Source organism: Glycomyces sp. NPDC047010 (genome assembly GCF_040644205.1).
Classification (GTDB): Bacteria; Actinomycetota; Actinomycetes; order Mycobacteriales; family Micromonosporaceae; genus Glycomyces.
This window is the reverse complement of sequence record NZ_JBEYVY010000002.1, coordinates 335,685-391,879: the sequence shown is the minus strand read 5'-3', so window position 1 is coordinate 391,879 and position 56,195 is coordinate 335,685. Positions and strand designations below refer to the sequence as shown.

Annotated in this window: 51 protein-coding genes and 1 tRNA gene (2 of these 52 cut by a window edge); 27 read left to right on the top strand and 25 right to left on the bottom strand. The window is 71.8% G+C overall.

Going from position 1 to position 56,195, the window contains the following annotated elements; genetic code table 11:
- Positions 1-1,119, top strand: the 3' portion of a protein-coding gene (locus AB0A65_RS05340) for a CCA tRNA nucleotidyltransferase (protein ID WP_359946602.1). Its footprint begins 315 nt before the window's first position; only the last 1,119 of its 1,434 coding nucleotides appear in the window; the start codon falls outside the window, past its left edge; the stop codon is at positions 1,117-1,119.
- Here AB0A65_RS05340 and AB0A65_RS05335 read toward each other — a convergent pair.
- Positions 1,010-2,593 (bottom strand): glycosyltransferase 87 family protein, encoded by a 1,584-nt coding sequence (locus AB0A65_RS05335; RefSeq protein WP_359946599.1) that lies wholly within the window; start codon positions 2,591-2,593, stop codon positions 1,010-1,012. The genes AB0A65_RS05340 and AB0A65_RS05335 overlap by 110 nt on opposite strands.
- A gap of 66 nt (positions 2,594-2,659) precedes the next feature.
- The gene (locus tag AB0A65_RS05330) at positions 2,660-5,944 is read right to left on the bottom strand and encodes a transglycosylase domain-containing protein (protein ID WP_359946596.1); all 3,285 of its coding nucleotides are present in this window, start codon (positions 5,942-5,944) and stop codon (positions 2,660-2,662) included.
- A gap of 340 nt (positions 5,945-6,284) precedes the next feature.
- On the opposite strand from AB0A65_RS05330, the gene AB0A65_RS05325 reads away from it, so the two are divergent.
- The 4 genes from AB0A65_RS05325 (at position 6,285) to AB0A65_RS05310 (ending at position 10,381) form a co-directional block, all read left to right on the top strand.
- Positions 6,285-6,998 (top strand): PadR family transcriptional regulator, encoded by a 714-nt coding sequence (locus AB0A65_RS05325; protein ID WP_359946593.1) that lies wholly within the window; start codon positions 6,285-6,287, stop codon positions 6,996-6,998.
- Positions 6,991-8,061, top strand: a complete 1,071-nt coding sequence (locus AB0A65_RS05320; RefSeq protein ID WP_359946590.1) for an inositol-3-phosphate synthase — start codon at positions 6,991-6,993, stop codon at positions 8,059-8,061. The genes AB0A65_RS05325 and AB0A65_RS05320 overlap by 8 nt, the downstream gene beginning before the upstream one ends.
- Positions 8,062-8,165: 104 nt before the next feature.
- Entirely contained in the window at positions 8,166-9,527 is a 1,362-nt protein-coding gene (locus AB0A65_RS05315; RefSeq protein WP_359946587.1) for an MFS transporter, read from the top strand.
- The gene (locus AB0A65_RS05310; RefSeq protein WP_359946584.1) at positions 9,470-10,381 is read left to right on the top strand and encodes a peptidylprolyl isomerase; all 912 of its coding nucleotides are present in this window, start codon (positions 9,470-9,472) and stop codon (positions 10,379-10,381) included. The genes AB0A65_RS05315 and AB0A65_RS05310 overlap by 58 nt, the downstream gene beginning before the upstream one ends.
- Positions 10,382-10,387: 6 nt before the next feature.
- On the opposite strand, the gene AB0A65_RS05305 is transcribed toward AB0A65_RS05310, so the two are convergent.
- From AB0A65_RS05305 to AB0A65_RS05280, 6 genes are all read right to left on the bottom strand, one after another.
- On the bottom strand, positions 10,388-11,071 hold the full coding sequence (locus tag AB0A65_RS05305) for a lysophospholipid acyltransferase family protein (RefSeq protein ID WP_359946581.1): 684 nt from the start codon (positions 11,069-11,071) through the stop codon (positions 10,388-10,390).
- Positions 11,072-11,238: 167 nt separating this feature from the next.
- Entirely contained in the window at positions 11,239-11,859 is a 621-nt protein-coding gene (locus AB0A65_RS05300) for a bacterial proteasome activator family protein (protein WP_359946578.1), read from the bottom strand.
- A gap of 147 nt (positions 11,860-12,006) precedes the next feature.
- Positions 12,007-12,089: transfer RNA gene (locus tag AB0A65_RS05295), tRNA-Leu, on the bottom strand.
- An 84-nt stretch (positions 12,090-12,173) separates the two neighbouring features.
- Positions 12,174-13,154, bottom strand: coding sequence for an asparaginase (locus AB0A65_RS05290; RefSeq protein WP_359946575.1), 981 nt, complete (start codon positions 13,152-13,154; stop codon positions 12,174-12,176).
- A gap of 21 nt (positions 13,155-13,175) precedes the next feature.
- A complete protein-coding gene (locus AB0A65_RS05285) occupies positions 13,176-14,231 on the bottom strand; it encodes a folate-binding protein (RefSeq protein ID WP_359946572.1) in 1,056 nt (351 codons plus the stop codon).
- Positions 14,228-14,668: a Fur family transcriptional regulator gene (locus AB0A65_RS05280; protein ID WP_359946569.1), complete on the bottom strand. Its 441-nt coding sequence runs from the start codon at positions 14,666-14,668 to the stop codon at positions 14,228-14,230. The genes AB0A65_RS05285 and AB0A65_RS05280 overlap by 4 nt, the downstream gene beginning before the upstream one ends.
- A gap of 219 nt (positions 14,669-14,887) precedes the next feature.
- Between AB0A65_RS05280 and AB0A65_RS05275 the strand changes: the two genes are divergently transcribed.
- Positions 14,888-15,742: an aminotransferase class IV gene (locus AB0A65_RS05275; RefSeq protein ID WP_359946566.1), complete on the top strand. Its 855-nt coding sequence runs from the start codon at positions 14,888-14,890 to the stop codon at positions 15,740-15,742.
- 359 nt (positions 15,743-16,101) lie between these two features.
- Here the strand turns inward: AB0A65_RS05275 and AB0A65_RS05270 are convergent, their stop codons facing one another.
- From AB0A65_RS05270 to AB0A65_RS05260, 3 genes are all read right to left on the bottom strand, one after another.
- Positions 16,102-17,460, bottom strand: a complete 1,359-nt coding sequence (locus tag AB0A65_RS05270) for an FAD-linked oxidase C-terminal domain-containing protein (protein WP_359946563.1) — start codon at positions 17,458-17,460, stop codon at positions 16,102-16,104.
- Between the two features lie 30 nt (positions 17,461-17,490).
- Positions 17,491-18,462, bottom strand: coding sequence for a hypothetical protein (locus tag AB0A65_RS05265; protein WP_359946560.1), 972 nt, complete (start codon positions 18,460-18,462; stop codon positions 17,491-17,493).
- 610 nt (positions 18,463-19,072) lie between these two features.
- Entirely contained in the window at positions 19,073-19,981 is a 909-nt protein-coding gene (locus AB0A65_RS05260; protein ID WP_359946557.1) for a hypothetical protein, read from the bottom strand.
- Between the two features lie 213 nt (positions 19,982-20,194).
- Between AB0A65_RS05260 and AB0A65_RS05255 the strand changes: the two genes are divergently transcribed.
- Positions 20,195-22,093, top strand: coding sequence for a hypothetical protein (locus AB0A65_RS05255; protein ID WP_359946554.1), 1,899 nt, complete (start codon positions 20,195-20,197; stop codon positions 22,091-22,093).
- A gap of 15 nt (positions 22,094-22,108) precedes the next feature.
- Here the strand turns inward: AB0A65_RS05255 and AB0A65_RS05250 are convergent, their stop codons facing one another.
- Positions 22,109-22,570: a hypothetical protein gene (locus AB0A65_RS05250; protein WP_359946551.1), complete on the bottom strand. Its 462-nt coding sequence runs from the start codon at positions 22,568-22,570 to the stop codon at positions 22,109-22,111.
- A gap of 91 nt (positions 22,571-22,661) precedes the next feature.
- On the opposite strand from AB0A65_RS05250, the gene AB0A65_RS05245 reads away from it, so the two are divergent.
- Both AB0A65_RS05245 and AB0A65_RS05240 read left to right on the top strand, forming a co-directional pair.
- A complete protein-coding gene (locus tag AB0A65_RS05245) occupies positions 22,662-23,876 on the top strand; it encodes an arginine deiminase (RefSeq protein WP_359946549.1) in 1,215 nt (404 codons plus the stop codon).
- Positions 23,876-24,415 carry a hypothetical protein gene (locus AB0A65_RS05240; RefSeq protein ID WP_359946546.1) on the top strand — a complete coding sequence of 180 codons (540 nt, stop codon included), beginning with the start codon at positions 23,876-23,878 and terminating at the stop codon, positions 24,413-24,415. The genes AB0A65_RS05245 and AB0A65_RS05240 overlap by 1 nt, the downstream gene beginning before the upstream one ends.
- 49 nt (positions 24,416-24,464) lie before the next feature.
- On the opposite strand, the gene purD is transcribed toward AB0A65_RS05240, so the two are convergent.
- Complete coding sequence (purD, locus tag AB0A65_RS05235; protein ID WP_359946543.1) at positions 24,465-25,685, bottom strand: phosphoribosylamine--glycine ligase; 1,221 nt, start codon at positions 25,683-25,685, stop codon at positions 24,465-24,467.
- A 122-nt stretch (positions 25,686-25,807) separates the two neighbouring features.
- On the opposite strand from purD, the gene purB reads away from it, so the two are divergent.
- The 4 genes from purB to purL all read left to right on the top strand — a co-directional run bounded on the left by purB (position 25,808) and on the right by purL (position 30,526).
- A complete protein-coding gene (gene purB, locus AB0A65_RS05230) occupies positions 25,808-27,226 on the top strand; it encodes an adenylosuccinate lyase (protein ID WP_359946540.1) in 1,419 nt (472 codons plus the stop codon).
- A gap of 104 nt (positions 27,227-27,330) precedes the next feature.
- A complete protein-coding gene (gene purS / locus AB0A65_RS05225) occupies positions 27,331-27,576 on the top strand; it encodes a phosphoribosylformylglycinamidine synthase subunit PurS (protein ID WP_359946537.1) in 246 nt (81 codons plus the stop codon).
- Positions 27,573-28,256, top strand: a complete 684-nt coding sequence (gene purQ, locus AB0A65_RS05220; protein WP_359946534.1) for a phosphoribosylformylglycinamidine synthase subunit PurQ — start codon at positions 27,573-27,575, stop codon at positions 28,254-28,256. Before purS ends, purQ begins: the two co-directional genes overlap by 4 nt.
- On the top strand, positions 28,253-30,526 hold the full coding sequence (gene purL, locus AB0A65_RS05215; RefSeq protein WP_359946531.1) for a phosphoribosylformylglycinamidine synthase subunit PurL: 2,274 nt from the start codon (positions 28,253-28,255) through the stop codon (positions 30,524-30,526). The genes purQ and purL overlap by 4 nt, the downstream gene beginning before the upstream one ends.
- Positions 30,527-30,573: 47 nt before the next feature.
- Here purL and AB0A65_RS05210 read toward each other — a convergent pair whose 3' ends face one another.
- A complete protein-coding gene (locus tag AB0A65_RS05210) occupies positions 30,574-30,942 on the bottom strand; it encodes a sterol carrier family protein (RefSeq protein WP_359946528.1) in 369 nt (122 codons plus the stop codon).
- A 224-nt stretch (positions 30,943-31,166) separates the two neighbouring features.
- On the opposite strand from AB0A65_RS05210, the gene AB0A65_RS05205 reads away from it, so the two are divergent.
- From AB0A65_RS05205 to purM, 3 genes are all read left to right on the top strand, one after another.
- Complete coding sequence (locus AB0A65_RS05205; RefSeq protein WP_359946526.1) at positions 31,167-33,323, top strand: carboxypeptidase regulatory-like domain-containing protein; 2,157 nt, start codon at positions 31,167-31,169, stop codon at positions 33,321-33,323.
- Between the two features lie 205 nt (positions 33,324-33,528).
- Entirely contained in the window at positions 33,529-35,064 is a 1,536-nt protein-coding gene (gene purF, locus AB0A65_RS05200; protein ID WP_359946523.1) for an amidophosphoribosyltransferase, read from the top strand.
- Positions 35,061-36,152 carry a phosphoribosylformylglycinamidine cyclo-ligase gene (gene purM, locus AB0A65_RS05195; RefSeq protein ID WP_359946520.1) on the top strand — a complete coding sequence of 364 codons (1,092 nt, stop codon included), beginning with the start codon at positions 35,061-35,063 and terminating at the stop codon, positions 36,150-36,152. Before purF ends, purM begins: the two co-directional genes overlap by 4 nt.
- Here purM and AB0A65_RS05190 read toward each other — a convergent pair.
- Both AB0A65_RS05190 and AB0A65_RS05185 read right to left on the bottom strand, forming a co-directional pair.
- Positions 36,118-37,218, bottom strand: a complete 1,101-nt coding sequence (locus AB0A65_RS05190) for a phosphatase PAP2 family protein (protein WP_359946518.1) — start codon at positions 37,216-37,218, stop codon at positions 36,118-36,120. The two genes, purM and AB0A65_RS05190, sit on opposite strands and share 35 nt — an antisense overlap.
- 165 nt (positions 37,219-37,383) lie before the next feature.
- On the bottom strand, positions 37,384-38,298 hold the full coding sequence (locus AB0A65_RS05185) for an oxidoreductase (protein WP_359946515.1): 915 nt from the start codon (positions 38,296-38,298) through the stop codon (positions 37,384-37,386).
- A gap of 115 nt (positions 38,299-38,413) precedes the next feature.
- Here AB0A65_RS05185 and AB0A65_RS05180 point away from each other — a divergent pair, with 115 nt between their 5' ends.
- On the top strand, positions 38,414-38,995 hold the full coding sequence (locus AB0A65_RS05180) for a helix-turn-helix domain-containing protein (RefSeq protein WP_359946512.1): 582 nt from the start codon (positions 38,414-38,416) through the stop codon (positions 38,993-38,995).
- Here AB0A65_RS05180 and AB0A65_RS05175 read toward each other — a convergent pair.
- From AB0A65_RS05175 to AB0A65_RS05145, 7 genes are all read right to left on the bottom strand, one after another.
- Positions 38,973-39,695, bottom strand: coding sequence for a maleylpyruvate isomerase family mycothiol-dependent enzyme (locus AB0A65_RS05175; RefSeq protein WP_359946509.1), 723 nt, complete (start codon positions 39,693-39,695; stop codon positions 38,973-38,975). The genes AB0A65_RS05180 and AB0A65_RS05175 overlap by 23 nt on opposite strands.
- A gap of 50 nt (positions 39,696-39,745) precedes the next feature.
- Positions 39,746-40,309 carry an EF-hand domain-containing protein gene (locus AB0A65_RS05170; protein WP_359946506.1) on the bottom strand — a complete coding sequence of 188 codons (564 nt, stop codon included), beginning with the start codon at positions 40,307-40,309 and terminating at the stop codon, positions 39,746-39,748.
- A gap of 119 nt (positions 40,310-40,428) precedes the next feature.
- The gene (locus tag AB0A65_RS05165) at positions 40,429-41,169 is read right to left on the bottom strand and encodes an SDR family oxidoreductase (RefSeq protein WP_359946503.1); all 741 of its coding nucleotides are present in this window, start codon (positions 41,167-41,169) and stop codon (positions 40,429-40,431) included.
- Positions 41,166-42,386, bottom strand: coding sequence for an enolase C-terminal domain-like protein (locus tag AB0A65_RS05160; protein ID WP_359947192.1), 1,221 nt, complete (start codon positions 42,384-42,386; stop codon positions 41,166-41,168). Before AB0A65_RS05160 ends, AB0A65_RS05165 begins: the two co-directional genes overlap by 4 nt.
- 136 nt (positions 42,387-42,522) lie before the next feature.
- Positions 42,523-43,353: a fumarylacetoacetate hydrolase family protein gene (locus tag AB0A65_RS05155; RefSeq protein WP_359946500.1), complete on the bottom strand. Its 831-nt coding sequence runs from the start codon at positions 43,351-43,353 to the stop codon at positions 42,523-42,525.
- Entirely contained in the window at positions 43,350-44,201 is an 852-nt protein-coding gene (locus AB0A65_RS05150; protein WP_359946497.1) for an amidohydrolase family protein, read from the bottom strand. Before AB0A65_RS05150 ends, AB0A65_RS05155 begins: the two co-directional genes overlap by 4 nt.
- Positions 44,198-45,184, bottom strand: coding sequence for an aldo/keto reductase (locus tag AB0A65_RS05145; RefSeq protein ID WP_359946494.1), 987 nt, complete (start codon positions 45,182-45,184; stop codon positions 44,198-44,200). The genes AB0A65_RS05150 and AB0A65_RS05145 overlap by 4 nt, the downstream gene beginning before the upstream one ends.
- A gap of 115 nt (positions 45,185-45,299) precedes the next feature.
- On the opposite strand from AB0A65_RS05145, the gene AB0A65_RS05140 reads away from it, so the two are divergent.
- The 4 genes from AB0A65_RS05140 to AB0A65_RS05125 all read left to right on the top strand — a co-directional run bounded on the left by AB0A65_RS05140 (position 45,300) and on the right by AB0A65_RS05125 (position 48,798).
- The gene (locus AB0A65_RS05140) at positions 45,300-46,022 is read left to right on the top strand and encodes a GntR family transcriptional regulator (RefSeq protein WP_359946491.1); all 723 of its coding nucleotides are present in this window, start codon (positions 45,300-45,302) and stop codon (positions 46,020-46,022) included.
- Between the two features lie 66 nt (positions 46,023-46,088).
- A complete protein-coding gene (locus AB0A65_RS05135; protein ID WP_359946488.1) occupies positions 46,089-46,784 on the top strand; it encodes a (Fe-S)-binding protein in 696 nt (231 codons plus the stop codon).
- The gene (locus AB0A65_RS05130) at positions 46,781-48,199 is read left to right on the top strand and encodes a LutB/LldF family L-lactate oxidation iron-sulfur protein (protein WP_359946485.1); all 1,419 of its coding nucleotides are present in this window, start codon (positions 46,781-46,783) and stop codon (positions 48,197-48,199) included. Before AB0A65_RS05135 ends, AB0A65_RS05130 begins: the two co-directional genes overlap by 4 nt.
- Entirely contained in the window at positions 48,196-48,798 is a 603-nt protein-coding gene (locus tag AB0A65_RS05125; protein ID WP_359946482.1) for an LUD domain-containing protein, read from the top strand. Before AB0A65_RS05130 ends, AB0A65_RS05125 begins: the two co-directional genes overlap by 4 nt.
- Here AB0A65_RS05125 and AB0A65_RS05120 read toward each other — a convergent pair.
- Complete coding sequence (locus AB0A65_RS05120) at positions 48,795-49,505, bottom strand: glycosyltransferase family 2 protein (RefSeq protein WP_359946479.1); 711 nt, start codon at positions 49,503-49,505, stop codon at positions 48,795-48,797. The two genes, AB0A65_RS05125 and AB0A65_RS05120, sit on opposite strands and share 4 nt — an antisense overlap.
- 98 nt (positions 49,506-49,603) lie before the next feature.
- Here AB0A65_RS05120 and AB0A65_RS05115 point away from each other — a divergent pair, with 98 nt between their 5' ends.
- The 6 genes from AB0A65_RS05115 to AB0A65_RS05090 all read left to right on the top strand — a co-directional run bounded on the left by AB0A65_RS05115 (position 49,604) and on the right by AB0A65_RS05090 (position 55,548).
- A complete protein-coding gene (locus AB0A65_RS05115) occupies positions 49,604-51,721 on the top strand; it encodes a hypothetical protein (RefSeq protein WP_359946476.1) in 2,118 nt (705 codons plus the stop codon).
- A 32-nt stretch (positions 51,722-51,753) separates the two neighbouring features.
- Positions 51,754-52,329 (top strand): dCTP deaminase, encoded by a 576-nt coding sequence (gene dcd / locus AB0A65_RS05110; RefSeq protein ID WP_359946473.1) that lies wholly within the window; start codon positions 51,754-51,756, stop codon positions 52,327-52,329.
- Positions 52,330-52,404: 75 nt separating this feature from the next.
- Positions 52,405-53,241, top strand: a complete 837-nt coding sequence (locus AB0A65_RS05105; protein WP_359946470.1) for a hypothetical protein — start codon at positions 52,405-52,407, stop codon at positions 53,239-53,241.
- A 205-nt stretch (positions 53,242-53,446) separates the two neighbouring features.
- The gene (locus AB0A65_RS05100; RefSeq protein ID WP_359947189.1) at positions 53,447-54,049 is read left to right on the top strand and encodes a TetR/AcrR family transcriptional regulator; all 603 of its coding nucleotides are present in this window, start codon (positions 53,447-53,449) and stop codon (positions 54,047-54,049) included.
- Positions 54,050-54,110: 61 nt separating this feature from the next.
- The gene (locus AB0A65_RS05095; RefSeq protein ID WP_359946467.1) at positions 54,111-55,016 is read left to right on the top strand and encodes a hydroxymethylglutaryl-CoA lyase; all 906 of its coding nucleotides are present in this window, start codon (positions 54,111-54,113) and stop codon (positions 55,014-55,016) included.
- Positions 55,017-55,116: 100 nt separating this feature from the next.
- The gene (locus AB0A65_RS05090; protein WP_359946464.1) at positions 55,117-55,548 is read left to right on the top strand and encodes a hypothetical protein; all 432 of its coding nucleotides are present in this window, start codon (positions 55,117-55,119) and stop codon (positions 55,546-55,548) included.
- 214 nt (positions 55,549-55,762) lie between these two features.
- Here the strand turns inward: AB0A65_RS05090 and AB0A65_RS05085 are convergent, their stop codons facing one another.
- Positions 55,763-56,195, bottom strand: the 3' portion of a protein-coding gene (locus AB0A65_RS05085; protein ID WP_359946461.1) for a hypothetical protein. 164 nt of this gene lie beyond the right edge of the window; the window shows 433 of its 597 coding nt (coding positions 165-597); its start codon lies off the right edge, out of view; its stop codon occupies positions 55,763-55,765.

The following is a 56,195-nucleotide window of genomic DNA, read 5'->3' as shown; positions in this document are numbered from 1 at the left end:
AACCCGGTCGTCCGCTACGGCGACCGCCTCGAAGACGACCTGGAGCGCCGCGACTTCACCGTCAACGCCATGGCCGTGTCCGTCCCCGGGCACGTCTTCGCCGACCCGTTCGGCGGCATCGGCGACATCGCGCGCCGCACGATCCGCACGCCCGCGTCCCCCGAGTCGTCGTTCGCCGACGACCCGCTGCGGATGCTCCGCGCCGCCCGCTTCGCCGCGCAGCTCGGCTTCGACATCGAACCGGACACGCTCGACGCGATGCGCCGCATGGCGGGGGAGCTGTCGCGCATCACCGCCGAGCGCATCCGCGACGAGCTCGTCAAGCTCATGCTCGCACCCGACCCCGTGGTGGGCCTGCGCATCCTCGTCGACACCGGCCTCGCGGAGCAGTTCCTGCCGGAGCTGCCCGCGCTGCGCATGGAGATCGACGAGCACGCCCAGCACAAGGACGTCTACGAGCACTCGCTCCAGGTGCTGCGCAACGCCATCGCGCAGGAGACCGACGGCCCCGACCTGCTCATGCGGCTCGCGGCCCTGCTCCACGACATCGGCAAGCCCGAGACCAAGGACGTCCCCCCCGGCGGCGGCGTCACCTTCCACCACCACGACGTCGCCGGGGCCCGCCTGGCGCGCAGGCGGATGCGCGAGCTGAAGTTCCCCAAGGCCGACGTCCAGGCCGTGTCGCTGCTCATCTCGCTGCACCTGCGCTTCTACGGGTACGCGGACGACGAGGCGGGAGGCTGGACCGACTCGGCGGTGCGCCGGTACGTCACCGACGCGGGCGACCAGCTCGACCGGCTCCACGTGCTCGTGCGCTCCGACTGCACGACCCGCAACCGCCGCAAGGCGGAGCGGCTGCGCCGCGACTACGACGCGTTCGAGGAGCGCATCGCCCGCATCCGGGCCGAGGAGGACCTGCGCGCGGTCCGCCCCGACCTCGACGGGAACGCGATCATGGAGCTGCTGGCCCTGAAGCCCGGCCCCGAGGTGGGCCGGGCCTGGGCGTTCCTCAAGGAGCTGCGGCTGGAGCGGGGGCCGCTTCCTCGCGAGGACGCCGAAGCGGCGCTCCTCGACTGGGCCGCTTCGGAAGGGATCGCACCGCGTCCAGACGCGGGATGAGGACCTCCTGCACCACCAGGGCGCACATGATCGCCACGGTGAGCCACCGCGAGGCCGCGGCGGCGAGGAACAGGCCCTCGGGGATGCCCCGGCCGTCCTCGGCCGACACCTGGAGCATCTTGCCGTAGAACGCGAAGAAGTAGAACAGCTCCGCGGCCTGCCACACCAGGAAGAAGCCCCACTTGGGGCGGGCGAGCACGACCAGGGGCAGCAGCCACAGCACGTACTGCTGCGACCAGACCTTCCCGAACAGCAGGAACGTCGCGACCACGAGGAAGCACAGCTGCGCCAGGCGCGGCACCACGTCCGCGGTGGACGGCGTCTTGAGCCCGAAGTCCCCGCCCGCGGTCCTGCGCTGCGCGAAGTACCCGAGCGCGGCGATCCCCAGGCATGACGCGGCGAACAGGCCCAGGTACATGTCGTTCACGAACTCGGAGTCCCACAGCGCCTCCCACCCGGTGAGCCCGCGGAGTACGTACCAGCCGGTGCCCCAGTCGACGGGCCGCTCGGAGTTCAGCTCGAAGAACCGCATCCACGAGTCGGGCCACAGGTACGCGACCGGCCCGTTGATCACGGCCCACACGACCGCGGCGGTCGCCGAGGTCTGGAGCGCGGGCAGGAGCTTCTTCTGCCTGAGCGCCAGGATGAGCAGCGGGCCGATGAACAGGAGCGCGTAGAACTTCGCGGCCACCGCGAGGCCGAGGAACAGCCCGGCCATGACGGGTCTGCCGCGCTGCCAGTACAGGAAGAACGGCATCGAGAGGGCGACGGCGAACAGGTCCCAGTTGACCGTCGCGGTCACCAGGATCACCGGCGCGGCCGCGAGCAGCATCGCGTCCCACGGCCGCGAGGGCCGGGAGTGGACGAGCGCCGGATCGGGGTTCGGGCCGGGGATGTCGGTGCGGCGGTTGTCGCGGCGGATGCGGTGCAGGACCGCGATGGCGGCGGCGCCGCAGATGAACAGCACGACCGCGTTCAGGTGCCAGAAGATCGGGCCGCCGTCGGTGTTGGCGACGGAGCCGATCCGGAAGGCGATCTGCCCGAGCACGCCCATGAACCATCCGGTCAGTACCGGGTATTCGACCGGGTGGTCACGGTAGGGGACGGCGCCCTCGTTGAGCTTCTCCGCGCCCCACAGCGCGCGGATGTCGGTGTAGCAGGCGCCGGTGTACTGCTGCCAGTCCACCCAGCCGCCCGCGGAGCACGGGTACTTCTGGAGCCAGTTGACCGCGAACGCGATCAGGCCGGTGAGGAGGATGACCCGGATCGGGATCCAGAACCTCCGGCGGGGCGGGTCGGCGGCGTGGTCGCCGAACGGGCCTCCGATGAGGCCCGAGGCGAACCGGGCGACCCGGTCGGTGAGGGTGGGTGCGGCCGGGGGGTCCCCGGCGGGGCGCTCGATCCCGGAGGGGGGCGGCGCATCGCCCGGCGCGGAGTCCGGCGCGGCGTTCGGTGCGGATGCAGACGGCGGCATGGGCCTTATTGTGGCCCATGCCGCCGTCGCTCCGATACTGGCCGAGGGTCGACCCCCGGCGGTAACTCAGCCGCCGCGGCCGTCGTCGGGCTCACTGCTCGAACCCTCCTCGGTCGGCGTGCTCGGTTCCTCTTCGGGACAGGTCGGCTGGAGCCAGCCGCCGCACTCCTCGCCCGTGGACTCCTCGCCGGTCGGCTCGTCCGTCGGATCGTCCGTCCCCGGATCGCCCTCTTCCTCGCCGGGCTGGCACGCCTCGCCGTCCCAGGTGCCGCCGTCCGCTTCGCACTCCTCCTGCGCCTGCTCGCCGGCCTGCCCGGCGCAGAGTTCGTCGTCCGGCTCGGCCGCGCAGAACGCGCCGCCGTCGATCGGGCCTCCGGCGTCGGATATGTCCCAAGTGCTCATACTGCCGTAATTGGCCTTGCCGCCCCACTCGATCTTCTCGTCCCAGTGCTCGTCGCCCTCCTTGCTGGCGAGGGCACTCGTCATCGCCTGGAACCACACCGGGTAGGCGGTGTTGGAGCCGGACACGTTGCTCTTGTTGTTGTCCGGGTCGGCGATCGGATCGGACTCGGAGGTGGCGTTGCCGACCCAGGCCGCGATGGACATCTGCGGGATCGCGCCGACGTACCAGGCGTGGGCGTTCCAGCTGGTCTCGCAGTCGTCGCAGGTCGCCTGCCAGGTCCCGGTCTTGCCGAAGTAGTCGCGGTCGAGCTGGTCGACCTCGGATGAGCCGCCGATCTCGGAGCCGACCCACTGGAGGTCGCGGGCGACCTCGACCTCGATGGCCTGCGTGGGCTCCAGCTTCGCGGAGTCGGGCTCGACCGGGTTGCCGGAGCTGTCGGTGACCGACTCGATGAAGTGGGTCGGCCAGTGCTCGCCGTCGTTGGCGATGGTGGCGTACATCGCGGCCATGTCCGCGACGCTCGTCGGGTACTGGCCGAAGGCGAGGTGGTGGTAGAACGGGTCGGTGTCGCCGCGGCCGCCGATGTCGCACGCGTCGGCCTCACCGTCGGTGTCGGCGAGGAAGACGCCCTCGGTGTTGACGACCGGGTTGCAGTTGTCGAGCTGGAGCGGCGTGTCGAGCGCGATGTTGCCGAAATCGTCGAGGACCCAGTTGCCGGTCTCGTCCTTCGCCTGGCCGTACTGCGTGTAGGTGTTGTTCTCCGCGTCGAACTCGTAGCCGACGTTGACGTCCCAGACCTGGTCGTTGTCGTCGTACGCCTGCCGGGTCTGGGTCATCATGTCCAGGCCCATGTCCGTGGCGTATTCGAGGATCGCGTTGGAGCCGTACTTCTGCGAGATCGCGTACATCGGGGTGTTCTTCGAGTCGCGGATCGCGTCGGTCAGCGTCAGCTCGATCTTCGAGTTCTGCGAGCCGTTGCGGAGCGTGCAGTCGGGGTACTCGCCACCGCCGATGCAGGTCTCGGTCTCCTCGTTCTTGAGGGAGTCGAACTCGCGCGGCGAGCTCGCGTTGAACCACGACTCGATGGAGTCGCCGTTCTCGATGGCGGTCGCGGCGGTGACCATCTTGAACGTCGAGGACGGCGGGTGCGGGGACTCCTCGCCGGCCTTGTCGACGCCGAAGCCGTTGTCGCCCCCGTAGTAGCCGAGGACCGCGCCCGTGTCGGGGTCGATGGCGACCATGGCCGTGGTCATGTAGTCCTCGTAGCTTTCGAGGGCGGCATCCTCGTTGTCGTTCTCGAAGTAGACGTACCCCTCGTCGTTCTTGGCGAGGGCGGCCTTGTCGCGGTCGGTGACGATGGCGCCGTCCGCGTCGAGCATGTTGCCGTCGCCGTCCTTCTCGACGGCGAGGAGTCCGCGGGACCCGGTGGTGCGCAGGGCGTCCTGGACTTCCGAGTCGATGGTGAGCTTCACCGTGTAGCCGCCGCCGGTGCCGTCGGCGCCCTTGAGCATGTCCTTGGTGATGCCGTACCTGGTCAGGAGCTCGTCGAAGACGTAGCCGTCGCGCTCGTTGATGATGAAGCCGAGGTCGGTGTTGCCGCCCCAGGAGCCGGAGGCGTTGAACTCGACGGCGAGCGTCGCGACGACGTTCTCGTACGTGTAGGCGTCGCGCTCGCTCTGCGACAGGACGCCGGTCTCGACCATCGCGCCCATCGCGAAGCTCCAGCGGTCGGCGGAGGCCGCCTCGTCGTAGGAGTCCGTGTAGTAGGGGTCGTAGTAGCCGTTGGGCGACTTGACCTGCATGACAATGAACGCGGCCTGGTCGTAGGTGAGGTCGCCGAGCGGCGTGTTGAAGTAGTTCTTCGCGGCCGCCTCGATGCCGTAGGCGCCACGGCCGAAGTAGGCCATGTTGAGGTACGCGCCGATGATCTCGTCTTTGTCGTACTCGGACTCCATCTTGATCGCCAGGGCCGCCTCGCGGGCCTTGCGGTCGTAGGAGATGTCGTCGCGCGCGTCGAGGACCATGCCCGCGTACTGCTGGGTGATGGTCGAGGCGCCCTGCGTCTCGCCGCCGGTGACGTTGTTGACGAGGGCGGCCAGGGTGCGGCCGACGTTGATGCCGTTGTGCTCCCAGAACTTGCGGTCCTCAAGGGAGACCAGCGCGTCCTTGACGGTCTTCGGCATCTCCGCGGGGTCGGCCTGGAGGCGGAGCGTGTCGCCGAACGCGCCGACCTGCTCGCCGTTCGCGGAGTAGAACGCGGAGGACTCGCCCTCGCGGAAGACGCCGGACAGGGGCGGGGTGTTCTGGAAGAAGTAGGTGGCGACGATCGTCACGCTGGCGACGAAGAGGATGCCCATCGCGATGAGGGCCGCGAACATCTTGCGGCCCAGCCGTTTGCGCTTCTTCTTGGTGCCTTCGAGGTCGTCCTTGTTCAGGGGGCCGTTGCCGGCGCGGCGGCGGCCGCCGTTCCCCGCGCGGCCGGTGCGGGCGTCGGCCTCGTCGAGGTTGACGCGGGCGGCGCCCACGGACGCGGAGCCGACGGAGGCCGACCCGACCGAGGCGGCGCCCACGGACGCGCGGCCGGAGCCGCCCACGGAGGCGGAGCCGACCGAGGCGCGTCCGGCGCCGCCCACCGACGCGGAGCCGGTGGGCCGGGCGGAGCCGACGGAGGCTGAGCCGCTGGGGCGGGCGCCGCCGACGGACGCGGAGCCGCGGCCGACGGGGGCCTGGCCTGCGGGCGGGGTGCCGTAGCCCTGCTGCGGGCGGCGCGGGGGCTGCTGGCCGTGGCCCTGCGGGGCGCCCTGCTGGGGTCCGCCGTTCCACCCGTAGTCGGGTTGGCGGGGGCCGCCGCCGGGGGCGGCGCCGTAGCCGCGCGCCTGCCCGGAGGCCCGGCCCTGCGGCCGCCCCTCCTCGGGCGGCGGTGCGGGGCGGTAACCGTTGTCGCTCATGCTCAACCATCCACGTGCTGTGTAACCCCAGCGGGGCTTGCCGGTCGGCCCGGTGCGCGCGCCGGAAGGGTGGCGCCCCCTGGAGGGCGCTCCGGCGGGACCGGCGTTCGCAAAGGTCTACTTCCGGCATGGGGGGTGGCCGGTCGTCTCGCAGTCTCGCACACCGAGTTTGAGAAGACTCTGCTAGACCGCGTCGTGCGCCCGAGCTTATCGGATCGAAGTGCCCCTGAACAGGGCGCGGACCCGTAGCTTGACGTGATTTGCACCTGCCGCTATGGTTATCCTGATGTATCGGTCCGATACATCGCTCAGTTAGATCGCCGTGTGAGAGGAGGGACCGATGTTGGAGCTGGCCATTCTGGGGCTCTTGCACGAATCCCCGATGCACGGCTATGAGCTGCGCAAACGGCTGCTGGCCCTGCTGGGGGCCATCAGGGCGGCGTTCAGCTACGGATCGCTCTACCCGACCCTCAAAAGAATGCGCCTGCGCGGGCTCATCGTCGAGGAGACTCCGGCGGGCGTCACATCCGAGAAGGCCGCCGCCACTCGCGCCGCAGCAGAGAAACCCCTGCTCAGCGGCCGAAGGGCCCGAAAGGTCTACCGGCTCACACCCGAGGGCAAGGAGCACTTCGCCCAGCTCATGGCCGACGCGGGCCCCGAGTCCGCGGACGAGGCCCTGTTCGGGGTCCACTTCGCGTTCTTCTCCCGCACCGACCCCGCCACCCGCCTGCGCATCCTCGAAGCGCGCCGGCGCCGCGTCGAGGAGCGCCGCGAGCGGATCCGCGAGGCGCTCGCCCGCACCGCCGAGCGGCTCGACGCCTACGGGCTCGAACTCCAGCGCCACGGCCTGGAGACGGCCGAGCGCGAGGTGAGGTGGCTCAACGAGCTCATCGCCTCCGAGGAGGGCCGCCGCCCCCGGCCGCAACACGACTTCGGCGATCCCGTCGCCGGGACGGGAGGGCCCAGCGCCCTCCCGGAACAGGGAACACCCGATCCGGCTGCGAGCGCCGGAGACCCAAATAAACAAGACAAAGGAGGCATGCGCGATGGGTAAGCTGCGCGTAGCCATTGTCGGCGTGGGCAACTGCGCCTCTTCGCTGGTCCAAGGAGTCGAGTACTACCGCGACGCCGCTCCCGAGGACCGGGTGCCCGGCCTCATGCACGTCCAGTTCGGCGACTACCACGTCAACGACATCGAGTTCGTCGCCGCGTTCGACGTGGACGCGAAGAAGGTCGGCCAGGACCTCTCCAGCGCGATCAACGCCTCGGAGAACAACACCATCCAGTTCGCCGAGGTCCCCCCGACCGGCGTCCAGGTCCTGCGCGGTCCGACGCACGACGGCCTGGGCCAGTACTACACGGAGATGGTCACCGAGTCCTCCGAGGCGCCCGTCGACGTGGTCGCGGTCCTCAAGGAGACCAAGGCCGACGTCGTCGTCTGCTACCTGCCGGTCGGCTCCGAGACCGCCGCGAAGTTCTACGCGCAGGCGTCGATCGACGCGGGCTGCGCGTTCGTCAACGCCCTCCCCGTGTTCATCGCCTCCGACCCCGAATGGGCCCAGAAGTTCACCGACGCCGGGATCCCCATCGTCGGCGACGACATCAAGTCGCAGGTGGGCGCGACCATCGTGCACCGCGTGCTGGCGAAGCTGTTCGAGGACCGCGGCGTGCGCCTGGACCGCACGTACCAGCTGAACTTCGGCGGCAACATGGACTTCATGAACATGCTGGAGCGGACCCGCCTGAAGTCCAAGAAGATCTCGAAGACGCAGGCCGTGACGTCCCAGATCCCGCACGAGATGCTCGGCGCGGACGTCCACATCGGCCCGTCGGACCACGTGCCGTGGCTGACCGACCGCAAGTGGGCGTACATCCGCCTGGAGGGCACCACCTTCGGCGACGTGCCGCTCAACGCGGAGCTGAAGCTCGAAGTGTGGGACTCCCCGAACTCCGCGGGCGTCATCATCGACGCGGTGCGCGCCGCGAAGATCGCGATGGACCGCGGCCACGGCGGCCCCGTCGAGTCGGCCTCCTCGTACTTCATGAAGTCCCCGGCCAAGCAGTTCTCCGACGAAGAGGCCCGCATCTCCGTCGAGAACTTCATCGCGGGGCTGTAGCGCCGCATCCGCGTGGCGGTGAGCACCGCGAACGCCTCCCCAAGGGGGACCCCGATTGCGAAATCGGGGTCCCCCTTGGCATTCCCCGGAGTTATCCTCGGACGATGCGCACCGACGGGCACGTCCGCAACCTCGCCGGCAACCGCCGTTTCCGGCACCTGCTGGCGGTGCGCCTCACCTCCCAGGCCGCGGACGGCATGTTCCAGGCGTCCCTGGCGCTCTCGGTGTTCTTCAACCCCGCGCTCGGCGAGGCGGGCGACCCGTTCCGGTACGCCGCCGCCGTCGCGCTCCTCCTCGGCCCCTACTCGCTGCTCGGCCCGTACGTCGGCACGGTCCTCGACCGGTTCAGCCGCCGCAACCTCATCGGCGGCGCGAACCTCGTGCGCGCCGCCCTCATGATCGTCATCTGCCTGACCCTCCCCGGCGGCTTCAACTGGTCGTGGGTGCTGTGCGCGATGGTCGTCCTGGCCGCCAACCGGTTCGTCCTCTCCGGGCTCGGCGCCGCCCACCCGCAGGTCGTCCCGGCCCAGGACCTCGTCACCGCGAACTCCCTCGCCTCCACGCTCGGCGCGCTCGCCTACGGCCTCGGCCTCGCCACCACCGGCGTCGCGAAGCTCATCGACTCCGGCGTCTCCTACTCGATGCTCGCGCTCGCAGCGGGGTGCGGTTACCTCGTCTCCGCGTGCCTCATCTGGGCCGCGTTCAAGCGCTCCGGCCTCGGCCCCGCTGAGGACGACGCGCCCGCGGGCGGCCTGTGGAAGGGCGTCGCCGCCACCACCGCCGGGATGGTCGCCGGGTTCAAGCACCTGGGGACGCGCCGCGGCCCCGCCCTCGCGATGGCCGTCCAAGGGCTGCACCGGTTCCTGTACGGCATCGTGTTCATCATCGCGATCGCCCTGTTCATGGGCTTCTTCTGGGACGTCGAGTCCGACCCGGCCCGCACCACCACGATCTCCTGGCTGCTGGTCCTCGCGGTCCTCGGGAACGTCGGCGTCCTCGCCGCCGCGATCGTCACCCCCCGCGCGACCCGCGTGTGGGGCCCCAAGAACTGGGTCGTCGTCCTCATGGCACTGTGCGCGGTCGTCGCCGCGGCCCTCGCCGGGACCATGCGCCCGGTCATGTTCGCCGTCGCGGTCCTGCTCATCAACATCGCCTCGCAGGGCGTGAAGATCACCGTGGACACGAGCATCCAGCGCGGCGTCGAGGACGCCTACCGCGGCCGCGTGTTCAGCGTCAACGACACCGTCTACAACGTCGGGTACCTCGCGGGCCTGTTCGCCGCCGCGCTCGTCGTCCCCACCGACGGCTACGCGCCCGGCACCCTCGTCGGCGTGGCCGTCTCCTACGGCCTGATCTGCGTCGGATACGCCTACCTCGCCCGAGACGACGCCCCGTACGATGCTGAGTCATGGAGCCCAGCCGCCCCGCAGACGGGACCCCAGCCGCGACCGAGCACGAGCCGGTAGCCTCCAGCCCCTTCAAGTCCACGCCCCCCTGGGAGCGCGGCTCGGGCTGGAAGCGCGGCCTCGCCGGGCTCGGCGCGGTGGTCCTCACCGCCGGCTCCATCGCCGGGGTCGCCTGGCTCGCGTTCCGCGACGGCGGCGGCGAAGGCGGCGACACCGGCGAGGTGATCTCCGCTCGCTGCAACGTCACCGAGGCGAACGACGCCGGGAACGGCGCCGACCCGCTCCAACCCGCGGCCCCGCCGGAGCGGTCCCTCGCGGTCGTCCAGACCAACTACGGGGAGATCGCCGTCATGCTGTGGGGCGACCTCGCCCCGTGCGGCGTCGACGCGTTCACGCACCTCGCCGAGGCCGGGTTCTACGCCAACCACGAATGCGACCGGCTCACCACGCAGGCGGTCGACCCGACCGCGGTCCTGCGCTGCGGCTCCCCCGGCGCCGACCCCGAGTCCGAGGACTCGTACGGGCCGGGCTGGCGGTTCCAGGCCGAGACCGGGATGGCGGGCAACGACGTCGCCGACGTCCTCGCGCTCGTCACCGACGACCGCGGCCGCGCGGGCTCGGCGTTCGCGCTCATCCGCGGCGCGGCCGTGCCGACCGCGGGCGTGAGCGTCATCGGCGGGATCGTCGACGGCTTCGAGGTCCTCGACGAGATCGCCGCGCTCACCGACACCGTCGAATCCGACGGCGCCCCGCCCGTGCCCGTCGAGGTCTGGTCGGTCACCGTCACCGAGCTCGCGGACCTCCCCAGCGGCCCCGACACCGTGGGCGAACTCACCACGGGCGTGCCGACCGGGCTTCCGACCGGACTCCCCACGGGGACCGAGACCCCCACGGACGCCGCGACGACGCCCTAGGACGTCCTACTCGTCGTTCTCCTTGCCGGGGCTGTTGCGCTTCGCGTACTTGTCCACGTACTCCTGGCCGGTGAGCCGCCGGATCGCGTCCATGACCTCGTCGGTCACCGCGCGGATCACCACACGGTCGTTCTCCATGCCCTTGTACCGCGTGAAGTCCAGCGGCCGCCCCACGCGCACGCCCACCGGCGCGACCCGCGGCCGCGACTCCCCGATCGGCAGCACCTTCTCCGTCCCGATCAGCCCCACCGGCACCACCGGCGCCCCCGACGCCAGCGCCAGGCGCGCCACCCCGGGCTTGCCCCGGTACAGCCGCCCGTCCGGGGACCGCGTCCCCTCCGGGAAGATCGCGAACACGCGGCCCTCTTCGAGCACTTCGAGGGACGGCTCCAGGGCTGAGGCGCTCTTGCGCCCGCCCGAGCGGTCCACCGCGACCTGCCCGAGGGCCTTCACCGTGGAGGAGATGATCTTGCCCTTGACGCCCGCGCCGGTGAAGTACTCGATCTTCGCCATGGTCGCGATGTGTCGCTTGGTCGTCAGGCCCAGGAAGTAGTGGTCGGCCACGGAGAGGTGGTTCGACGCCAGGATCACCGGCCCGGTCTCCGGGATGTTCTCTCTCCCGTCGATCCACGGCCTGTAGATCAGTTTGACGGCCGGAGCGGCCGTCCATTGCAGCGTCCTGTACAGCACCGTGCTCAGCTCTCCAGTGGTCTCACCCTAGGGACGGGTCGGCACAATTATGGCTCGCGAACCGCCGAAGGCGAAACCCGCGAGCCGACGGTTCCCGGAAGGCCGCGCCCGAAGACGCCGACGGCCCCGCCGCGAAGGCAGGGCCGAGTCTAAGCCATTCCCCTCGCCTACAGGTACTGACCGGGAGGGTGGTCGCGGTCGTCACCGCGCGCGGCCCGCTCCGCCATGACGGCCCTCAGCTGCGGCGGGAGGTCGTTCCCGGCGGGCAGCGCCTTGAGTTCGCCGCCGCGCATCTGGTCGAGCTGCAGCCGCGCGGCCATCTGCTGCGCGACGAGCGCCGCCTGGATGCCGTGGAACAGCCCTTCGAGCCACCCCACGAGCTGGGCCTGCGCGATGCGCAGCTCCGCCTCGGTGGGGATCTCGTCCCGCCCGAACGGCAGCGAGAGGCGCTCCAGTTCGTCGCGGAGCTCGGGGGCGAGCCCGGTCTCCAGTTCGGCGATGGAGCGGGCGTGGATGTCGCGGAGGCGCTGGCGGCCCTTCTCGTCGAGTTCGGCGGCGCGGACCTCTTCGAGGAGCTGCTTGATCATGGAGCCGACGCGCATGACCTTGGCGGGCTCGTGGACGAGCCGGGTCGGGTCGGTCTCGTAGGGGTCGTCGTCCTCGTCCTCGGACTCGGCGGGCGCGGCGGATTTGGCGGTGGCGACCGGGTTGCCTTCGGCGTCGACGATGAGGAGGTCGTCCTCGTTCTCCCGCTCGTCGCGGTCCGGCTCGGTGTTCGCGTCGCTCATGGTCGTGGTGACCCCACAGTCGTGTCGATGGTGGTTCCGTTCCCTTGCTTCGAGCCTAACGCGGAAGCCTCTGGAGGTGTTCCCGCTCGCCATCCCGGCTGTGGATAGCGAAAAGGCCCGAGGTCGAAACCATCGGGCCTTTGCCTGTGCGCGAGGGGGGACTTGAACCCCCACGTCCTTGCGGACACTGGCACCTGAAGCCAGCGCGTCTGCCATTCCGCCACTCGCGCGTGTCGGGACTTGCAACGCGACGATAGTACCTTGCGCGGAGGGTCCCGCTCAACGGGGTATTGGCTCCGTTGAGGCCGGGGCCACTACAGGAGGGTGCGGACGCGGCCGACGGGCTGTCCGCCGCCGAGGATCTCGGGCCCGGAGAGGGCGTCGATCTCGGGTTTGGCGGCCTGCGGGACGTCGAGTCCGGCGATGGCGGTGAGGGCGCGGAGGGCGACGGGCATGGAGGCGCGTCCGGCGCCGTCGTCGATCTTGACGGCGACCGCGCCGACGCCGGGTGCGGCGACGACGTGGAAGCCTTCGGCGCCGCCTTTGGCGAGGAGGCCGGGGACGGCGGTCATGGAGCGCTGGTCGGGTCCGCGGGTGCCGTCGATGAGGCGGGGGTTGGCGCGCATGGCGTCGGCGACGCGGCGCTCGTCGGTGCCTTCGGGGGCTTCGACGAAGCGGGCGAAGGCGCGGGCGATGCCGTGGAGGGAGATCGCGAGGACGGGGGCTCCGCAGCCGTCGACGCCGACGTGCTCGACGGTCTCGCCGGTGAGGTCCTCGACCGTCTCGACGATGAGCTTCTGGAGGGGGTGCTCGGGGTCGCGGTACGTGGCGGTGTCCCATCCGGCGGCGGCGCAGGCGGCGAGCATCCCGGCGTGCTTGCCGGAGCAGTTCATGTAGACGCGTTTGGGCTCGGGCCCGTCGGCGGCGACGACGGCGTTGCGGGCGTCGGGGTTGCCGGGGAGGTCGGGCGGGCACTGGAGGTGGTCCTCGGTGAGGCCCGCGTGCGCGAGGACGGAGCGGACGCGTTCGATGTGGAACGGTTCGCCGCGGTGGCTGGCGGCGGCGATGGCGAGGTCGGCCTCGTTGTCGGGCTCCCAGCCGGCGCGGAGCATCGCGAGGGCCTGCATGGGCTTGTTGGAGGAGCGTGGGAACACGGGGGAGGCGGCGTCGCCGATCGCGGCGGCGAGGCTTCCCGCGGGGTCGGTCACGGCCACGCTGCCCCGGTGGAAGCTCTCGGCGAATCCGGACCTGACGACTTGGGCGACGGGTTCGCCGCCTCGGTACGAAGCACTCATACTGCGAGGCTAGCCGGGCGGCTAGAGGCTCGCGGCCTGATCGCCCGTGATGAGGCGCACGTCCTGGTTCGCGACGGCCGACCGTTTCACCTCGGCGAGCGCGATCTGGCCGAGCTCGTAGTGCTGGACGGCGGTGCCGATGGCGCCGACCTCCTTGCCGTCCAGGGTGATCGGGGTGCCGTGGGCGGGCGGGTGCTCGTCGGTGCCGTCGAGGTGGAGCATGACGAGGCGCCGGGGCGGCTGGCCGAGGTGGTGGACCTTCGCGACGGTCTCCTGGCCGCGGTAGCAGCCCTTGTCGAGGTGGACGGCGGCGGCGAGCCAGTGCGGGACCTCGTGGGGGACGGTCTTCTCGTCGGTGTCGGTGCCGAACGCGGGGAGCTTCGCGGCGGTGCGGAGGGCGTTCCAGGCCCAGGTCCCGGCGAGGGTCCCGGCGCCTTCGGCCGCTTCGGCGAGCTGTTCGCGGCGGACGAGGACGTCGAAGGTGGGGACGCCGAGGACGTCGGTGCGGCGGGTCCAGCCGTCGGTCTCCTGGAAGGGGCCGCCGGGGTACACGGAGGTGGGGACGGCGAGGAGGTCCTTGGACGCGAACTTGGCGATGGGCACGGGCTGGACGACGGGCGCGCCGTCCTCGGCGCGGGCGATGCCGGTGAAGGTGAACAGGGCCCAGTCGGCGGACTCGTCGCGGATGTCGACCTCGGTGCGGAACTTCATGAGCTCCAGGTACTTCAGGAGCGGTTCGCCGTAGCCGGGCTCGGTGTCGAGCCAGGTGGTGGCGCCGTCGTCGTAGACGTTCGCGTGGTGCTCGACGCGGCCGGTCGGGGAGAGGATGAGCGTCTCGGTGCCCTCGTGCGGCTTGAGGCTGGTGAGGTGCTGGGTGGAGAGGGAGTGCAGCCAGGTGAGGCGGGCCTCGCCGGTGACGGAGAGGACGTCGCGGTCGGAGCGGTCGAAGAGCGCGCCGGTCTCCATGGCCGCCTTCTGCTCCTTGAGCGGCCCGCCGTAGTGCCAGGCGGTGCGGCCGTCGGCGGTGGCCACGGCGCCGGGGGCGGTGAGGAGCGGGGACGGTCCGATCGCGGTCATGAGTGCTTCTCCAGGCAGTCGGCGCAGGTCCCGAACAGGGCGACGTGGCCGACGTCCATGACGAATCCGGTGGCGTCGGCGACCTCCCTGCGCACGCCTGCGAACTTCGACGGGTCGACTTCGGTGATCCGGCCGCACCGGTGGCACACCAGGTGGGCGTGGCCGCGGTCGCCGGACAGGTGGTAGGTGGGGGCGCCGTGGGAGAGGTGGGTGTGCGAGACGAGCTGGAGCTCTTCGAGAAGGTCCAGGGTGCGGTAGACGGTGGTGATGTTCACGCCTTCGACCTGGCCGCGGATGCGCTCGTGGATCCGCTCGGGGGTCGCGTGCCCGAGCGCGCGGACTGCCTCCAGGACGAGCTGGCGCTGCGCGGTCATGCGCAGGCCCTTGGAGCGCAGCACCGACGCCAGTTCGGTCTCGGCCTCGGCTTCGGTGGGCATGACTGCATGGTACTGCGCGCGCCGGGCGACACGTCCGGGTGACATGGGAGGCGCCGCGCCCGGTTCTTGTCGGACCCCCGCGGGATGCTGGCCGCTATGTTCCTCGGGGTGGGTGGGGGCTTGGGATGGAACTACTACTGGCCCGCCCACCCGCCCTCCGGGCGGCGCGCGTCCCGCGCCTCGCGGCCCCGCCGCCGCGGCGGGGAGCACAATGAGCGGATGGCACTAGTAACCGCAGTACTGCACCGCGGCGTCGTCGACTCCGACGCGCCGCTCCTGTGCGCCGACGACCTCGGGGTCCTCCGGGGCGACGGCGTCTTCGAGACGATCAACGTCCGCGGCGGCGCCGCGTTCCTGCTTTCCGAGCACCTCGACCGGATGGCGAACTCCGCGCGTCGCATGGAGTTCGAGCTGCCCGCGAAGGCCGAGCTGGCCGAGCTGGCCGAGCAGGCGCTCGTGGCGTGGCGCGAGCGCGCGTCGGGCGAGGGCGCGCTGCGCCTGGTCGCGACCCGCGGCCGCGAGGCCGGCGGCCCGCCCACCGTCTACGCGACGGTCGACCCCGTGCCGCGCGAGCGCATCCTGCCGCGCCGCGACGGCCTGCGGATCGCCACGGCGACCCTGGGGGTGAATGCCGATGCGCGGGGCGACGCCCCGTGGCTTCTAGGCGGCGTGAAGGCGCTGTCGTACGCGTCGATGATGGCCGTGACCCGCTGGGCGAAGACCCAGGGCGCGGACGACGCCCTGTGGGTGTCCGCCGACGGGTTCGCGCTCGAAGGCCCCACATCCTCGCTCCTGTGGCTCGAAGGCGACACGGTCTTCACCACGCCGACCTCCGCGGGCATCCTGCCCGGGACCACGAGCGCCTACCTGCTGGAGCAGGCCCCGAAGGCGGGCCTGAAGACCGGCGAGAAGCTGATCTCGGTGGGGGACTTGAAGAACGCCGAGGCGGCGTGGCTCAGCTCCTCCGTCCGAGGTGTGGCGTTCATCACTCAGATCGATGGGGAGGCGGTCGCGCAGCGCCCCGACATCACCGCTGAGCTGGACAAACTCGCGGGTTTCGAAGTGCCTTCGTAACGGTTCGGCATCGTTTCCCAGGTTCTTCCCAGGCTCGCCACAGGTCCCGTTCAGAGACGGTCCTCATAGTAATGAGTGTTCCGGTCACGCCGACAAGCCAATCGGAGGGACATGGGCAGTCTTCCGGGAGGCACGGAACATCCGGGGGCACTAAGCCGGTAAGGGCAATCGGGCACAGCCCTACCGGTGCCAATGAAAAGTGGAGCTCCTCCACTTTATCGGGGCCGCAGCGAATGGGCAAGCGCTGCGGCCCCATTACCGTGTCACAGGACCGACACGAAACCGCATCGGCGCCAAACACACTCGTACATGAACGCGGTGCCGCCTGCGGGAACGCCGCCCGCATTCGGTCCGGCCGATCAGCCGAGGACCTTCCCCGGATTGAGGATCCCGAGCGGGTCGAGCGCCGCTTTCAGCCGCCGCTGCACCGCCAGGTTCACCGGGTCGACCTCCCGTTCCAGCCACTCGCGCTTGAGCATTCCCACCCCGTGCTCGCCGGTGATGGTGCCGCCCATGGCGAGCGCCATCTCCAGGATCTCGTCGAACGCCGCCCGCCCCGCTTCGAGCGACCCGGGGACCTCCGGGTGGACGATGATGTTCGGGTGCAGGTTCCCGTCCCCCGCATGGGCGATGACGCCGATGACCACGCCGTGCCGCTCGGCCGCGGCCTGCACCCCGTCGAGGGCCTCGGCGAGCCGGGCCCGCGGGACCGCGACGTCGTCGACCAGGACCGTCCCCAGCTTCTCCATGGCGTGGTAGGCGTTCCGGCGCGATTCGAGCAGCGCGTCCGCCTCCTCGGCGTCGGTGGCCCGGTACACCTCGCTCGCGCCCGCTTCGGTGCACAGCGCCTCGACCGCGGCGAGCTCCGCGTCGGGGTCGGCGTCGGCGGCGACGAGCAGCAGCGCCGCGGCCTCCGTCGGGAGTCCCATGGGGCGCAGCGCTTCGAGGGCCCGCAGGTGGACGTTGTCGATGAGTTCGAGCAGGCTCGGCTGCTTCCCGGCGGCCATGATCGCGGTGACCGCGCGGCCGGCGTCGGCGGTCGTCGCGAACACCGCGGCGAGCGTGAGCCGCTGCGCCGGGACGGGCGCGAGCTTCACCGTCGCCTCGGTGATGATCCCCAGGGTCCCTTCGGAACCGCAGAACAGGCGCACCAGGTCGTACCCGGCGACGCCCTTCGCGGTGCGCCGCCCGCACCGCATCACCTCGCCCGAGGCGAGCACGACCTCCAGGCCCAGCACGTACTCCGGGGTCGTCCCGTACTTGACGCAGCACATGCCGCCCGCGGCCGTCGCGATGTTCCCGCCGATCGTGGAGATCTGCCACGACCCCGGGTCGGGGCTGTACCGCAGCCCGAACTCGCCTGCGGCCGTGGAGATCGCGGCGTTGAGGACCCCGGGCTGGACCACCGCGAGGCGGTCCACCGGGTCGATCTCCAGGATGCGGTCCATGCCCGAGACGTCCAGGAGCAGCGCCCCGTCGACCGCGGTCGCCGCGCCCGCGAGCCCGGTCCGGGCCCCCTGCGGGACCACCGGCACCCCGAGCTCCGCGCAGACCGCCACCGCGGCACTGACCTCCGCGGTCGAGCGGGCCCGCACCAGTGCGGCCGCGCGCCCGGCCGGGACGAGCCCGGCGTGGTCCACCGAGTGGGCGGCCAGCACGTCCGGGTCGGTGACGGGCGCGAGGCCCGCCTCGGTCAGCGCTTCAACCAGTTCGCTCATGCAGCGATTGTCACTCGCGGCGCACGGGCCCTACGCGTACGGGTCGGTGTCGACGATCGTGCGGACGATCTCGGCGAGCGCCTCGACCCGCTCGATGCCCTCCTCCTGGGAGGACGAGCCGCCGGTCAGGATCGAGATCTCGATGGGCGCGTCGGTGTCCCCGGCGACCACGCCGATGGAGTTGACGACCCACTCCCCGCCCATGGCGTCGCGGGTGTCCCAGCCGTTCTTCATCCACACGGTCTCGCCGTCGGCCGCCGCCGCGGACACGCCCCACTGCTGGAAGTCCGCGAGGTCGCCCATGAGCGAGCGCGCGTACTCGGTCTGCTCGGCGTCCAGGACGCCCGCGTCCTCGTACAGCGCGATCTCCAGGACCCGCAGCTGGTCGAGGGCCGTGCTCTGGGTCTTCCCCCACTGCTCGGTCTCGTTCGGGTTGGTGTGCTCCAGGCCGAAGTCGATGTGCGCCTGGGCGATTGCCGCGTGCCCGTCGTCGAACGTGCCGCCGTAGAGGACGTCGTTCGTCGCGTCGTTGTCGGACTCGCGGATCATCAGCTCGGCGCGGTCCAGCAGCCAGTCGGGGACCTGGTCGAGCGTCCCGTACTCCTTGAGCATCATCGTGAGGATCTCGACCTTCACGACCGACGCCGTGTCGTACTGCACCTCGCCGTCGTAGTCGAGGCGGAACTCGCCGTCGTCCACGGCCACCGCGGCGTAGAAGTTCTCGTCGTCCTCCTCCGCGAGGTACGCGGCCACGGCCTCGTCGAGCTGCGACTGGAGCTGCTCCTGCGCGGCCGCGCGCAGCTCCTCGTCCGACGGCTGGAGCGAGGAGCTCGACAGGTCGTCGGCCTGCGATCCCGGCAGGGACTCGTCGGAGGAGCCGCCCGAGCCGCCGTCGTCGCGGCCGGAGCCGACGATGAACACCACGGCGGCGACGAGCACGGCGAGACCCGGGACGGCGAGGTAGGGCCAGAGCCGCCGCGATGAGGCGTGTTTGGAGGTCACAGCTGGGAACCTGACTCTTCAAAAGGCGGGGGATGCGGACGAATTGCTGCGGCCCACGCTAAAGCAGCGACCGGCGCGCACACAAGCGGGGCCGATCCCGAGTTCCGTAACGGTTGCGCATCGGTGCGTGCGCACGGCCGCAGGGGGCCTGACCCCCAATCATCCCTCGCCGCACCCGCAACGACCAGCGTCCCTCGTCACTGGAACCGCATCGGCCCCTTCGGAAACGGACACGGGACGACGAAGCGCCCGCCGGGATCGGCGGGCGCTCCGTGCGAGTTCAGTTGTGCGTGCTCCGGCGGGGCCGTGAGGCACTGGTCCGGGCGATCGGTGTGGGACCTGGGGAGGAAATGACCATCATCGAGTGCCCGAGCCGCAGTGCCTCACGGAGACTCCACCGTGCCGCGCCTCGACTGCCCGGAAGGCGGGGCCTTCGCGGGCTCCGGCCGCCGCGTGCGGCGGGCCGGCTCGGGGCCGGTGAAACACCGGGCCGCCCGCTGCCGCTCGCGGCGGTTCCGCACCCGCCCCCCGGTCCAAGCCGGAGAGCCGTGGGCGGGACCCGCTGCGGCGGCCGACTGCGGCGCCGGGGCCTTCATCCGGACGGCGGTGCTCACGCCGCCGCCCGCTGCTTCAGCAGGGTGCGCGCCACCGCGGCGGCCACCCCCACCAGGCAGATGATCGCGACCAGGGCCAGCAGCCCGTTCGCGCCGTCCGCCACTGCCTTCGGGTCGACCGCGACGACCTCTTCCTCCGCGGCCGGGTCGAACGCCCCGTCGTCCGCACCCGGGTCGCCGAACGCGTTCACCTCGTCCTCGACCGGGGCCGGCGACTCGTCCGCCGCGGGCGCCTCGTCCTCCGGGCCCTGCGCCGCCGCGGCGTCGTCGCCCGCGGGTGCGCCCTCGTCGGAATCGCCCTCGTCCGAGCCGTCCTCGGCGGGGGCGGGCAGCGCGTGCGCGTCCGGCTCCTCGTCCTCGGTGCCCGACTCGTCGTTCTCGTCGGCCTGCGCCTCGACCACGTGGACCTGCGCGGAGTCGTACTCGGCGAACAGGCCGTGGCAGGACGGGACCATCGCGACCTCGGCCGACCGGTTCATCTCGAACACCTGCGACGAGCCGTTCGCGATGTCGTAGACCTCGTCGCCCACGTGCAGCTCGGCGTTCGCGCCCAGCTCGTTCGTGTACTGCACCTGCGAGCCCTGCTCAACGGTGAGGTCCGACGCGTCGGGGATCGACGACGCCGACAGGAGGCCCAGGGTGCCGCAGTCGCCGCTGAAGACGATCTCGCTCCCGGTGCCCGCCTCCGGCTCCTCCGCCGTGGCCATGCTCACCCCGGCCGCACCGCCCGCCGCGATCACCGCCGCCGCCGACAGGGCCGCCAGGCGCGAGCGCCGCCGCTGCGAGCGCCGGTCCATCGCCGCCTGCACCACCGGGTTGATCCGGCCGTCGTTCACCGCGTACGGCAGCGGAGGACGCGTCTGGGCCCGGGACTGCTGACCGAGCTTCGTCTTGTGTCTTCCCATGCCTGCGTCTCTCCAACCGCGATTCCGTCTGTGGTGTGCGGACCCGGATCCACCGCGGGAATCAGGTCTCAACCCCGTTCAACGACCGGGCGCCCGAAAGGTGACGGCCCCGCCCGCCACCGATTCGCCGACGGTCCTCATGCGCCCGATGACCGCACCGCGACCGTCCGTAGGATGTGCCGGGACAGCACCGAGCGAGACCGCGGGAACCCCATGGTGATCACCGAACCCGACTCCACCGATTCGGACCCGGGGCGCGAGCCCGACGACGGCGTCCAGGCTGCGGCCGAAGCGAAGCCGGAGCCCGAGGACGCCGAGTCCGGCGGCCCGGCCACCGGCGAGCACGAGCGCTGGCAGCGCTTCGCCTCCGGCGAGACCCCCGCCGCCGCACCCGGCCCGCCCCCCGGCCGCCTGCGCGCCGCAGGGCGCCTCGCCGCGCGCGCCGCCCGCAGCGAATGGACCCTCGCCGCGCTCTTCAGCGCACTCCTCGCCGTCGCCATGACCTGGCCCCTCGCCAAGGACCTCGACGACGTCGTCCCCCACGACACCGGCGACCCGCTGCTCCTCACCTACATCCTCGGCTGGGTCGGCCACGCCCTGCGCGACAACCCCGCCGGGATCTGGGACACCAACAGCTTCTGGCCCCTCACCGACGCCTACCTGTTCACCGACACCCTCCTCGGCTACGCGCCGTTCGCGCTCTTCATCACCGGCCCGACCAGCGCCCTCGTCGTCTACAACGTCCTCTACATCGCCACGTTCGCGCTCGCGTTCCTCGGCGCGTACGCGCTCCTGCGCCAGCTCGGCGCCCGCGTCGCCGGCTCGGCCGTCGCCGCCGCCGCGTTCGCCTACGCCCCCTGGAAACTCGGGCAGGCCGGGCACCTCCAGGTCCTGTCGTGCGGAGGGATCGCGCTCGCCCTCGCCATGCTCGCGCGCGGGCACGGCTGGTCGCTCAGACACGGCTTCAAGGCGGAGAAGCAGCGGCCCGGGTGGATCGTCGCCGGGTGGCTGACCGCCCTGTGGCAGTTCTCGATCGGCGCCGGGCTCGGCATCCCGTTCGTGTACCTGCTGCTGGGCGTCGGCGTGATCGTGGGCCTGAACTGGCTCATCATGCGCCCGCGACTGAAGTGGCAGACGCTCGCGGCGGACGGCGTCGGCGGCGTCGTGTTCAGCCTCGGGGTCCTGTGGATCGCCGACAAGCACGCCGTGGTCGCCCGCGCCTACCCCGAGTCGATCCGCGACGTCGACTACATCTCGTGGTTCAGCCCCACCTGGCAGTCGTTCATCATCTCCCCGGAGGAGTCGCGCCTGTGGGGCGCCGCGCACGAGGCGGCGCGCGCCGACCTGACGTGGGCGCCCGAGCAGGCGCTCCTCGTCGGCTTCACGCTGGCCGCCCTGGCGGTCGCGGGGCTCGTCTGGTCGTGCTGGACGGGCTGGCAGCGGTTCTGGCTGGCCCTCGGCGGGTTCGCGGTCTTCGCGATCGCCATGGGCCCCAACTTCCTCGACCACGGCTCGTGGGCGTGGGCGCTGCTGTACGAGTACGCGCCGGGCTGGGAGGCGATCCGCACGCCGGGCCGCCTGGTCATCTACCTGACGCTGATCCTCGCGGTCCTCGCCGCGGGCACGATCACCCGCATCGCCGACGAGGCCGACGACGTGGCCCACCGCTCGCGCGTCGACAAGCGCCTGAACGTGAAGGCCCCCAGGCGGGTCCACGCGCTGCTGTTCCTCCCGATCGTCCTGGTCCTGTGGGAGGGCCTCACGGCCGCGCCGTACGTCGAGGTCCCGGACGCGCCCGTCGACATGTCCTCACTGGATGGCCCGGTGCTGTTCCTGCCCATGGGCGGCGGCGACACGAGGGTCCAGTACTGGAGCACCGACGGGTTCGTGGAGACCGCCAACGGCGTCGCCGCGTTCACCCCCGACGAGCAGGCGGGCATCAAGTCGATGGCCGAGGCGTTCCCGAGCGACGACTCGGTCGCGGCCCTGCGCGACGCGGGCATCGAGACCGTCGTGGTCCTCCCCGGCTCAGGGCTCGACACCGAGGCCGAACCGTTCGGCGTCGACGTCGAGCGCACCGACACCGCCGTGATCTACGACCTCAACCCGTAAGCGGGCCTTCGCCTCTCACGCGGGACCGATCGGGGTGAGGAACGCCAGCGCCCCGATCGCGTCGAGGCGCGGCGGCGAGTGCAGCGGCGAGGCCGTCACGTCGAACGTGCGGTGGACGCCGCGGCGCTCGATGCGCATGAGGCTGCGTTCGAGGGCGTCGGTCTGGAGCGCCTGGACGGGCGCGAGCCGGGCGAGCTCGGCGTCCACGAGCGGGTGCGCCCCGGCCGTGAAGTCCAGGAACCGCAGGCCCGCATCGAGGAAGCGGGGCATGACGATGTCGATGTCGGGGCCGAGTCCGAGGATCTGCCTGGCGGGGCGCGAGGTCGCGACGACGCGCGTGTCCGCGGCGAGCAGCAGGCACGCGTCGGCGCTCGCCGCGACCGCGGTGCGCCACGTGGACAGCGCCGCGTCGAGTCTCCTGCCATCGCGTCCGGGCGCGGCGCCGCGGAGCGGGATGACCAGTTCGAGTTGCGTCAATTGGGCGTCCCGGGGGTAGTGGTTACGCTCAGTCTGTCCATGTTAACTGAGAAAAGTTGATCTTCGTCCCCGGCGCGTCTACCCTCGGGTCATGAGTGCAGATGCCGCGCCCGCGTACGGAGTCGACTCGGAAGTGGGGCGGCTGCGCAGTGTCATGCTCCACCGCCCCGGGGGAGAGCTGCGGCGCCTGACGCCGCGCAACAACGGCGCGCTGCTGTTCGACGGCATCCCCTGGGTCGAGCGCGCGCAGGAGGAGCACGACCGGTTCGCGGGGGTCCTCACCGAGCACGGCGTGGAGGTCCTGTACCTGAGTGCGCTGCTTCGGGAGTGCTTCGCGCTGGACGAGGCCCGCGAGGCGGTCACCGTCGGCGTCGCGGCCGACCCGCGGCTGGGGCAGACGCTGGGGCGCGAGCTCGCGGCGTTCCTGTCGGGCCTGGATGCCGAGCGGCTCGCGTCGGTCCTGGTGGAGGGCTTGACGAAAGAGGAGTTCGGGCCGTCGAGCAGCCTGCGGCACCGGATGATGCGGGCCGTGGAGTTCGTCATCGACCCGCTCCCGAACACGATGTTCACGCGCGACTCGTCGGTGTGGATCGGCGACGCCGTGGCCGTGACGAGCCTGGCGATGCCCGCGCGCCGCCGCGAGACGACGCTGACGGGGATCGTCTACCACTACCACCCGCGGTTCGCGGACGTCCCGAAGCTGTACGACCCGTCGCTGGAGCACCTGGAGGGCGGCGACGTCCTCGCGCTCGCGCCGGGCGTGCTGGCCGTCGGGGTCGGCGAGCGCACCACCCCTGCGGGCGTGGAGCGCCTGGCGCGCAAGGTGTTCGAGCGGGGCACGATCCGCACGGTCCTGGCCGTCCCGATCGCGCAGCGCCGCGCCACGATGCACCTGGACACGGTGTGCACGATGGTCGACCGCGACCGGATGGTCATCTACGCGCCGGCCGCGCAGCGCCTGGAGTCGTACACGATCACCCCGGACGGCGACCGCATCGCCATCGACGGCCCCCGCCGCTTCCTCGACGCCGCCGCGGAGGCGATCGGCGTCGACGCGATCGAGGTGATCCACACCGGCGAGCGCGACGTGGTCACGGCCGAGCGCGAGCAGTGGGACGACGGCAACAACACCCTCGCCCTCGCCCCGGGCGTCGCGGTCGCCTACGAGCGCAACACGGTCACCAACGCCCGCCTCGAACGCGCGGGCGTCAAGGTCCTCACCATCCCCGGCTCCGAACTCGGCTCCGGCCGGGGCGGCCCCCGCTGCATGTCCTGCCCGACGGCCAGGATGCCGCTCGCCGCCTGATGGGCGCCGCGCCCGATCCGCCGTTCGTCCTCGAATACCGACCGCACGCCGAGGACGACTCGTGGAGTCCGGGCTGGGTTCCCGCTCCGGCCATTCCCGGCCGCGGGGGTTTCGAGGGATGGGAGGAGATTCCCGAGACCGAGTTCGTCTTCTACCGGTTCCAGGTCGACATCCACCTGGACATCGGCGGGAACGACTTCTCCGCCGTGCTGAACCCCGTGCTCGACTTCGCGCTCGCCTGGCAGTACCTGCCCGGGGTGCTCGACGAGCAGGGGAGCATCGACACGTCGATGAGCGTGCAGGGGCTCACCTACCGGGTCGAGCGGGACGGCGGCGACGTCGTCGTGTCGTCCAACGTGCATCCGAAGCGGAGGTCGGCCCGGGGATTCACCCCGCATCGGGCGCGGCTCTCGCGGGCCGATTTCGAGGCGCTCGTCGATCAGATCGTCGAGGGCGCGTTCCGGCTTCTGTACGAGGCGCATCCCGAGCTGGAGCGCAATCACTACCTCAACGGCCTGCGCGAGCGGATCGGGTTCTGACACGCGGAAGGCCGCGACCCGGACGGGTCGCGGCCTTTCCTTGCGCCGTCTAGATGTTCGCGGCGATGTCCTTGCGGTAGTAGCCGCCTTCGAGTTTGACGCCTTCGGTGAGGGCGTACGCCTCCTGGCGGGCCTCGGCGACGGAGCGGCCGGTGCCGACGCAGCCGAGGACGCGGCCGCCGGTGGCGATGAGCTGGCCGGAGGCGTCGAGGGCGGTGCCCGCGTGGAGGACGCCCTCGGTGTCGGCGCCGAACAGGGGGCGGCCGGTGACCGTGGTGCCCGGGTAGCCCTCGTTGGCGACGACGACGCACACGGCGGCGCCCTCGCGCCACCACAGGGGGCCGAAGTCGGCGAGCTTCCCGGTGGCCGCGGCGTACAGGAGCTCCCCGAGCGGGGTCTCCAGGAGCGCCAGGACCGCCTGGATCTCCGGGTCGCCGAAGCGGGCGTTGAACTCGACGACCTTGAGGCCCTTCGCCGTCAGGGCGAGGCCGCAGTACAGGGTCCCGACGAACGGGATGCCGCGCCCGGCGAGCTCCGCGAGGGTCGGCTCCGCGACGCGCTCCATGACCTCGGCGACCAGGTCGTCCGGGGCCCACGGCAGCGGCGTGTACGCGCCCATGCCGCCGGTGTTCGGGCCGGTCCCGCCGTCGCCGATGCGCTTGAAGTCCTGCGCGGGCAGCAGCGGCTTCGCGCTCGTGCCGTCCGCGACGACGAACAGGGAGACCTCGGGGCCGTCGAGGTACTCCTCGATGACCACGCGCTCGCAGTCCATGGCGTGCGCGAGAGCCTGCTCGCGGTCCTCGGTGACGACGACGCCCTTGCCAGCGGCGAGGCCGTCGTCCTTGACGACGTACGGCGCGCCGAACTCGTCGAGCGCGGCCTCGGCCTCCTCGCGGGTGCGGCAGGCGCGCGCGGCGGCGGTCGGGACGCCCGCGGCGGCCATGACCTCCTTCGCGAACGCCTTCGAGCCCTCGATGCGGGCGGCGTCGCCGTTCGGGCCGTACACGGGGATGCCCTTGGCGCGGACCGCGTCCGCGACGCCCGCGACGAGCGGCGCCTCAGGGCCCACGATCACGAGGTCGGCGGCGGAGGTCACCGCGAGGGACGCCACCGCGGCGGGGTCGGTCTGGTTCACCGGCACGCACTCGCCGAGCGCGGCCATGCCCGGGTTCCCGGGGGCGCAGATGAGCTTGGTGACGGAAGCGTCCGCGGCCAGGGACGCCGCGAGGGCGTGCTCGCGGCCGCCGGAGCCGATCAGGAGTACTCGCACCCGGCCAGTTTACGTGGTGGATACGTGCTGGTTAACCGCCACGCCGGTGGCGAACGTGACACCGCCCCCGCCCACGGGTGCTCAGCAGCCGCGCATGTCACCCCGGGTGACATCATTGCCCCGTGACTGCGAATGTGCTCGCCGAGCGTTATGCCTCCGCGCCGATGCGCGACATCTGGGACCCCGTCGGGAAGATCAAGGCCGAGCGGCGCCTGTGGATCGCCGTCCTCCAGGCGCAGCACGACCTCGGCGTCACCGTCCCCGACGGCGTCATCGCCGACTACGAGCGCGTCCTCGACACCGTCGACCTCGCCTCCATCGCCGAGCGCGAGCGCGTCACCAAGCACGACGTCAAGGCCCGCATCGAGGAGTTCTCCGACCTCGCCGGCCACCAGCACATCCACAAGGGCATGACCAGCCGCGACCTCACCGAGAACGTCGAGCAGATGCAGGTCCGCCAGTCCCTCGAACTCGTCCAGGGCCGCATCGTCGCCGCGCTCGTGCGCCTCGCCGCCCGCGCCCAGCAGTACCGCGGCCTCGTCATGGCCGGACGCAGCCACAACGTCCCCGCGCAGGCCACCACCCTCGGGAAGCGCTTCGCGACCTGGGCCGAGGAGCTCCTCGCCGCCCACGACCGCATCGAGGACCTCCTCAAGCGGTACCCGCTGCGCGGCGTCAAGGGCCCCGTCGGCACCGCCCAGGACATGCTCGACCTGTTCGGCGGCGACACCGCGAAACTCGCCGGACTGGAGCAGCGCATCGCCGCCCACCTCGGGTTCGAGCGCGTCATGGACTCCGTCGGCCAGGTCTACCCGCGGTCCCTCGACTACGAGGTCGGCACCGCGCTCGTCCAGGCCGTCGCCGCCCCCTCCTCCGCCGCCGTCACCATCCGGCTCATGGCCGGCGCCGAGCTCGCCACCGAGGGCTTCATGCCCGGCCAGGTCGGCTCCTCCGCCATGCCCCACAAGATGAACACCCGCTCCTCCGAGCGCGTCAACGGCCTCGCCGTCGTCGCCCGCGGCTACGCCGCCATGCTCGGCGAACTCGCCGGCGACCAGTGGAACGAAGGCGACGTGTCCTGCTCGGTCGTGCGCCGCGTCGCCCTCCCCGACCTGTTCTACGCCGTCGACGGACTCTATGAGACGTTCCTCACCGTCCTCGACAACTTCGGGGCCTACCCCGCGGTCATCGGCGCCGAACTCGACCGGTACCTCCCCTTCCTGACCTCCACGAAGGTCCTCATGGATGCCCTCAGGCAGGGCGCCGGCCGCGAGGACGCCCACGAGGCCATCAAGGAGCACGCCGTCGCCGTCGCCCGCGCCATGCGCGAGGACGGCCAGCGCGAGAACGACCTCTTCGACCGCCTCGCCGCCGACCCGCGGCTGCCCCTCGACCGGGCCGGGCTCGATGCGCTCGTCGCGAATACGGGTGAATTCACCGGCGCCGCAGGGGATCAGGTCGACCGTGTCACCGAAAGGGTGGCCGAGGCGGCGAAAGCGCACCCCGAGGCGGCCGCGTACCGGCCCGGGACGATCCTCTGACGGGTTGTGACCTGGCACCGTCCCCGTAATGCGGCGCTGGCCCAGGTCAGTGCCGGTGAATATGCTGGTCCTGTTCCGTCCATGTGACCGACAGGAGTGCGACCGTGGCCCGTGTAGTGGTCGACGTGATGCTGAAGTCCGAAATCCTCGACCCCCAGGGCGAGGCCGTCCTCGGGGCGCTGCCCCGTCTCGGCGTCACCGAGGTGTCCTCGGTGCGGATCGGCAAGCGCGTCGAGATCGAGTTCGACGAGAACGCCCGGAACGTCGAGGAGCAGTCGCGCGTCATCGCCGACCAGCTCCTGGCCAACCCCGTGATCGAGTCGTTCGCCATCTCCATCGAGGGCGCATGAGCGCGCGCGTCGGGGTCGTCACGTTCCCCGGCTCCCTCGACGACCGGGACGCCGCCCGCGCGGTGTACCTGGCCGGGGGCGAACCGGTGGCGCTGTGGCACGACGACGCCCAGATCCACGGCGTGGACGCCGTGTTCCTGCCCGGCGGGTTCTCGTACGGCGACGCGCTGCGCTGCGGCGCGATCGCCCGCTTCAGCCAGGTGATGGACACCGTGAAGGCCGCGGCCGCCCAGGGGATGCCCGTCCTCGGCGTCTGCAACGGCTTCCAGGTCCTGTGCGAGTCGCACCTGCTGCCCGGCGCGCTGGTGCGCAACGCCCACCTGCGCTACCGCAACCGGCCCGCGCGCCTGCGCGTGGAGACGACCCGGACCGCCTGGAGCGGCGCGTTCGCGCCCGGCGCCGAGATCGTCCTCCCCGCCAAGCACGGCGAGGGCCGGTACGTCGCCGACGAGGCGGTCCTCGACCGGCTGGAGGACGACGGCAGGGTCGTCTTCCGGTACCTCGACAACCCGAACGGCTCGATGCGCGACATCGCCGGGGTGGCGAACGAGGCCGGGAACGTCGTCGGCCTCATGCCCCACCCCGAGCACGCCGTGGAGGCGCTGACCGGGCCGTCGACCGACGGCCTCGGCGTCGTCGCCTCCGTCCTGGCCCACCTCAGCGAGGGAGCGAGCCGATGAGCAACTACGTGGCCGTGGACACCGTGGGGGTCGCCGAGGCGACCTCCGACGAGAAGCAGCCGTGGGCCGAACTGGGCCTGAAAGAGGACGAGTACCAGCGGATCCGCGAGATCCTCGGGCGCCGCCCCACCCAGTCCGAGCTCGCCATGTACTCGATCATGTGGTCCGAGCACTGCTCGTACAAGTCGAGCAAGGTGCACCTGCGCCAGTTCGGCGAGAAGAACCCGCGGACCCCGCGCCTCCTGGCCGGGATCGGCGAGAACGCCGGCGTCGTCGCCATCGACGAGAACATCGCCGTGACGTTCAAGGTCGAGTCGCACAACCACCCGTCGTACGTCGAGCCCAAGCAGGGCGCGGCCACCGGCGTCGGCGGCATCATCCGCGACATCATCGCGATGGGCGCCCGCCCGATCGCCGTCATGGACTCGCTGCGCTTCGGCGCCATCGACCACCCCGACACCGCCCGGGTCCTCCCGGGCGTCGTCGACGGCATCGGCCACTACGGCAACTGCGTGGGCCTGCCGAACATCGGCGGCGAGACCTACTTCGACCCGTGCTACCAGGGCAACCCGCTCGTCAACGCGCTCAGCGTCGGCGTCATGCCCCGCTCGCGCCTCCAGTCGATGCAGGCGTCCGGCACCGGGAACGTCGTGATCCTCCTCGGCGCGAAGACCGGCCGCGACGGCATCGGCGGCGTGTCCGTCCTCGCCTCCGCGACGTTCTCCGAGTCCGGCGAGGACGACGCCCGCCCGTCCGTGCAGGTCGGCGACCCGTTCACCGAGAAGCTCCTCATCGAGGTGTGCCTGGAGCTGTTCGACGCCCAGCTGGTCGTCGGCGTCCAGGACCTCGGCGGCGCCGGACTCACCTGCGCCCTGAGCGAGACCGCGGCCGCCGGCGACGGCGGCATGCACGTCGACCTCGAACTGGTGCCGCTGCGCGCCAAGGGCATGGAGCCGCACGACATCCTCGCGTCCGAGTCGCAGGAGCGGATGCTCCTCATCGTCGACCCGGCCAAGGCCGAGGAAGTGCTCGCGCGCGCCCACCGCTGGGGGCTCCTCGCCACCGCGATCGGCACCGTCACCGACACCGGCCGCCTCGTCGTGGACTTCCACGGCCAGACCGTCGTCGACGTCCCGCCGAAGTCCCTCGCCGACGAGGGCCCGGTCTACAACCGGCCCCTCGCCGAACCGAACGACCTGGGGCTCATCGCGGTCGACCGCGCCGAGACCCTGCCCCGGCCGTCCACCGACGAGGAGATCCGCCAGACCGTCCTCGACATGGCCGCCAGCCCGAACCTGTGCGACAAGTCCTGGATCACCGAGCAGTACGACTCGTCGGTGTTCGGCAACACCGTCCTCGGGACGCCGCACGACGCGGGCGTGGTCCGCCTCGACGAGCGCACCGGCGTCGGCATCGCGATCTCCCTCGACGGGAACGGGCGCTACGCGCGCCTCGATCCGTACCACGGGGCGCAGCTCGCACTGGCCGAGGCGTACCGGAACGTCGCCGTCACCGGCGCCACCCCGATCGCCGTCTCCGACTGCCTCAACTTCGGGTCCCCCGAGGACCCGCACGTCATGTGGCAGTTCGAGCGGGCCGTCACCGGGATCGCCGACGGCTGCCAGAAGCTCGGCATCCCCGTCACCGGCGGCAACGTCTCGTTCTACAACCAGACCGGCCGCGAGGCGATCCACCCGACGCCCGTCATCGGCGTGCTCGGCGTGATCGAGGACGTGGCCCGGCGCATCCCGCTCGGCCTGGGCCGCACCGGCGACACCATCGCGCTCGTCGGCACCACCAGCGAGGAGCTCTCGGGCTCGGAGTGGGCGTCGGTCAAGCACGGGCACCTCGGCGGCGTGCCGCCGAAGGTCGACCTGGACCACGAGATGAAGCTCGCGGACCTGCTCTCCCGCCTGGCCGGGACCGAGCAGCTCGCGGCCGCGCACGACCTGTCCCAGGGCGGGCTCGCGCAGGCGCTGGTCGAGGCGATCTCGTTCTCGCGCATGGGCGCGCAGATCCTCCTGCCCGAGGGCGCCGACCCGTTCACGTACCTGTTCTCGGAGTCGTCCGGGCGGGTCCTCGTGGTCATCCCGCGCGGCCAGGAGCTGGCCGTGCGGAGCGCCTGCGAGTCCCGGGGCCTGCCGATCACGCCCCTGGGCGTGGCCGACGCGAACACCGACGGCCTGCACCTGCGCGACCACTTCGACATCACCCGCGAGGACATCGACGCGGCCTGGAAGGGCCGCATCGGCGCCCGACTGGGAGAGTAAGGACACACAGAAGTAAGGAGTGAGGCCCCCGGCGTCCGCCGGGGGCCTCACTCTTCGTCGTTCAGGGATTCGCCGTGCGGGCCGGTCAGGGGGAGGACGTCGGTGAGGTCGGCGCGCTGGCCGGAGGCCGCGACGCGCCCGGACGCGACCGCGTCGGCGAACGCGAGGCGGCCGGCCGCGAGCTCCACGAACACGACCGGGTGGCATTCGACGACGTTCGGGGGCGTGCCGCGCCGGTGCCGGGGGCCCTCCACGCACTGCACCGCGCCGTAGGGCGGGACCCGCACTTCCACGGAGTGGCCTGGGGCTTTGGCGGCGAGCTCGCGCAGCAGCTCCCGCACCGCCTCTTTCAGGGTGTCCTTGTCGGGGGCCTCGTCGTTGTCGAGCGCCGCGATGGCGTCGGCCACAGCGTCCACGGGGAGACCTCCCGGTCACGTTAGACTGCCCGTTACGGCACGTTGCCGAACGGCGATGATCGCCGCCGAACTGTCGCCCGCGGCACCGCCCGCACCCCGGTCCCGTAACCGAAATGAGACCAGGCATAGTGGCGACGACGGCCCGCTTCCGTGGGTTCGTCGTGCCTGCCCGCTGCGAGTTCCGCGGGCCGGCGCCGGAAGCACATGCCCAGGAGGGGATGTAGATGACCGTAGCGGACGCACGGAGCGGGACCCACGGTAGCTCCCCGCGGTCCCCGCGCAGGCGACGGGGTGCCCTGGCCTCGCGCCTGGCCCGCCTCGCCGCGGTGGCCGGCGTCCTGCTGGTCGGGATGCTCGCCCTCCCCCAGGCCGCCGTCGCCCAGCAGGGCACCGTGACGGGCTGGTTCAACGGCGGCGCGAACCCGAACCCGGTGGGCATCGGCGGCCAGGCGACGGTCATCTCCTTCACGGTGCAGAACCTCGACCCCGTGCAGCCCAAGGACATCACGATCCGCGCGAATGTCGAAGGGCTCGGCGACTACATCGCGGCCATCGACAACGACGGCGGCGCCGGGATGTGCAGCCGCGAGGACGGCGACAAGGTCAAGTGCACCCAGGTCGAGCCGAACGGCCAGCGGACCATCTCGTTCTCGGTCGTCACCGAGACCGAGTCGGACCTGCCGAGCGGCGAGCAGAAGTCGGGCACCTTCAAGGTCGACTTCGAGGGCCAGAGCCAGTCGACGGGCCTGAACGTCGTCGGCAACGCGTCCAGCTCGGTCAACAAGATCACCGGCAAGGTCACCTCCAACGGCGACCCCGTCGAGGGCGCGAAGGTCGTCCTCAAGGACGGCGAGGGCGGCTCGCACGAGACCGAGACCGGCGGCGACGGCGGCTTCGAGTTCACCAGCGGCAGCGACCCCATCAAGCCCGGCGACATGACGCTCACCATCACCAAAGAGGGCTTCGAGGAGAAGACCGAGGACCTCACGGTCGAGACCGGCGACTTCAACCTCAACGTGACGCTCGCGCAGGCCGAAGTGGAGGAGACGACCTCCGAGGCCGCGCCGACCACCGAGGCCGAGCCCTCGCCCACCGAGACGCAGAAGGAAGAGGAGGGCGGCGGGATCTCCGGCACGCTCCTCGTCCTCATCATCATCGGCGCGCTCCTGGTCGTCGGCGGCATCGTCGGCATCGTGTTCCTGCTGCGCGGCGGCAAGGACAAGGACGACGACGACGGCGAGAGCTTCACTCCCGACGGCCCGCCCGACCACCAGCCCACCGCCGCCCAGGTCGGCTCGCCCGGCGTCTACCAGGCCGGGCCCGCGCCCGGCTCCGACGCGCCGACGATGATCCACCCCGGCGGCCTCGTCGACAGCGCCGCCCCGACCCAGTTCGGGCCCGCGTACGGCGGCGGCAGTGACTCCACGCAGGTCATGCCGCAGGGCGGCTTCGGCGCCCCGCCGCCCCCGGCCGGGCCGGTCGGCCCCGACGGGACGACGATCCTCCCGGTCGTGAAGACCCCGGGCGCGTTCGACGCCTCCGACGCGACGCAGATCATGCCGCAGGCGAACCTGTCGAACCCGCCGTCGGCCCCGCACGGGTCGTTCGGCGCCGACGCGGCCACCCGCCCGCACCCCTCGCCCACCGGGGCGTTCGGCGCGGACCCGGGCGCGACGCGCCCCCACCCGTCCCCGACCGGCGCGTTCTCCGACCCGGGCGCCACCCGCCCGCACCCGGGGGCCTCGCCGACCGGCGCGTTCTCCGACCCCGGCGCGACCCGGCCCTACTCGGCCCCGACCCCGCCGCCCTCCGGCGGCGGCATGTTCGAGCCGCAGAACCCGGGCCTCGTCCCGCCCTCGGAGCCCCGCCACGGCGGCCCGAGCGCGCCGAGCGCCCCGCAGTACGGGCCTGGCTCCCAGAACTTCGGCGGCGGCCCGGCCCAGCCGAGCCAGCCGCAGGGCTACGGCCAGTCCCAGAACTACGGCCAGCCCAGCCAGCCGCCGGCATTCGGCGGCGGACAGGGCGGCCCGAGCCAGCCGCCGGGCTACGGCGCAGGACAGGGCGGGCCCAGCCAGCCGTCGGGGTTCGGCGGCGGCCAGCAGCCCGGCCCGAGCCAGCCGCAGTACGGCTCGCACGGCGCCCCGAGCGCCCCGCAGGAGCCCACCGGGTACGGCCAGGGCGGCCAGTCGATGCGCCGCGACCCGTACGCCCCGTCGGAGCCCTCGGCCCCGCCCGCGGGCACCCGCCCGATGCCGCAGTACGGCAACCAGTCCCAGCCCTCGGCGCCCTCGTACGGCAACGAGGCGGATCGCGACCCCGACTCGCGCCGCACCGAGCGCCGCGGCTGGGGCGAGTGGGACGACCGCCCCCGCTCCTGGTAGCCCTCCTCGGCGGCGCTCCGCTTGCCGCGGCCGGTGAAACCGGCCCCGGTGGGCGGAAATGCGCTGAGTTTCACCTAGTCGGGGAGGGGCACGGCACACACCCGCGCTCGTTGGACGGTGGCGCCGCGCCGCAGGTCCGATAGACTGGCACCTGCGGCTCGGGCGATCCGGGCGGCGAATCAGCCAGCCGACTGAGGAGTTAGCAGTGGCCCGAGGTGACGGTCGACTCACCACGGAACTCGATCCCGACAATCCCGGTCCCCGCGACGCCTGCGGCGTCGTCGGCATCTGGGCCCCAGGGGAAGAGGTCTCCAAACTCACCTACTTCGGGCTCTACGCGCTCCAGCACCGCGGCCAGGAGGCCGCGGGCATCGCCGTCTCCGACGGCGCGCGCACCGTCGTCTACAAGGACCTCGGGCTCGTCGCCCAGGTCTTCGACGAGTCCACCCTCGCGCCCCTCCAGGGCCACCTCGCCATCGGCCACGCCCGGTACTCCACCACCGGCGCCCCCACCTGGGAGAACGCCCAGCCGACGATCCGGTCCACCTCCACCGGCACCGCGATCGCCCTGGCGCACAACGGCAACCTCGTGAACACCGCCGACCTCCTCAAGGAGGTCGACCACCTCGGCATCGACATGGGGACCACCACCTCCGACACGCACCTCATCACCGCGCTCCTGGCCGCGCACCCCGACGAGTCCGTCGCCGCCGCGGCCGAGCGGGTCCTCCCGCAGCTGCGCGGCGCGTTCTGCCTCGTCTTCATGGACGAGAACACCCTGTACGCCGCCCGCGACGCGCAGGGCGTCCACCCGCTCGTCCTCGGCCGCCTCGCCACCGGGTGGGCCGTCGCCTCCGAGACCGCCGCCCTCGACACCATCGGCGCCCACTTCGTGCGCGAGGTCGAGCCCGGCGAGCTCATCACCGTCGACGAGCACGGCCTGCGCTCCACCCGCTTCGCGAACCCCGAGCCCAAGGGCTGCCTGTTCGAGTACGTGTACCTCGCGCGCCCCGACACGAAGCTCGCCGGGCGCAACGTCTACGCCACCCGCGTCGAGGTCGGCCGCACGCTCGCCCGCGAGTACCCGGTCGACGCCGACCTCGTCATCGGCGTCCCCGAGTCCGGCATCCCCGCCGCGATCGGGTACGCCGAGGAGTCCGGCATCCCCTACAGCCAGGGCTTCACCAAGAACCAGTACGTGGGCCGCACGTTCATCCAGCCCTCGCAGTCCCTGCGCCAGCTCGGCATCCGCCTCAAGCTCAACCCCCTGATCGACCAGATCAAGGGCAAGCGCCTCGTCGTCGTCGACGACACGATCGTCCGCGGCAACACGCAGCGGGCCCTCGTGCGGATGCTCCGCGAGGCCGGCGCCGTCCAGGTCCACATCCGCATCTCCGCGCCGCCCGTGAAGTGGCCGTGCTTCTACGGCATCGACTTCGCCACCCGCGCCGAGCTCATCGCCGGCTCGCTCGACGTCGACGGCATCCGCTCCCAGATCGGCGCCGACTCCCTCGGCTACGTCTCCATGGACGGCCTCGTCCGCGCCACCGAGCAGCCCGCGTCCCGCCTCTGCATGGCCTGCTTCGACGGGAACTACCCGATCGAGCTGCCCGCCGCCGACCTCATCGGCAAGCACCTGATGGAACCGCAGACCCCGTCCGCCGCGTCTCATCCACCCCAGGCACAGACACCTCGATCCACCGAAGCGAGCACGCAAGTGCGGGAAGGGACCACAGCGTGAGCAGCGGCACCACCACTCAGAAGACGATCTCCTACCAGTCCGCGGGCGTCGACATCGACGCCGGGGACCGGGCCGTCGACGCCCTCAAGCCGCTGATCAAGCGGACCGTCCGCCCCGAGGTCGTCGGGGGCATCGGCGGGTTCGCGGGCCTGTTCGCGCTCGACACCGAGAAGTACAAGAAGCCGCTGCTGGCCTCCTCCACCGACGGCGTCGGCACCAAGCTCGTCATCGCGCAGAAGCTCGACATCCACGACACCGTCGGCATCGACCTCGTCGCGATGGTCGTCGACGACCTCGTCGTGTGCGGCGCCGAGCCGCTGTTCCTCCTCGACTACATCGCCACCGGGCAGGTCGTGCCCGAGAAGATCGCCGACATCGGCGCCGGGATCGCCGACGGCTGCCGCTACGCCGGGTGCTCCCTCATCGGCGGCGAGATCGCCGAGCACCCCGGGGTCATGAAGCCCGACGACTACGACATCTCCGCCACCGGCGTCGGCGTCGTCGAGGCCGACCAGCTGCTCGGCCCCGACCGCGTCAAGCCCGGCGACGTCGCCATCGCCATGCGCGCCTCCGGCCTCCACTCCAACGGCTTCTCGCTCGTGCGCCAGGCCCTCTTCGGCGTGGGCGGCCTCGACCTCGGCGCCGTCGTCCCCGAGTTCGCCACCGCCGAGCGCAACCAGCGCACCCTCGGCGAGGAGCTGCTCACCCCCACGCACATCTACGCCAAGGACTGCCTCGAACTCGCCAAGGAGTGCGACGTCCACGCGTTCGCGCACATCACCGGCGGCGGGCTCGCCGGGAACCTCGTCCGGTCCCTCCCCGAGGGCCTCCAGATCGAGGTCGACCGCGGCACCTGGACGCCGAACCCCGTGTTCGACGTCGTCCAGCGCACCGGCGGCATCTCGCTCGAAGAGATGGAGCGGACCTTCAACATGGGCGTCGGCATGGTCGCCATCGTCGCGCCCGACCAGGTCGACCGGTCCCTCGCCGTCCTCACCGCCCGCCACGTCGAGGCGTGGACGATCGGCGAGGTCACCGGCGAAGGCTCCGGCGTCAGGCTCTCCGGTGACTATCTGACGGCTGGCTAGGGATCTCCGGGTCCCCGTCGGGACCCGGCTCCTCCGCCGCCTCGGCGGCCGCCGCGACGGCCTCGCGGTGCTGCTTCGCCTTGATGCTCAGCCACAGCCACAGCAGGCCCAGCGTCGGCAGCACCGCCGCCGAGATCAGCGCCGGGATCAGGTGCAGCGTCGGCGTCAGCATGACGCCGAGGATCAAGAGCACCGAGATGAGGATGGTCCGGCGCGTCGCCGGGTCGAACACCGCGACCGGCCCCAGCGGGATCGTCGCCCACGGGACGCGCTTGGCGCAGCGGATGATGATGAGTCCCAGCAGGAAGCCCGCGGGCTCGTCCGACAGCCAGTGCTGACCCAGGAACACCTGGGACGAGAACACGATCACCGGCGGCGCGATCAGGAGCGCCAGCCGCGCCCACCGCGGCAGGATGCCGCCCACGAGCATCACGATCAGCCCGAACAGCAGGATCGAGTTCACCGCGTGCCCCGAGGGGAACGCCGTCGCGTCGGGGATGCCGCCGCCGCCCTCCGGGTGGTACGTGAACAGCAGCGGCCCCTCCGGCGAGACCTCCTGGAGCGCGAACGGGTGCTGCGACAGGGGCCGCCCCAGCAGGTGCTTCATGCCGAGGATGCTCGCCAGGGTGATGAACGACAGCACGTACATGAGCAGCGGCCGGATCGACCGGGACCGCAGGGCGCACCAGATCGCGATGAGCAGCGTCGCCGTCGCGACCGTGCGGGCCTGCCCGAACTCGGCGCCCGCCTTCGCGAGGTCCCGCAGCCACTCCACGTCGTTCGCGTCCACCGCCCACAGCCGCACCTCCCAGTCGAGGCGCACCAGCCACGACGGGTACGACACGAAGAACGCCAGGCCCAGGAACGCGAGGAACATGAGGAGGTCGGGCCACCAGCTCTTCGGCCGCTTCCCGTAGGGTTCCCAGTCGAACCAGCCCACGGGGATGTACCGGCGCAGGGGCGTGATGATCTGCCGCACCAGGGCGCCGTCGGAGACGGTGACGCCGCGGTCCGTGATGTTGTCGCTCCTGCGCGCGGTAGTCGACCGGTTCGATTCAGAAGACATATACGGATGTTCGCCGGTCAAAGTGAATTTTGATGCCGCCACACCCGAACTGGACCGAATTTGTTATCAGGTCGGTATATATGGTGTGGTTTGCGACGCAACACCGATGAGCTGCACCGATACTCAGCGATACCGGTCACGTTCCGACACCGTACCGCGCGGCCCTCACGCGGGCGCGGGGAGCGGGTAGCGGACGCCCGTCAGCTCCTCCGAGACGTCCCACAGGCGCCGCGCCGTCGCAGTGTTCCGCGCCTCATCGCTGGTGCCCACGAGGACCGGGGCGCCGGTGCGCTCCTTCTTCCCGTCGGGCCCGAAGTACTGGCCGCCTTCGGCGTCCGGGGCCGTCGCGGCGCGCAGCTGCGGCAGGGCGCCCGCGGCCGGGGGCTGGGTCGTGAACGGCACGAGCAGGTTCGCGACGAACCGCCACTGCGCGTTCATGCTGCGCAGCAGGCCCGTCGAGGAGAACCCGGGGTGGGCCATGAGGCTCGTCACGGGGCTTCCGGCGGCGCGCAGGCGCCGGTCGAGTTCGAGTCCGAAGAGGAGGTTCGCGAGCTTCGACTGCGAGTAGTAGGCGACGGGGCTGCGGCGCCGCTCGCCCGCCGGGTCGTCGAAGTGGATGCGGCCGTGGCCGTGCGCGAGCGAGGAGACGGTGACCACGCGCGGGTCCGGGCCCTGGAGCCGGTCGAGCAGGAGGCCGGTGAGCGCGAAGTGCCCGAGGTGGTTGGTGGCGAACTGGATCTCGTGGCCCTGCGGGCTGAGCGAGAACGGCGGGGCCATGATCCCGGCGTTGTTGACGAGGACGTCGATGCCGGAGTCGAAGGACCCGGCGAAGGCGCGCACCGAGTCGAGGTCGGCGAGGTCGAGGCGGCGCACCTCCAGGTCCGCGTCCGGGACCTCGGCGCGGATCGCGGCGGCCGCGGCCTCGCCCGCGGCAGTGTTGCGCACGGTCATGACGACCCGCGCGCCGCGCCGGGCGACCGCCCGCGCGGTCTCCAGGCCCAGCCCTGAGTTCGCGCCCGTGACGAGGAAGACCCGTCCAGACTGGTCGGGGATGTCGGCGGTGCTCCAGTCGTGCGTCATCGTCTGGCCCTTCGCTGCGGTAAAATGAACCCTGATTCATCATATGATGAACCATGATTCAGGTTATGGCAAATCCGCAGGCGGACTATGATGCTCCGCGGGGAGAGGAGACCGCATGGGCGAGGACCGGCCGCTGCGCGCCGACGCCGCGCGCAACCGCGGGAGGATCCTGGAGGCCGCGACCCGCCAGATCATGGCCCGCGGGCCCGAGGTCCCCATGGAGGCCATCGCCGAGGACGCCGGCGTCGCCGTCGGCACCCTCTACCGCCACTTCCCCACCAAGCAGGTCCTCGTCGTCGCCGTGCTCGCGGAGTGCTTCGGCGCCTTGACGAGCGCCGCCGAGGCCGCCGCCGACCGGATCGACGCGGGCGCGAGCGCCATCGCCGAGTTCACCGCGTTCGCGCGCATCGTCATGGAGGACGCCGCCGGGAACCTCGCGATGAAGGCCGCGGCCCGCTCGCTCGGCGCCGACGTCCACGAGGCGGAGGAGCGCAGTCGCGGCGAGGCCGCCATGACGCGGCTCCTGGACGCGGCGAAGGCCGAGGGGACCGTGCGTCCCGACCTCGGCATCGAGGACTGCTACCTGTTCTTCATCACCGTGCCGGTGGACCAGCCGCCCGCGATGCGCGACCGCTGGTTCGAGCTGATGATCGCCGGGTTCCGCGCGGGCGCGGTCAGTAGGTCAACGGCCCCTTGAGGACCGAGAGCGCGGTGGACCGGTCGCCGTCCCACTCCAGGGACGGGTCGTCCTTCGTGAGGCGGCCCCACAGCATGAGCAGGAGGTCCCCGGCGCCGCCGGCGACCTCGGCGACCGGGTCGCCCGGGCCGTAGATCCACCAGTCGCCGGTGTCGGCGGCCGTGAACTTGACGCACGCGTCCGGCGGCCACGCCTTCCCGACGCCGACCATCTTGGGCGCCAGCACGTCGAGCACCTCGGCCACGCCCGCGGCGGCCAGTGCCGGGTCGAGCGGGGCGGCGGCGCCGACGGACTGCTGGGCGTCCCAGCGGTGCAGCATGGTCTCCACGGCGATGGACCGCTGCCAGTACCCGGCGTTCGGGGGCGTGAAATGGCCCCACGCGGGGGTCGCGGGGTCCACGTCGAGGGACATGACGAGGAGCTCGGCGGTGCCTTCGAGCCACTTGAGCAGCTCGCCGCGGTCCTGCGGGGCCAGCGGCGGCGCCCCGTCGGGAGGGGTGTCGCCGCCGGTCCACTCGGTCACGCACGCGGCGGTGAACAGGTTCGAGTGCCCTACGGCGCGTGCGAGTCCGGCGAGGTCGACCGGTTCGGCGAACTCCTCGCGGTACGCGATGGGCGCGCCGAGGTCGCCCTCGGCGACGCACTTGCGGAACGCGTCCATCTCGCGCCGGAAGCACCGCAGATATGAAGCACCGTCCATGCCTTCACCCTATCGGCGACCCCGGTGCGGGCCGGATCGGGAGCGTCGGGTCAGCGCTCGTACACGGGGCGGCCCATGAACCAGTTCCCGGGCGCCTCGGGGTCGGTGCTCGACCAGTACTCGATGACGGCGCGCACGAACTCGTCGATGGAGAGGGTGCCGTCGCCGTCGCGGTCGAGGTGCGCGAACGCCTTGTCGACCTCGTCGGCGGCGAGGTTCGGGAAGTGGGCGCGGGAGAACGACGCGAACTCCGCGGGGCCGACGTCGCCGCTGGCGTCGGCGTCGGCGATCGCGTGGAACGTGCGGGCGAGGTGGCCCACGGTGGCCTCGGCGGCGGCCGGGTCGTCGGCGAGGCAGCGGGTGGAGGCGATGAACGTGGCCTTGTCGATCGCCTCGGTCCCGGCGGCGAGGTGCGGGCGGTGGAGGCCGTTCCAGATGTCCATGTACGCGGAGATGATCCAGGACTCCTCGGGGGAGCCGGGGGCGTGGCCGAGCTCGGCGGCGGTGCGGCGGCCGAGCTCGATGTGGTCCTGCTGGTCCAGGCGCCCGTTGCCGTCGGCGTCCAGGTGGTCGAAGCCGTGCGCGATCTTCGCGGTGAGCATGTCCTCGGTCATGGCCGGGGCCTCCTCAGGTGGTGGTCGGGAGGTCACAGCATCGCAGCCCGGGGCCGCCGCGGCGGGTATCCCGCGCCGCGGCGGCCGGGTGTCCGTTCAGGACCCGGCGGTGCAGCCCGTCAGGTCTTGACGATGCGCAGGCCCTGCATGCCGCCGTCGACGGCGAGGCTGGTCCCGGTGAGCGCCTTGTTCGCCGGGTCGGCGAGGTAGACGATCGCGTTGGCGACCTCCTCGGCGGTGACGAGGCGGCCGGTGGGCTGGCGGGCTTCGAGGCGGGCGCGCTCGGCGGCCGGGTCGTCGGCCTGGTCGAGGAGGCGCTGGACCCACGGGGTGTCGGCGGTGCCGGGGTTGACGCAGTTGACGCGGATGCCCTCGGCCACGTGGTCGGCGGCCATCGCCATGGTGAGCGACTGGACGGCGCCCTTGGACGCGGAGTACAGGGCGCGCTTGACGAGCCCGGCGGTGGCGGCGATCGAGGAGGTGTTCACGATCGCGGGGGACGGCGACTCGCGCAGGTGCGGGAGGCAGGCGCGGGCGAGGCGGACCATGCCGAGGAGGTTCACGTCGAGGACGCGGAACCACTGCTTGTCGGAGTTCTCCTCGACGGTGCCGACGGCGCCGATCCCGGCGTTGTTGACGACGATGTCGATGCGGCCGAAGTGCTCTGCGGCCGCGGCGACGGCGAGGCGCACCTGGTTGTCGTCGGCGACGTCGCACTTGTGCGACCAGTGGTCGGGGCTCTCGTTGAGGTCGAGGACCGCGACGCGGGCGCCGCGCTCGGCGAAGGCCGCCGCGGCGGCCGCGCCGATGCCGGAGGAGCCGCCGGAGACGACGACGACGAGCCCGTTGAAACCGCTCAAGATTCCACTCTCCATTCTGGACCATTCGGGTAGGCGAAGCGCTGGAGGCTCTCCCGCTTGATCTCGGCGGAGAACCCGGGCGCGGTCGGGGCGGCGTAGCGGCCGTCCCTGACCACGGTGGGCGCGGTGAAGTGCTCGTGGAGGTGGTCGACGTACTCGATGACGCGGTCGTCCATGGACGCGCTCACCGAGGTGTAGTCGAACATCGAGAGGTGGCAGACGAGCTCGCACAGGCCCACCCCGCCCGCGTGCGGGCACACCGGGACGCCGAACTGCTTGGCCAGCAGCAGGATCGCGAGGTTCTCGTTCACTCCGGCGACGCGCGCGGCGTCCATCTGGAGGAAGTCGATCGCGCCCGCCTGGAGCAGCTGCTTGAACATGACCCGGTTGTGGACGTGCTCGCCGGTGGCGACCTTGATGGGCGCCAGGCGCTCGCGGATCGCGGCGTGGCCCAGGATGTCGTCGGGGCTCGTGGGCTCCTCGATCCACCACGGGTCGAACTCGGCGAGCGCCTTCGTCCACTCCACGGCCTGGTCCACGTCCCACCGCTGGTTCGCGTCCACGGCGATCCGGACGTCCGGCCCGACGGCGGCGCGGGCCGCGGCGAAGCGGCGACGGTCGTCCTCCAGGTCGGCCCCCACTTTCAGCTTGATCTGTTGGTAGCCCTGGGCGACCGCTTCGCGGGCGAGGCGCACGACCTTCTCGTCGTCGTACCCGAGCCAGCCCGGCGAGGTGGTGTACGCGGGGTACCCGTGCGCCTCGATCTCGGCGACGCGTTCGGCCTTGCCGGGTTCGGCGGCGCGCAGGATCTCCAGGGCCGCTTCGGGAGTGAGCGCGTCGGAGAGGTACCGCCAGTCGACGCAGCCCACGATCTCCTCGGGGGTGAGCGAGGACAGGTACTTCCACAGCGGGAGCCCGGCGCGGCGCGCGGCGAGGTCCCAGGCGGCGTTCACCAGGGCCGCGGCGGCGAGGTGCATGACGCCCTTCTCCGGTCCGAGCCACCGGATCTGGGAGTCGTGGGTGAGCCGCCGGTACAGGTCGCCGAGGTCGGCGGGGCCGTGCACGTCGGTGCCCACGACGTACTCGCTGAGCGTCTCGATCGCGGCGCAGCACAGGTCGTTGCCGCGCCCGATCGTGAACGTGAACCCGTGGCCCTCATGGCCGTCGTCGGCGTGGAGCACCACGTACGCGGCCGAGTAGTCGGGGTCGGGGTTCATCGCGTCGGAGCCGTCGAGGCTGCGCGAGGTGGGGAAGCGGACGTCCACGACGTCCACGGCTGTGATAGTCAGCGTTTACTCCGGTTTGGGGAAAGGCGAGCGAAGCGAGCCGGTTGGGTGGGGCGACGGGTGTGGGTCACGCCTGCACCGTCGGGTTCTTCGTGGAGCCCAGGCCCTCGATGCCGACCTCGACGGTGTCCCCTGCGGCGAGGTACGGGAAGCGGCCGGAGAGCGCGACGCCCTCCGGGGTGCCGGTGAGGAGCAGGTCCCCGGCGTCGAAGGCCATGAACTGCGACATGTGGTGGATGATCTTCGCGACGGAGAAGATCATGTCCTTCGAGCTGGAGTCCTGGCGGGCCTCGCCGTTCACCTTGGACCACAGGCGGAGTGCCTGCACGTCCGCGATCTCGTCGGGGGTGACGAGCCACGGGCCGAGCGGCGTGAACGTGGGGCACGCCTTGCCCTTGGAGAACTGGCCGCCGGAGCGCTCGATCTGGAACTCGCGCTCGGACAGGTCGTTGGCGACGACGAACCCGGCGATGACGTCGAGCGCGGCCTCCTCGGACTCCAGGTAGGACGCGGGCTTGCCGATGACGACGCCGAGCTCCACCTCCCAGTCGGTCTTGACGGAGCCGCGGGGGATCTGCACGTCGTCGTACGGGCCGACGATCGTGTTGGGGTGCTTGTAGAACACGACGGGTTCGGCCGGGGGCTCGGCGCCGGACTCGGCGCAGTGCGCGGCGTAGTTCATGCCGATGCACACGATCGCGTTCGGCTTCGCGATCGGCGGCGCGATCCGCTCGCCCGCGATGTCGATCTCGGGGAACCCGGCGGTGGTCTGGACGCCGCCCCTGGAAAGGAACTCGCCGTCGATGTCGCCGATGGGCCCGGAGAGGTCGTAGTACTTGCCCTCGTGGAGCGCCACGGGGGTCTCGTAGCCGGGCTGTCCGATGCGCAGGTACTTCATTGCTCTCCTAGCTGGTAGACCTTGGCGGCGGTGCCGCCGAAGACGTCGGGGTCGGTGCGGCCGAGGACCTCGATGAGGGCGTCCTTGACGCGGGTGTACGTGGCGGCCAGTTCGCAGACGGGCCAGTCGGACCCGAACATGAGCCGGTCGGGGCCGAACAGTTCGAGCGCGGTCTGCACGAACGGGCGCAGGTCCGCGGGCTTCCAGCGGTGCCAGTCGGCCTCGGTGACGAGGCCGGAGAGCTTCGCGGACACGTTGGGGCGCTTCGCGAGCGGCGTCACGGCCTCCCGCCAGGCGCGGAGCCCGGCGTCCCCGTCGCGCACCTGCGGCTTGCCGAGGTGGTCGAGGACGAACCGCAGGTCGGGGACCGCGGCGGCGGCCTCGGCGGCGGCGGGGAGCTGGTCGACGCGGACGACGAGGTCGAACGTCGGCACGTGCTGCGCCACGGTCTTGAGCGCCTGGATCACTTCGGGCTTCGCGAGGAAGTCCGCCTCGGGGCGGTCCTGGACCTGGTCGCGGACGCCCACGAGGAACCGGGCGCGCGGGTGGTTCCCGTACCGCAGCAGGGTGTTCGCCAGGCCCGGGTCGGTGAGGTCGGCGTAGCCGACGACCCCGGCGACCTCCTCGACCGCGCCCGCGAGGTGCAGGAACTCGACGGTCTCGGACGGGTGCCCCCAGGCGGCCTCGACGAGGACCGTGCGGTCGACCCCGGCGGCCTTCAGGTTCGCCCGCAGGTCGGCCACGCCGTAGTCGCGCCGGATCGGCGCGAACTCGGGTCTGCTTGCGAGCCATGGGTAGTCGGCGGTCCAGACGTGGTGGTGCGCATCGATGACGAGCGGAGCCGTCATGGGACGGGTGCCTCCTCGGCCAGGAGCCCGGCGGCCTTGAGGTCGTGCCACAGCGCGCCGGGGATCGGGTGTGCGTACATGGCGAGGGCGTCGTCGACCTCTGAGGGGTTGCGCGCGCCGACGAGGATCGACGCGACGGCGGGGTGGGCGGCCGTGAACTGGAGCGCGGCGGCCCGCAGCGGCGTGCCGTGCCGGTCGCAGACCGCGGCGACAGCCTGGGCCTTCGCGACCATGCGCGGGTCGGCCGCGGCGTAGTTGAACGTGGCGCCCGGTTTCGGGTCGGCGAGGATGCCGGAGTTGAAGACGCCCGCGGCGATCACGGAGACGCCGCGGTCGAGGCACAGCGGGTAGAGCCGGTCGAGCGCGGACTGGTCGAGGAGCGTGTACCGCCCGGCGATGAGCGCCACGTCGAGTTCGGTCGCCTCGATGATCTCGGCGGCGGCGCCGGTGGAGTTCATGCCGAGGCCGACCGCGCCGACCTCGCCGCTCGCGCGCAGCTCCGCGAGGGCCCGGTAGGTGCCCGCGACGGCCTCGCCGCGGTGGTCGTCGGCGTCGTGGATGAGGCCGATGTCGATGCGGCCCAGGCCGAGCCGTTCGAGGGAGCCGCGGTAGGACGCGAACGCGCCGCGGTAGGAGAAGTCGAACTCGGCCCGCTTGCCGTTCGGTTCGGCCCACAGGTCCCACTGCCCCTCGTGGTCGACGAGGACCCGGCCGAGCTTCGTGGAGAGCGTGAATTCGCTCCGGTCGCGGGACGCGAGGGCGGCGCCGAGGCGCTGCTCGGAGAGGCCGGCGCCGTAGTGGGGCGCGGTGTCGAAGTGGCGGATCCCGCCGTCCCACGCGGCGTCGACGGTGGCGGTGGCGACCGCCGGATCGACGGGGGTGAACAGGCCGCCGAGGGGGGCGCAGCCGAGCCCGACGGCGGTGACGGTGACATCGGTGGAACCCAGCCGCCGAACCGGCGGCGCGGAGTGGTGAGCGCTCACGAGGTCTCCAAATCACATATCCTATAGGATATAGGATTCGCGTCCCGGCGGGCTGCTCCATGGTGCCGCGGCGCGTATCCACGGGGTTTCGCCTATATCCTATAGGATCTACGATATGGGAGAAGTACAGGTGCGCCCGCAGCGGCAGACCCTCGCCGACAAGACCTACGACGAGTTGAACTCGCGCATCATGCAGAGTGTGCTGCCACCGGGGGCGAAGCTCAGCATCGACGGCCTCGCCAGGCAGATGGCGATCTCGCAGACCCCGCTCCGCGAGGCCCTGGCTCGCTTGGAGGCCGAGGGCCTGGTCGAGCGACGGCCGCTGAGCGGGTACACGGTCACGCCGCTGCTCACGACCGAGGAGTTCAACGACCTGTTCGACCTGCGGCTGCTCATGGAGCCGCTCGCCGCGAGCCGGGCGGCGGGCCGTGCCGGCAAGTTTCACATGACCGGGAGCGGAGAGGAGCTCCGCGTCAGGGCGCGGACCCCCGAGTACAACGCCGATGCGAAGCTGAGCCAGCTCGCCTTCACTCAGGCGGACGCGAAGTTCCACGCGTCGGTCGCGGAGTACAGCGGCAGTGGCGTCCTCTCCAAGGCGATCCGGCGCCTCGACGCGCACCTGCACCTCCACCGGGCGTACATCGCCCCGGAGTCGATCGGCGAGACCGAGGCCGAGCACCTCGCGGTCGCGGAGGCTATCATTGCTCAGCAACCGCTTGCCGCCGAAGCGGCGATGCGCCGCCACCTGGAGCTGTCCCGGGTGCGGCACGCCGCCGCGTTCACTGCCGCGGAGGCCGCGGCCGCGCCGAAGCCGAAGCGCGCCAGAGCAAGTCGTTGAGAACCGCCGACCAGCCGGACCGGAGTGAGAGCCGGGCCGGCGCCGAAGAAGAGAGGTGACCGCGCGATGGAGCGCGTAGCGCTGTTCATCACCTGCGTCAACGACGCGCTCTTCCCCGAGGCGCCGAAGGCGGTCGTGCGGATCCTGGAGCGCCTCGGCTACGAGGTCGACTTCCCCGCCGCGCAGACCTGCTGCGGCCAGATGCACGCCAACTCCGGGTACAAGGACGACGCGACCAGGCTCGCCCGCTCCTTCGAGGAGGTCTTCGGCGGCTACGACGCGATCGTCACCCCCTCCGGCTCCTGCGCCGCCATGGCCCGCGACCAGTACCCGCACCTCACCGGCTCCGGCATCGGGCAGCGCGTGCACGAGCTCTCGGAGTTCCTGGTCGACGTCGCCGGCGTCGAGGACGTCGGCGCGCACTTCCCGCACTCCGTGACCTACCACCCGACCTGCCACGGCACCCGCGCGCTCGGCCTGGGCGACAAGCCGCTCCGGCTGCTGCGCAACGTCGGCGGCATCGAGCTCGTGGACCTGCCCGCCGCCGACCAGTGCTGCGGCTTCGGCGGGACCTTCGCCCTCAAGAACTCCGAGGTGTCCTCCGCGATGCTCGCCGACAAGTGCCGCAACGCGGCCGCCACCGGCGCCGAGTACCTCGCCGCCGCGGACAACTCGTGCCTGACGCACATCGGTGGCGGCATCAGCAGGAGCGGCGGGCCCAAGCCCGTCCACTACGCCGAGATCCTCGCGAGCACCGCATGACCGAGATCGTGCCCGCCGCCTCGCTCATCCCCGCCGACGCGCCGTTCCCCAAGGCCGCCAAGGTCGCCCTCGGCATGCCGCAGCTGCGCGCCAACCTCGCCCACGCCACCGGCACGATCCGCGCCAAACGCGCGAAGGTCGCCGGGGAACTGGACGACTGGGAGCGCCTGCGCGACACCGCCGCCGCCGTGAAGGCCGACGTGCAGCGGCGCCTCCCCGAACTCGCCGTCGAGTTCGAGCGCAACGCCACCGCCGCGGGCGCCACTGTCCACTGGGCGCGGGACGCCAAGGAGGCCAACGAGATCGCCGCGCGGATCGTGCGCGAGACGGGCGCCGAGGAGGTCGTCAAGGTCAAGTCCATGGCGACGCAGGAGATCGAGCTCAACGAGCACTTCGAGGCCGAGGGCCTCAAGGCGTTCGAGACCGACCTCGCCGAGCTCATCGTGCAGCTCGCCGAGGACAAGCCGAGCCACATCCTCGTGCCCGCGATCCACTACAACCGCACGCAGATCCGGGACATCTTCAACCAGAGGATGGGGGATGCGCCCGCCGGGCTCACGGACGACCCGGCCGCCTTGGCCGAGGCCGCGCGGCTGCATCTGCGGCGCCGCTTCCTGTCGTCCACTGTGGCTATCTCGGGCGCGAACTTCGCGGTGGCCGAGACCGGGTCGCTCGTGGTCGTGGAGTCGGAGGGCAACGGCCGCATGTGCCTGACGATGCCGGGGACGCTGGTGAGCGTCGTGGGCATCGAGAAGCTCCTGCCGAGTTTCGGCGACCTCGAAGTGTTCATGCAGCTGCTGCCGCGCTCGTCCACTGGCGAGCGCATGAACCCGTACACGTCGATGTGGACCGGGGTCCGCGAGGGCGACGGGCCGCAGGACGTGCACGTGATCCTGCTCGACAACGGCCGCACCGGGGTCCTCGCCGACGAGGTGGGCCGCCAGGCGCTCTCGTGCATCCGCTGTTCGGCCTGCCTGAACGTGTGCCCGGTGTACGAGCGGACCGGCGGCCACGCCTACGGGCACGTCTACCCGGGCCCGATCGGCGCGATCCTCGCGCCGCAGCTGGAGCCGGGCCGGCACGACGACCTGCCGTACGCGTCCAGCCTGTGCGGGGCCTGCTACGAGGTCTGCCCGGTCAAGATCAACATCCCCGAGGTGCTCGTGCACCTGCGCCAGCAGGGCCCGCACGCCGCCGCGGAGAAGGCCGCGATGGGCGCCGCGGAGGTCGTGATGGCCCGCCCGCGCCTGTGGCGGACCGCGCTGAAGGCGGCCCGGCTCGGGTCGATGCCGTGGCGGCGCAAGGGGTTCGTGCGGCGGATGCCGTGGCCGATATCGAAGTGGACGGTGAGCCGGGACCTGCCGGTGCCGCCGCAGGAGTCCTTCCGGGACTGGTGGAAGGAGCGCGGCCGGTGAGCGCCAGAGACGAGATCCTGGACCGGATGCGGCGGGCGCTCGACGGCGCCTCGGAGGCGCCGCCGGTGCCGCGCGAGTACCGGCGCGCGCTCGACCCCGAGGTCGACGTGGTCGCGATGCTCATCGACCGGCTCGTGGACTACAAGGCGAACGTGCACCACGGGGTGGACTCGATCCCCGCGGCCCTCGGCGCCGCGGCGCGCGTCGCGGTCCCCGCGGACCTGCCCGAGGAGTGGCGGCTCGGCGACGCGGTGTTCACAGAGGACCGCGGCCTGACCACCGAGGAGCTCGACGGCATGGACGCGGTGCTCACCGGCTGCGCTGCGGCCGTGGCGGTCTCGGGGACGATCATGCTCGACGCCGGGGCGGCCCAGGGCCGCCGGGCGCTCACGCTGGTCCCGGACCACCACGTGGTCGTGGTGCGCCGGGAGCAGATATGGGGGCACCTCGCCGAGGCGCTGCCGCGGCTCGACCCGACCGCGCCGCAGACGTGGATCTCCGGGCCCTCGGCGACCAGCGACATCGAGCTCCAGCGCGTCGAGGGCGTGCACGGCCCCCGGCGCCTGGACGTCGTGATCTTGGGCGAAGACCTGTCTTAGCGGCCGATACCGGGGCGGCCGGAGCGGCGGACGCGTTCGCGTCCGAGGAGCCACAGGGCCTGGACGCCGTCGGTCCAGGTGATCTTCTTGCCCTCCTCGCGGCTGCGCGCCGTGTACGAGATCGGGACCTCGTAGGGGCGGATGCCGCGCTTGAGGAGCTTCGCGGTCAGCTCGGCCTCCATGCCGAAGCCGCCGGAGCGGATGTTCAGGTCCAGGTACATCTGGCGCGGCAGGAGCTTGTAGCAGGTCTCCAGGTCCGAGATGTACGAGTTGAAGAGGATGTTCGCGGCGAGCGTGATCCCCTTGTTGCCCATGACGTACCAGAACGAATACGCCGAATGGGACCCGAACGACCGCGAACCGTACACGACCTCGGCCTTGCCTTCGAGGACCGGCGCGAGGAGGCGGGGGAGGTCCGCCGCGTCGTACTCGCCGTCGGCGTCGAACACCACGATGTTGGCGCCCGAGGCCGCCTTCGCGGCGGTGCGGATGGCCGCGCCCTTGCCCTTGTTGCGGTCGTGGCGGATCAGCTTGACCCGCGAATTGTCCTCAAAGGACTGGAGTACTTCCCAGGAGCGGTCCCGCGAGCCGTCGTCCACGACGACGATCTCGGTCTCGCAGGGGAAGTCCACCGCGAGCAGCTCTTTCAGCGTCCCTGCGGCGAGGCGTTCCTCATTGAAAACCGGGACGAGTACCGACAACAGCATCTTGCTGCTCCATCCCCTCGCGTCCGAACACGATTGCACAACCATAACGCGCTGCCGCCAGAGCGGCATCCGCCGGACCGGTCGTGTTGAATGGAGCGGTGCTGCTCGTCCTGTGGCTCCTCGCGCTCCTTCCGGCGCTCGCCTACGCCCTCCGCCCCCGCGACGGGGCCGTGCTCGCCCCGGCCCGCCTGGCGGTGATCCGGGCGGCGCTCGTGCTGGGCGCCTTCGCGATCGCGGTCGTCGAGGCCGCCTCCGTGTGGCACGCCCTCACACCCGCGACGGTCGCCGCCGCGTGGATCGGGGCCACCGTCGCCATCGCCGCCGCGATCGTCGTCCGCTGCGTGAAGGACGTCGACGGCGGGCGGGTCCAGTCCCTCGACGTCCTCAAGGAGGAGCTGCGGTCCCGCCGCGGCGCCACCCGTCGCACCTGGCGCCGCACCAAGAGCGCCGCCGCCGCGGCCCCCGCCTGGCAGTGGGCCCTCGGCTGCGTCGTCGCGATCCTCGCCGTGAGCGCCGCCGTCCTCGCGATCGCGTCCTCCCCCAACAACTTCGACTCGCAGACGTACCACCTGCCGCGCATCGAGCACTGGGTCCAGAACGCCTCGGTCGCCGTCTACCCCACCGCGATCCACCGCCAGGTGGACCTCGGGCCCGGCGCCGAGTACCTCCTCGCGCACCTGCGGCTCCTCTCCGGCGGGGACGCCGCGTACAACCTGCTCCAGTACCTCGCCGGGGTCGGCGCGCTCCTCGCCGCCTCGCGGATCACCGCGCAGCTCGGCGGCGGCCCGATGGCGCAGCTCGCCACGGTCTTCGTCCTCACCACCACCCCCGAGATCCTGCTCCAGGCCACCAGCACCCAGGTCGACCTCATCGCCGCCGCGTGGGTCGCCGCGCTCGCCACGGTCGTCCTCGACGAGTTCACGCGCCCGGGGGACGCCGACGGGAGCGCCCTGCGCGCCGCCGCGCCCGCCCCGGACGCCCTCTATCTCGGGCTCGCGCTCGGCCTCATCGCCGTCACCAAGACCACCGGGCTCCTCGCCGCCGCGCCGCTCCTGCTCATCTGGGGCATCGGGCGGCTCGTGCGCGACGGGCACCGCCGCCGCCCGTGCCTGTGCGGGCGCAGCCCCGGCCGCTGCTCGCGCGCCGACGCGTCCCGCGCGTGGACCTCCCGCGGCCGCACCGTCCTCGCCTCCCTCGCCGTCCTCGCGCTCGCGCTCGTGATCGCCGGGCCGTTCCTGTGGCGGATGCAGGAGGCGTTCGGCAGCCCCCTCGGGCCGGAGGTGCTCCGCGAGTCCATCGGCGTGCAGACCGCCGACCCGCGGCTGCTGCTCGTCAACGCGCTCCGCATCGCCCAGACCGGCCTCGACACGCCCCTGCCGTTCCTCTCCGACGCCAGCGCGGGCGCCATCAACGGGCTCGCGAACCTCCTCGGCGTCGACGTCAACGACCCGCGGATCACGTTCGGCACCAGCGAGTTCCCCGTCCCCGCCTGGTACCCGGACGAGGACCGCGCGGCCTTCCCGCTCACCGGCCTCGCGTCCCTCGCCGGACTCGTGTGGTTCGCGGTGAAGGGCCCGCGGCTGCGCCGCGCGTACGCCGCGGCGCTCGCGTTCGCCTTCATCGGCGTCGCGTGCACGGTGTCCTGGCAGCCGTGGGTCAACCGCCTCGTCGTGTTCCTCATCGTGCTCGCCGCCCCGGCGGCCGGGCTGCTCGCCGCCGCGATGGTCAAAGGAGTCGCCCGCACGCTCGGGGACCGGAGGCGGCGACGCGCCGCCGTCGCGCTCATCGCCGCGTTCGCGTCCCTCGCGTCCGTCGCGGGGCTCCTCACCGTCGCGTACGGGTACCCGCGGCGGCTCACCGGCGCGTGGTCGGTCTTCAGCCTCACGGACATGGAAGAACGTTTTGTGCGGCGCCTCGAATGGCTCCCCCAGTACGAGGCCGCCGCCGACGCGGTCTCGGCGGTCGAACCGGAGACGGTGGGGGTCGTGCAGGGGAACGACTCGTGGGAGTACCCGTGGTGGGTCCTCCTCCCGGATGGCACGGAGATACTCGCGCTCGAATCGGTGGTCCCCGGCCAGGACCCGCCCGCCCCGGACTCGGTGGACGCGATCGTGTGCGCCGAGTCCCTCGACCGGTGCGCGGAGCTCGTCCCGGACGGCTGGGAGCTGACCGACCTGGGGACGGTGGCGTACGCCTTGCCCCCGGAACCTGAGTGACGCCCACGCTGCGGTCCCGTTAGCCTGGGCGCATGCTGCTTAGCGATCGCGACATCCTCGATGCCGTCAAATCGGGCCGCCTCGGCATCGACCCGTTCGACGAGGAGCTCGTGCAGCCCTCCAGCATCGACGTGCGCCTCGACCGCCGCTTCCGGGTCTTCAACAACCAGAAGTACACGCACATCGACCCCTCCCGGCAGCAGGACGAGCTGACCTCGCCGGTGGAGGTCGCCGACGACGAGCCGTTCGTGCTCCACCCGAGCGAGTTCGTGCTCGCCTCGACGCTCGAAGTCATCTCCCTGCCCGCGGACCTCGCGGCGCGCCTCGAAGGCAAGTCCAGCCTCGGGCGCCTCGGCCTGCTCACCCACTCCACCGCCGGGTTCATCGACCCGGGCTTCTCCGGGCACGTCACCCTGGAGCTGTCGAACGTCGCGAACCTGCCGATCACGCTGTGGCCGGGCATGAAGATCGGGCAGCTGTGCCTGTTCGGGCTGTCCAGCCCCGCCGAGAAGCCGTACGGGCAGGGCGCGAACTTCTCCCGCTACCAGGACCAGCGCGGCCCCACCCCGTCGAAGTCGTGGATGCACTGGCGCACCTGGCCCACGTAGGCCCTCCGCCCCCGGTTCGGGCGCCAATCGAGCGAAACTCCTGAATACGGGTGCTATCCGGCCTACCGTCGGGGTATGAACTTCACGCAGAGCTTCCAGAACATGATGGACAGCGTCATCGCGTTTCTGCCGCGGGCGCTGGCATTCATCGCAATCCTCGTCGTCGGCTGGTTCATCTCGAAGTGGATCGGCCGCCTGGTCGGGAAACTGCTCAACCGGGTCGGCCTCGACCGGGTCGGCGAGCGCTCGGGGCTGCGCCGCTTCACCGGCAAGTTCGAACTGAGCGACCTGCTCGGGCGGGTCGTGTACTTCATGCTGCTGCTGTTCACGCTGCAGCTGGCGTTCGGGGCGTTCGGGACCAACCCGGTGTCCACACTCCTCAACCAGCTGGTGGGCTGGCTGCCGCTGCTGTTCGTGGCGCTCGTCATCGTCGTGGTCGCGTTCGCGATCGCCAACGCGGTGTTCAAGCTCGTCGACGGGACCCTGGAGAACGCGAGCTACGGGCGGACCGTGGCGCGGATCTGCCAGGTCGCGATCATCTTCTTCGGTGCGGTGGCCGCGTTCGGCCAGGTCGGCATCGCGACGACGGTGACCACGCCGATCATGTGGACCGTCCTGTCGATCATCGCGGGCGTGACCATCGTCGGCGTCGGCGGCGGCCTCGTCGCGCCGATGCGCGAGCGCTGGGAGCGGATGCTCTCCAGCGCCGAGACGGAGGCCGGCCGCATGAGGGACGACATGCAGGAGCAGGGCACGCACGACGCGACCGCCTCCATGTCGACCACCTACTCCTCGGACCGGTACGGGGCCGAGGCGAACACGCAGGTCCAGGAGCCGACGCCGCCGGCCGGGGCGCCCGCGATGGGCGAACCGGGCGCGACGGGACAGGGCATGGACCCGAACACCCGCTGACGTCCGCGGCGGGAGTCCATGTGTCCGGTCTCCCGCACCGCGACATGAGCGCAGCTCGACACGCTGCTCCACGATCGGCCGCATCCCGTGCACGGGGGGTGCGGCCGGTCCGCGTCCCGGCCCGACCCGGCCCGGTTCCGGGGGCCCGGTCCCGGGGAAAGTGGGCTTTTGCTCCCTGCTCACAGGACTACGCCCGAGTAACCTCATCTGGGTGGAGAAGCGAACAGCAGACGGACGGGGCGGGTCCAAGCGCCGCCGCGAGATCCTCGACGTCGCGGTCAAGCTGCTGGCCAAGCACGGCTACCACGGCGTCTCGATGGACGACATCGGCGCCGCCGCGTCCATCACCGGCCCGGCCCTGTACCACCACTTCAAGGGCGGCAAGGAGCAGATGCTCGCCGACGCCCTCATCCCCGTCTCCGAACGGCTCCTCGCGGGCGGGCGCCACTGGGCGTCCGTGCACTCCGAGGACCCGCAGTCCGCGCTCGAAGCGCTCGTGGACTTCCACCTCGAAGTCGTCATCGACTCGCCCGAGATCGTCATCCTCCACCTCCACGAGCTCGACCGGCTCCCCGAGGAGCCGCGCCGCGAGGTCCGCAAGCTCCAGCGCGTGTACGTCGAGGAGTGGGTGGGCGTCCTGTGCCGCCTGCGCGACGGCCTCAAGCCCGAGCAGGCGCGCGTCCTCGCGCACGGCGCGTTCGGCCTCATGAACTCCACGCCGTACCTGTCGCTGGGCCAGGAGGTCTCGGCCGACGAGACCGCCGCGCTCCTGCGGGCCGCGGCCCTGCGCGCGCTCGACCCCGGCTGACGTCCCGTCCCCCGGGATAGCATGGGCGGGTAAAAGGTCCAACGACGGACGGAGGCGGCACATGCACCAGCCCGATCGGGTCACGCTCAGGGAGGTCGCCCCGCGCGACGGCCTCCAGAACGAGCCGCCGGTGCCCGCCGCGGACAAGATCCGCCTCATCGACGCGCTCGCCCGCACCGGCCTGTCCCGGATCGAGGCGGTCTCGTTCGTGAGCCCCAAGGCCGTCCCGCAGATGGCCGACGCCGCCGAGGTGTGGGCCGCGGTCGAGAAGCACCCCGGCATCCGCTACTCCGCGCTCGCCCCGAACCGGCGCGGCGTCGAGCGGGCACTGGACGCCGGGTTCACCGCCGTCGAGGTCGTCGTCTCGGCCTCCGAGACCCACAACCGGGCCAACATCGGCCGCTCCGTGGACGAGTCCCTCGCGGAGCTGCCGGACATCTGCGCGCTCGCCAAGGAGCACCTCGCGGCCGTCGAGGTCATCATCGCGACGAGCTTCGGCTGCCCCTTCGAGGGCGACATCGCCCCCGCCCAGGTGGCCCGGATCGTCGAGGCCGCCGAGGCCGCGGGCGCCGGGCGCGTCGCGTTCGGCGACACCACGGGGATGGGCACGCCGCGGCGCGTCACCGACCTCCTCGACGCCGTCTCGACCGGCCTGCCGATGCTCATGCACTTCCACGACACCCGCGGCACCGCGCTCGCGAACCTGCTCACGGCCCTCGACCGGGGCGTCACCGAGTTCGACGCGAGCGTCGGCGGCATCGGCGGCTGCCCGTTCGCGCCCGGCGCCTCCGGGAACGTCGCCACCGAGGAGGTCGTGCACATGCTCCACGACATGGGCGTGGACACCGGCGTCGACCTCGACGCCCTCATCGGCACCGCCGAGCTCGCCCAGGAGATCGTCGGCCGCCCCCTCGAATCCGGCGTCCTCCGCGCCGGCCCGAGAACCCGCCTCTCCCCGAAGCCGTAGCGAGAACCTCACGGCCCCAATGCAACCGGCGGCGCGCAGGGGGCGTCTGTAGGGAGCACCGCCGTTCGGCGGGCGCGCACCTGCAACACAAGGAGAACCGATGCGCCAACGCATCATCGCCGCACTGAGCATGCTCTCGGTCGTCTTCGGCGTCGTGGTCCTCGCGGCCTCGCCCGCCGCGGCCGCCGAGGTGAACTACGCCGTCGACGCCGACTGGCCCGGGGACGGGGACTACAAGGACTGCTACTCCAGCTACGTGAATCCGCCGGCGCAGGTCAACGCCTGCTTCGAGCCCGACGGGGACACGTTCTGGGTCAACGACACGTCCGCCAACGGGTACGGCGTCGGCGTCAAGTGGACCGACACCGAGAACGGCCGCTCCGGGTACTGCTACCACAATCTCGGCTACGCGGCGGCCTGGGGCATCTGCCCCAAGGACTTCCAGGAGGACAACCAGATCGGCTGGACGCTTATCTGGGACGGCCCCAGCGGCTGGCAGGAGGCCCGCCTCTGGATCACCACCCCGGCGTAGACCGCTGACCCTGCCGCCGGAGGTGCGCCCGGCGGCAGAGCGAAGGCCCCGGGGTCTCGAACCTCCCCGGGGCCTTCTTTCGGACACCGCCACAGGACGGCCGGTGTCCGCGTGCCGGGTAAAACCTCCGAATACCCGGACGACTTCATCGTGACACCCGAAGCTCAGAGCCAACACGCAACTCGGGCGAACCTCACGTCACATTTCGCTAACGCTAGGTGTCGTTCGGCACATGCTCCGCGAACTTCCACGCCGCGAGCACCGCCGCGACCACGAGCAGGCCGAACACCCCGCGCCAGCCGTACAGGGGCAGCGCCAGCAGGGCCAGGACCCCGGCCGCGATCCCCGCGAGGAGGGCCGCCGCCGACAGGGCCGTCGACGCGGAGCCGTCGCCGACCTCCGCCGCCGCGAGGACCCGCCCCGACACCGCCACGACCGTGCCCGCCGCGGCCCCGAGCAGGCCGCACGCGATCACCGCGAACCAGAAGCCCGGCGCCAGCGCCGCCGCCAGTGCCAACAGGGCGAGGGCGCCGGCGCCGATGCCGCCGACCGCGCGGGCCCGGCCGAGCGGGCCGGTCCGCGGGACAGAGCACGCGGCGAGCGTGAAGCCGATCGCGAACGCCCCGAGCGGCCACAGCCGCGCATTC

Excerpts from the sequence above, each read along its gene's own strand:
- AB0A65_RS05285 (WP_359946572.1), bottom strand. The coding sequence starts at position 14,231 with ATGACCGCGATCGGACCGTCCCCGCTCCTCACCGCCCCCGGCGCCGTG.
- AB0A65_RS05160 (WP_359947192.1), bottom strand. The coding sequence starts at position 42,386 with ATGAACCCCGACCCCGACTACTCGGCCGCGTACGTGGTGCTCCACGCC.
- AB0A65_RS05320 (WP_359946590.1), top strand. The coding sequence starts at position 6,991 with ATGGGTAAGCTGCGCGTAGCCATTGTCGGCGTGGGCAACTGCGCCTCT.
- AB0A65_RS05335 (WP_359946599.1), bottom strand. The coding sequence starts at position 2,593 with ATGCCGCCGTCTGCATCCGCACCGAACGCCGCGCCGGACTCCGCGCCG.
- AB0A65_RS05245 (WP_359946549.1), top strand. The coding sequence starts at position 22,662 with ATGAGTGCAGATGCCGCGCCCGCGTACGGAGTCGACTCGGAAGTGGGG.
- AB0A65_RS05140 (WP_359946491.1), top strand. The coding sequence starts at position 45,300 with ATGGGAGAAGTACAGGTGCGCCCGCAGCGGCAGACCCTCGCCGACAAG.
- AB0A65_RS05280 (WP_359946569.1), bottom strand. The coding sequence starts at position 14,668 with ATGCCCACCGAAGCCGAGGCCGAGACCGAACTGGCGTCGGTGCTGCGC.
- dcd (WP_359946473.1), top strand. The coding sequence starts at position 51,754 with ATGCTGCTTAGCGATCGCGACATCCTCGATGCCGTCAAATCGGGCCGC.
- AB0A65_RS05090 (WP_359946464.1), top strand. The coding sequence starts at position 55,117 with ATGCGCCAACGCATCATCGCCGCACTGAGCATGCTCTCGGTCGTCTTC.
- AB0A65_RS05130 (WP_359946485.1), top strand. The coding sequence starts at position 46,781 with ATGACCGAGATCGTGCCCGCCGCCTCGCTCATCCCCGCCGACGCGCCG.
- AB0A65_RS05315 (WP_359946587.1), top strand. The coding sequence starts at position 8,166 with ATGCGCACCGACGGGCACGTCCGCAACCTCGCCGGCAACCGCCGTTTC.
- AB0A65_RS05325 (WP_359946593.1), top strand. The coding sequence starts at position 6,285 with ATGTTGGAGCTGGCCATTCTGGGGCTCTTGCACGAATCCCCGATGCAC.
- purQ (WP_359946534.1), top strand. The coding sequence starts at position 27,573 with ATGAGCGCGCGCGTCGGGGTCGTCACGTTCCCCGGCTCCCTCGACGAC.
- AB0A65_RS05175 (WP_359946509.1), bottom strand. The coding sequence starts at position 39,695 with ATGGACGGTGCTTCATATCTGCGGTGCTTCCGGCGCGAGATGGACGCG.
- purL (WP_359946531.1), top strand. The coding sequence starts at position 28,253 with ATGAGCAACTACGTGGCCGTGGACACCGTGGGGGTCGCCGAGGCGACC.
- AB0A65_RS05205 (WP_359946526.1), top strand. The coding sequence starts at position 31,167 with ATGACCGTAGCGGACGCACGGAGCGGGACCCACGGTAGCTCCCCGCGG.
- AB0A65_RS05255 (WP_359946554.1), top strand. The coding sequence starts at position 20,195 with ATGGTGATCACCGAACCCGACTCCACCGATTCGGACCCGGGGCGCGAG.
- AB0A65_RS05290 (WP_359946575.1), bottom strand. The coding sequence starts at position 13,154 with ATGAGTGCTTCGTACCGAGGCGGCGAACCCGTCGCCCAAGTCGTCAGG.
- AB0A65_RS05155 (WP_359946500.1), bottom strand. The coding sequence starts at position 43,353 with ATGAAGTACCTGCGCATCGGACAGCCCGGCTACGAGACCCCCGTGGCG.
- AB0A65_RS05240 (WP_359946546.1), top strand. The coding sequence starts at position 23,876 with ATGGGCGCCGCGCCCGATCCGCCGTTCGTCCTCGAATACCGACCGCAC.
- AB0A65_RS05330 (WP_359946596.1), bottom strand. The coding sequence starts at position 5,944 with ATGAGCGACAACGGTTACCGCCCCGCACCGCCGCCCGAGGAGGGGCGG.
- AB0A65_RS05190 (WP_359946518.1), bottom strand. The coding sequence starts at position 37,218 with ATGTCTTCTGAATCGAACCGGTCGACTACCGCGCGCAGGAGCGACAAC.
- AB0A65_RS05180 (WP_359946512.1), top strand. The coding sequence starts at position 38,414 with ATGGGCGAGGACCGGCCGCTGCGCGCCGACGCCGCGCGCAACCGCGGG.
- AB0A65_RS05120 (WP_359946479.1), bottom strand. The coding sequence starts at position 49,505 with ATGCTGTTGTCGGTACTCGTCCCGGTTTTCAATGAGGAACGCCTCGCC.
- AB0A65_RS05095 (WP_359946467.1), top strand. The coding sequence starts at position 54,111 with ATGCACCAGCCCGATCGGGTCACGCTCAGGGAGGTCGCCCCGCGCGAC.
- AB0A65_RS05185 (WP_359946515.1), bottom strand. The coding sequence starts at position 38,298 with ATGACGCACGACTGGAGCACCGCCGACATCCCCGACCAGTCTGGACGG.
- AB0A65_RS05150 (WP_359946497.1), bottom strand. The coding sequence starts at position 44,201 with ATGACGGCTCCGCTCGTCATCGATGCGCACCACCACGTCTGGACCGCC.
- AB0A65_RS05310 (WP_359946584.1), top strand. The coding sequence starts at position 9,470 with ATGGAGCCCAGCCGCCCCGCAGACGGGACCCCAGCCGCGACCGAGCAC.
- AB0A65_RS05275 (WP_359946566.1), top strand. The coding sequence starts at position 14,888 with ATGGCACTAGTAACCGCAGTACTGCACCGCGGCGTCGTCGACTCCGAC.
- AB0A65_RS05300 (WP_359946578.1), bottom strand. The coding sequence starts at position 11,859 with ATGAGCGACGCGAACACCGAGCCGGACCGCGACGAGCGGGAGAACGAG.
- AB0A65_RS05170 (WP_359946506.1), bottom strand. The coding sequence starts at position 40,309 with ATGACCGAGGACATGCTCACCGCGAAGATCGCGCACGGCTTCGACCAC.
- AB0A65_RS05135 (WP_359946488.1), top strand. The coding sequence starts at position 46,089 with ATGGAGCGCGTAGCGCTGTTCATCACCTGCGTCAACGACGCGCTCTTC.
- AB0A65_RS05270 (WP_359946563.1), bottom strand. The coding sequence starts at position 17,460 with ATGAGCGAACTGGTTGAAGCGCTGACCGAGGCGGGCCTCGCGCCCGTC.
- AB0A65_RS05105 (WP_359946470.1), top strand. The coding sequence starts at position 52,405 with ATGAACTTCACGCAGAGCTTCCAGAACATGATGGACAGCGTCATCGCG.
- AB0A65_RS05260 (WP_359946557.1), bottom strand. The coding sequence starts at position 19,981 with ATGGGAAGACACAAGACGAAGCTCGGTCAGCAGTCCCGGGCCCAGACG.